Origin of the sequence: Streptomyces sp. NPDC048415 (assembly GCF_040651675.1) — a bacterium.
Taxonomy (GTDB): domain Bacteria; phylum Actinomycetota; class Actinomycetes; order Streptomycetales; family Streptomycetaceae; genus Streptomyces.
This window is the reverse complement of record NZ_JBEZKJ010000077.1, coordinates 1-41,062: the sequence shown is the minus strand read 5'-3', so window position 1 is coordinate 41,062 and position 41,062 is coordinate 1. Positions and strand designations below refer to the sequence as shown.

The window sequence follows — 41,062 nt, the reverse complement described above, 5'->3', positions numbered from 1 at the left end:
GGGGTGCCCGGGATCGCCCAGGGGCGGGCGAGGGTCTGGGGGTCGCGTTTGTAGGGCCAGAAGACTTCGGTGCCGTCGTCCAGCACGTGATTGGGTCCCTGGGCGAACTGGACGCGCAGATCGGGGAGGTCGTCGGTCTCCGGGATGCGCCACGGCTCGCTGCCGTTGGCCAGATAGCCGTCGGAGAGGAGGAAGACGGGGGTGCGGTAGGTGAGCGCGATCCGGGCCGCTTCCAGGGCCGCGTCGAAGCAGTCGGCGGATGTCTTGGGGGCCACGATCGGCACGGGGGCCTCGCCGTTGCGGCCGTACATGGCCTGGAGCAGGTCGGCCTGCTCGGTCTTGGTGGGCAGGCCGGTCGAGGGACCGCCGCGCTGGATGTCGATGACCACCAACGGCAGTTCGAGACTCACCGCCAGACCGACGGTCTCCGCCTTGAGCAGGATGCCGGGGCCGGACGTCGTGGTGACGGCGAGCGAGCCGCCGAACGCCGCGCCGAGCGCCGCTCCGACTGCGGCGATCTCGTCCTCGGCCTGGAAGGTGCGCACACCGAAGTTCTTGTGCCGGCTCAGCTCGTGCAGGATGTCGGAGGCCGGCGTGATCGGGTACGAGCCGAGGAAGAGCGGCAGGTCGGCCCGCTGGGAGGCGGCGATCAGGCCGTAGGACAGGGCCAGGTTCCCGGAGATGTTCCGGTAGGTGCCGGTCGGGAAGGTCTTGGAGGCCGGTGCGACCTCGTAGGAGACCGCGAAGTCCTCGGTGGTCTCGCCGAAGTTCCAGCCCGCGCGGAACGCGGCGATGTTGGCGGCGGCGATGTCGGGCTTCTTCGCGAACTTGGTCTTCAGGAACTTCTCGGTGCCCTCGGTCGGCCGGTGGTACATCCACGACAGCAGACCCAGCGCGAACATGTTCTTGCAGCGGTCCGCGTCCTTGCGCGCCAGCCCGAAGTCGGCGAGCGCCGCCACGGTGAGGGTGTTCAGGGGGACCGGGTGGACGTGATAGCCGTCCAGTGAACCGTCCTCCAGCGGGCTCGTCTCGTAGCCGACCTTCTGCATCGCCCGTTTGGTGAACTCGTCCGTGTTGACGATGAGTTCACCGCCGCGCGGGACATCGGCGATGTTCGCCTTCAGCGCGGCGGGGTTCATGGCGACCAGGACGTTCGGCGCGTCGCCGGGGGTGAGGATGTCGTGGTCCGCGAAATGCAGCTGGAAGCTGGACACGCCCGGCAGGGTGCCTGCGGGGGCGCGGATCTCGGCGGGGAAGTTCGGCAGCGTCGCCAGGTCATTGCCGAAGGACGCCGTCTGTGAGGTGAACAGGTCACCCGTGAGCTGCATGCCGTCGCCCGAGTCACCCGAGAACCGAATGATGACGCGGTCGAGCCGATCGGTCTGTTTCGTCACCTGCAAGTGCCTCTCCCTGGGGCGGAATGCGCGTGCGCGGGCATGCACCCGCAGAGCCGTCTCACTGAACGAGGGTTGGGCGCCCGCTGTGAGCGTAGGGGGACCGCGGAGGAATTTCAATGGGCGTTGAATTATGTGGGCGGGCCGGTGCCGGCTCGCCTCGGCGTGCCGACGGGAAGCCGCTCGCCCGCGCTGGTACGTTGCCAACCCCCTTATGGTGCTTGGGGGTTGGGAATGTTCTGGTGCAAGCGGAAAGCTTTGACCCAAGAAGTCACTGAGTGTAGACTTCATGACCTCGTGAATTGCTGTGGGCTCGGCGCCACGCTGTCCCGTCGTCGCGGACACCCGTGCGGAGGCCGGGCGGTAAGCACGTCCTTCGGGGGGACTCGTGATCGAGAGGAAGTGCCGCCGTGGCCGAAACTAGAGGCACGCCCGATACCCGCCAGGCCATCATGCGCTCCGCCGCGGATCTCTTCGCCGAACTCGGCTACCGCAACACCTCACTCCGTGCCGTCGCCGCGGACGCGGGCTGCGATCCCGCCCTGATCGGGCACTACTTCGCGTCCAAAGAGGCGCTCTACGACGCCGTCGTCGCGGAGACGGTCCGGCCCGCCGGGGTGTTCCGGGAGGCGATCGGGCGAGGTGACCCGGACGCGGCGGAGTGGCTGCTGCGGCATGCGGTGACCGACTGGGGTGACCCGGTGCAGCGACGGCGCATCCTCGGTGTGCTGCGTTCCGCGCTCGATCTGCCGGCGGCGAGGGAACGGTTGAGCCAGTCGCTGGTCCCCGAGGGCATCGCCGAGGCCGACGAGATCAGGCTCGCGCTCATCAGCAGTCTGCTCGTGGGCGTCATGACATCCCGCCACATGGGCTTGCTTCCCGTCGAGTTCACGAAAGGCGACGACTCCACTGAACTGGTCCGCGCGCTCGCGCCGGCGGTGGCCGCGCTTCTTGACGCCGGGCCGGCCGGTCCCGCTGGAACTCGTGCCACCGATGCCGGCACCGGTGAGTGACTGTCGCTCGTGACGCCGAGGGTGACACCGGCGTACCCCTTCCCGTGTCCGTGCCCCTGGGCCCCTCAACGCCCGGCGGTTCAGCAGCCGTTGACTCGGTGGCTCCTCTGTGTTCGCCGGGGCATCGGACTCGGCCGCTCCCGCGTGATCCGGAACTGCCGCGGATGTAGGTATTTCTGACCTTCCCGCAGGCGTCGGCGCACGTCAACAGGGCGCGCTCGCAGTGACGTTGGGCCGAGCCGTGCTGTCCGGAACATGGCCATCTCGCTTGCGGTTGTAATTCAGTACTCGTAGACTTCATTGGAGAATGAATAACTCGCGGGTGCTGTCAGCGGACGGCGTACCCAAGGAGGGAACATGGAATCGATTGACATGGGCGTGAAGGCGGCAGCCCCGCCAGGTAGCTCGCCCGGCCCGGGCGCCGTCGCGAACCCCGCGCGCTGGGTGATCCTCGCCGTCACGCTGTCCGCCATCTTCATGCAGATGCTGGACACCACGATCACGATGGTCGCCCTGCCCTCACTGCAGAGCGACCTCGGCTCGACCTTCGCCGAGATCCAGCTGGTCGTCGCCGTCTACTCGCTCGCCTTCGCGTGTGTCCTGGTGACCGGCGGCCGGCTCGGTGACATCTACGGCCGCCGCAAGGTCTTCCTGATCGGCATGCTGGGCTTCACGCTCGCCTCGGCGCTGTGCGGCGCGGCCCCCAGTTCGACCTTCCTGATCGCGTCCCGGGTGCTCCAGGGCATGTGCTCCGGCCTGATGTTCCCCCAGGTGCTGTCGATCATCCAGGTCACCTTCTCGGCGAAGGAACGCCCCAAGGCCCTTGCCATGTACGGCGCTTCGATCGGCCTCGGTACGGTGCTCGGGCCGGTGCTCGGCGGCTGGCTGATCCAGCTGAACATCATGAACACCGACTGGCGGGCGATCTTCTACGTCAACCTGCCGGTCGGTCTGATCGCCCTGCTGCTCGGCCTCGCCAAGATCCCCGAGTCCTCGGCGGACGGCGCGCGACGGCTCGACGTCACCGGTGCGGTCATCCTCAGTGCAGGGCTGTTCAGTCTGATCCTGCCGCTGGTCATCGGTCGTGAACACGACTGGCCGGCCTGGAGCCTCGTGCTCCTCGTACTGAGTCCGCTGGTGCTTGCCGAGTTCTTCGTGTACGAGAACAAGCTGTCGAAGCTGGCCGACAAATCACCGCTGGTGCCGAGCGGGCTGTTCAAGGAGCGCTCGTTCACCGTCGGGCTCCTGATCAGCGTGGTGTTCTTCGCCGGCATCCCGTCGTTCTTCATGGTCTTCTTCATGAGCCTGCAGATCGGCTTCGGCTACACGCCGATCTCCGCGGGCCTGGTCAGCCTCGGCTTCGCCGCGCTCATCGCGGTCGGCTCCGCACGCTCGGCTGCCGTGGTCAAGCGGCTGGGCACCAAGACCCTCGCGGTCGGCACCGGGCTGCTGCTGGTCGGCATGTCCGGCGTCATCGGCACCCTGCACTGGGCCGGATCGGACCTGCACGGCTACCAGTTGGTCCCCTCGCTGATGGTCGCCGGGCTCGGCGGTGGCTTCTTCCTCGCTCCGTGCACCGGGATCATCCTGGCCGGCATCCGCTCCCGTGAGGCCGGTTCGGCGTCCGGGATGCTTGCCACCGTGCAGCAGGTAGGCATCGCCATCGGCATCGCGATCGCGGGCATCCTCTTCTACGGACTGCTCGGCTCGAACGCCGACGGAGCCAGCCGGACGGCGGTGCCGGAGCTGCGCGGCGATCTCGCGGCGGCCGGTCTGTCCGAGGCACAACAGGCGCAGGTCACCAGCGGATTCCAGACCTGCTTCCACGACAAGATGAACCAGAAGGACCTGACCGCGACACCGGCGAGCTGCGCCGCCATCGAGAAGCAGATGGCGAACGCGCCCGTGCCGGCCCAGGCCAAGGCGAAGGTGCAGGCCGCGGTGCTCAGCAAGGCCGTGCCCGAGGCGCGCAAGGCCAACTTCGGCGACAGCTTCGAACAGGTCGTCTACTGGCAGATCGGCTGCTTCGGCCTGTCCTGCCTGCTGGTCCTCGCCCTGCCGAAGATCCGCCCCGAGGACGTCCAGGACGTGCCCGGGGGCGCCTGACCGGGCCCGTACGCCGGTATCCGCTGACAGCACCGCGTACATCGCGAGGAACCAGAGAACGAGGAACCAGAGAACGAGGAACGAGGAACGAGGGCCGGGGCCGGGGAAGGTGCGCCCCGGTCCTTCCATCCCTTTCGGTACCTGCCCCCCAACACCCGTGCCCTCAGCGGTGAAAGGACGAACCGTGTGGTCGGTTCTCACGCTCGGCGTGGCCTCGGCCCTGGCGTATGCCGGTGCGGCGGTGGCGCAGCGGGCGGTGGCCTCGGCGGTGAGTGAGCGGGGGCGCCGTGGGGTGCTGGGCGGCGCGACGTGGTGGATGTCGTTGCTGCTCAACCTGTTGGGCGCGGCGCTGCACACGGCGGCCTTGCGCTTCGGCTCGCTCGTCGCCGTGCAGATGCTCGGCGTGTTCACGCTGGTGGCCGCGCCCCCGTTGGCCGCCGCCGTGCTGCGGCGCCGTATGAGCGTCACCCAGTGCTCCGGCATCGCCCTCACCGTCGCCGGTGTCGCCGGACTGCTCTACCTGACGCGGTCCGCCCAGGCGAGCCGGACGCTCGCCCCGTCGCAGACGGCGGCCGTCGTCGCCCTGACCGTCGCGGTACTCGGGATCTCCACGGTGGCCGCCGCCATGGGCCGGCGCGGAATGACCACCAGTCTGTGGTACGCGGTTGCCGCCGGCGTCGCCTTCGGTGCCGCCTCGGCGCTGACCCAGACCGCGGTGCTGAAGCTGACGGGCGACGGCGCGATACGGCTGCCGGTGTCGGCCCTCCTGCTCACGGCCGGCGTGATCTGTCTGGCGGTCGCGGGCCTCGCCCTGTGCCAACTCGCCTACCGCGGCGGCCTGGAGGCCCCGCTCGCCACCCTCACCCTGATCAATCCCGTGTTCGCCGTGGTCATCGGCGTCGTCGTCCAAGGCGACCGCTACACCGGAGGAGTTCCCGCCGTCCTGGCCGGACTGGCGGCGGCGGCAGCGGCCGGGCGGGGCGTCTTCGTGCTGGCGCACACGCGCTCCGAGACGGCTGCCGCCCCGGAGCGTCCGCTACCCGTGGGAGAGCCGGTCGAAGTGCACTTCGAGGGCGGGTACGAACCACTCGATGAGTTCCTCGAAGTCGAGGGAGGCGAGCGGTTCCATCTGGAGGACGTACCGCAGCATCACCAGGCCGGCGAGCTGCGCGGACACCAGTGACGCGATGGCCGACGTGTGGTCGCTCTCCTCGGGGATGATCCGCCGGACGCAGGCCGCGAAGCTGTCCTCGATCTGGTCCCGGAAGGTCTTCGCGGTCGCCTCGTCCGACAGTCCGGTCCGGTAGACGGCGATCAGCGCGGGCCTGGTGGACTCGTCCTCCCAGAACGACAGGAACGTGCGCGCGACGCGCTCGCCCCGACGCTCCAGGACCGGCTCGGCGTCGGCGTCCGTCAGGGAGTCGAAGAGGGCCGACACATCGATCCGGGACGCGACCGCGTCCTGGAACACGCCCTCCTTGTTGCTGAAGAAGTGGTGGATGAGTGCCGGGTCGACCCGCGCCTGCTGGGCGATACCGCGCATCGTGGTGCCCGAGTAGCCCTTGGCCGCGAAGAGTTCGAGCGCGGCGGTGAGGATCTGCTCCTTGGTGCTGCTCTGTCCCGGGCGTCGGCCGCCGCCGCGTGAAGGCGACCGGCGGCGGCGGGCGGCGACGCCCGGCTCCGCGTCCGTCTGCTGGGCACGGGGGATCCCGTTTCCGGTGCTCACCAGTCCCCCTTCGGGTATTAATTCATGCGTGCAGGAAATCGACGATATCAGCATCCCACATGCGAAGACTCCCCGGTAGGGAGCATTCCGGCAGTACGCGCCGGTGTCGAGGCCCCCTCGTCAACCGCTGCGGTGGCTGGCCGGATTCGATCAGCCGCCCGGGCCTGGCGGGCCCTCTTCGCGCCCACGCGACAAGGAACCGCCGTCCCGGGCCCGCGCGGGCGAGCTTCTGCGGGGCGGCGGTTCCCTTGCCCGAATCCTCTCAGTTCCCTGTGAGTTGACTGTCTAACGCTCGACGTCGGGCAGCACAGTGGCCCCTCGGGTGAGAACCCGTTGAACCATGTACGGTGCCCGGCGCTTGGCCCACAGCATCACCTTGACCCGTTTGAGCGGGGTGAAGTTGTAGTAGCGGTCGGTCGGATCGCCGAAGGCGAAGAGCGGCGGAACGAAGGACGCCTTCCGCAACTGGCCGAAAATCCGCTCGGCCGCGGCACCCGGCGCCAGCCGGTTGTCAGCCACCCGCCGAACCAGCTGGTCCATGTCGTCGAACAGCGCCACGAAGCCCGGGTAGACGGGGAACCACAGCCCCGCGCCCCGGTGGCGCTCCAACTCCCGCCACTGGTCCGGCCGTCCGGGCGCGGCCAAGGCGTCGTTGCGAGCCCGTTTGAGGGACAGCGCGGCGAACATGGAATGCAGCAGCCAGACCCGGCAGAAGGCGTTCCAGAGCCGGAAGTCGGTGGTGGCCGTCAGCGCCGTACGCAGCAGCCGGTCGCCGTGCTCGATCAGGGACGCCTGGAAAGCCTCGAGGGGGCGGAAGCGCTCCACCGACCAATCGCCGCTGTCCGCCGCGGAGATGAGGTGTGCCGCCGCCTCGTGGACCAGCTCCGCGGTCAGGGTGACATCCCGGGAGAGCGTGAAGTCGCAGCGTACGGCGGAGCGTTCGAGTACGACGAAGCCGTCGCCGGCGGCGGCGTTGGCGCCGTACTGCCAGGGCTCCGAACCCGTCCAAGCCCGGACCGTGGTGGCGTGGGCGAACTGCCACTCCAGATCCGGGAATTGGCGCACCAGCTGCTGGAAGTCGTCCTCCGGCGACGCCGAGCGCTGCGGCCAGATCTTGGCGTCGAGGCTCACCGCCACGCTGGTCAGTGAGGTCTCGCCGGTGCGCTGGTCGCCGAACGGAACGAGCTGGATCCAGCCGCCGGGGAAGACCACCTGGGTCGTGCCGCCCGTCCACGGGGTGCCGCCCTTGCCGGGGTCCACCCGCCGCTCCAGCGGCCGTACGCCCCGCAGGTGTGCGGTCAGCACGCGCGAGGAGTGCCGCAGCGGGCGCAGGGCCGGATCGGGACCGAGGCGTCGCAGCATCGGCGCGTCGGGTCCGGACATGTCGACCACGAACGCCGCCCCGACGCTGCTGCCGTCCGTCAGCTCGATGGTGAAGTCGCCCGCCTCGCCGTGTACCTCGGTGAACGCCGGGCGGCCCTGTGGCACCTTGGCGCCGTAGCGCACGGCGAGCTGGTGCACCCAGGCGTCGACGTCGGGCCGGTACAGGTGCGACTCGCCGTGCTCGCTGGGCACGTTGAACTGCACCACCTGGTGCGGTCGTACGGGGGCGCCGGGGCGCGCGTACACGAAGCCGATGCTCGACTTGACCCCGGACGTCCTGCGCACCTCGGCGGGCAGCTGCCCGAAGTGCCCGAGCGCGGACAGCTCCGGTACGCCGTAGCGGCGCGCGAGCAGTTCGAAGACCTCCGCGGTGTAAGGAACCGTCGTCTCGCCGGCCGGGGTGGTGGCGTCGTGCGGCGAGTCCACGAGCACCACGTCGATCCCGGCGCGCGCCAAGATCGCGGCGAGCATGCCGCCGCCGAGGTGGGCACCGAGCACGGCGACGGTGTGGCGCGCCGGGCTTCCCGGGCGCCTGGGCGCCGAGTCGCCGGGCGACTCGAGGGGCGGGGTGGAGTCGGCCGCCGGCGCTGCGGCCCGGGCGGCCCCGGCGGCCGGCTCAGGCGCCGGGCCGGCTCCGGCCGTCGGGGTGCCCTCGGCCGGGGGCTCGTACGGTAGGGCCGACTCGGCCGCCGTCACCGATTCGGCGCCCTCCGCCCAGTGGGGGCCCGCCGGGCGGCCCGGTACGTCGGTGGGTGGTCGTTCCGGGTGTGTGTGGTGGGGCATGGGCCCGTCCTCCCTCATGAGTGCCTGCGGAAGCGGGAGCGCAGGAAGCCGCCGAGCGCACCGGCCACCACGGGGCCGGTGTCCGCGGCGGCCGATCCGCGCTTGGCCCAGTGCATGGTGCGGATCATGCGGGCCGGGTTCGGGTTGTAGAAGCGGTTCGCCGGGTCGTGCAGACCGAACGGCGGCGGCGCGTAGCCGTCGTCCTGCAACAGGTCGAACAGCTCGCCCGTGGCCCGGTCGGGTGACATCAACCCGGCCTCGACGTCCCGGCAGGCGGCCCACGCGGCATCGGTGATCTTGTTGAAGCCGACGCTCGCCGGGAACAGGGCGCCGGGATGCGGCTGCGCCTCCAACTCACGCCAGATCAACGGGTCCTTGGACCGCTGGAACCGTACGAGGGCGTCCTGAGCGTTGAGCGTGCCGAGCACGGTACCCAGCGCCCACATACGAAACGTGGCGTTCCACATTCCGTAGTCCCGGAACGAGGTGAAGGAGGACGCCACCACCTCGTCGTGCGCGCGGACGAGCCCCTGCTGCAGTGTCTCGATGTGCCCGAACCGCTCGGCGGAGAAGTCGTCGTCCTTGGCCGCCTCGATCAGCCGCCAGGCCAGCGAATTGACGACGTCGGTGGTGTTGGTCAGACCGCGCGAGTACAGCGCGTCCACGAAGCCCGCGGCATGCGAGGTCAGGCAGAAACGGTCGCCGACGACCTGGTGGGAGGAGTACTGCAGCCGCCCGGTGGACACCCAGGGGCGGGCGGCCTTGGCGTGCTTGAACTGCGGGGCCACGTCCGGGAACCGCTCCAGGAACTGGGCGAACTCCTGCTCCGGCGGCAGGTCCGTCTTCGGGTGCTTGCGCGGGTCCAGGGTCAGCCCGACGCTGCACAGCCGGTTGGTGGCACCCCGGTGGTTGTCGAACGGGATGACCCACACCCAGCCGCCGTCGAAGACGTGGTGCAGCGTGCCCTGGTGCCAGGGGCTCGGGTTGTCGTGCTTGCGCCCGGCCGGGCAGTCGTCGTACGGCCGTACCCCGATCATGTGGGTGAAGAGGGTCCGCGAGTGCGTGCGCTGCTGCGGCACGTCGTCGCGCAGCTTGAACTTCTTGGCCAGCGGGGAGTTGTGGCCGCCCGCGTCGACGACGTACCGGGCGCGGATGGCGGGCCCGTTCTCCACGGCGAGCGTGACCCCGGCGCCGTCCACCTCGACGTCCGAGACCCGGGTGCCGAGCCGTGGTACGGCGCCGTAGCGCACCGCGACGTTGAACATGTAGGCGTCGACGTCCTGGCGGAACATGTGCGACTCGGTGGACAGCGCCACCGGGATCACGAACTGGTTGATCTCCTCGGCGACTTGGGCCTCGCCCTCGCGGTGGTAGACGAAGCCGAAGTTGCGCTTCTGGCCGGAGTTCGAGGACACCTTGGAGCGCATCGTGGAGAAGTGGCTCAGATGCGCGATCTCCGGCACCCCGTAGCGCGCGGCGAGAATCCGCAGCATCACGGAGGTGTACGGAATGGTGGACTCGCCCACCGCGAAGCGCGGGTGGGTGCCGGCGTCGATCAGGACCGTCTTCACCCCGTTGCGGCTCAGGATGGCCGCGAGGATGGAGCCGGCGATTCCGGCGCCCAGGATGGCGACGTCGTGGACGGCCTTGTCGGGCGAGCCGGACGCGGGCAGCGGTTGCATGATGCTCGTTCCTCCAGAGGTCGGGGCGGAGTGGTGGACCTGGGACCCGTGTGGGGCGGTCGTGCCTGGTTTCCTTGCGGTCATGCCTTGTCCGCCGGCCGCTCGGGGCCGGCCGCGTCGGTGGTCGCCGGGTACCTCTCCTCGATCAGCTCGTGGAGGAAGGAGCCCCAGTGGATGCCGGGGCAGGCGAAGAAGTCACGGCTGTTGATCTCCAGGCCCAGGTCGTCCCGGCAGCGGCTGATCAGCTCCATCACCATGAGACTGTCCAGGCCCATGTCGGCGAGCCGGGTGTCCTCGGTGAGGGTGTCCAGCTCCAGCCGCAGGATCTCGGAGAGCTGGACGCGGATGTACTCGTTGAGCTCGGCGAGACGTTCGGTGCGGCCGAGCCCGATCAACCGGGCGGTCAGCGCGCCCAGTTCGCCGGCTCCGGTCAGGCCGGCGGGGGGTGCGCTGCGGATCTCGCTGAGGATGGGCCGCTCCCGCCGCGCCTCCATCAGGTCCCGGAACAGCGCCCAGTCCGCCGAGCAGACCGTGCGGTGGGCGATGCCCTCGACCACGGCCTCGCCGAGCAGTTCCAGCGCGTGGTCGGGGTTGAGCTGGTGCAGCCCGATGGAGCGCAGGAACGCCATGACCGAGTCGTCCGCGAGCCCCGACTGAGCCGCCCACGGCCCCCAGCTGACCGTCGTTGCGGCCAGGCCCTTCAACTGCCGGTAGTACGCGAAGGAGTCCAGGAAGGCGTTGGCCGCCGAGTAGCCCGCCAGGTGCTGCGAGCCCCAGACGGAGGCGATCGAGGAGAAGGAGACGAACAGGTCCAGGTCCTGGTCGACGGTGGCGTTGTGCAGCGCCCAGGTGCCGTCCACCTTCGCGTGCAGGCACCGGTCGTAGGTGTCCGGGTCGCTCTCCCGCAGGAACTGCGGCTCCGACAGGCCCGCGGCGTGCACCACGCCGCGCAACGGCCGCCCGGACAGGCCGAGTTGGTCGGTCAGTGAGCGCAGCGCCGTCTCGTCGGCGGCGTCCAGCGCCACCACCCGTACATCCGCGCCCTGGGCCTCGATCCGGCGGACCCCGGCGATCCTGGCGGCGGTCGTGTCGTCGTGGTGCGGGTCGTCCCAGGCGGCACGGTGCGGCAGACCGGTCCGGCCGGCCAGAACGACGGTGCCCGCGCCGCAGCGGGCGAGCCACTCGCCGATCAGCAGGCCGAGGCTGCCCAGACCGCCGGTGACGAGATAGCTGCCGAGGTCGCTGAGCTGCGGCGACGGACGCTCCGCCGCCTCGTCGGCGGAACCGGCCGCCACCAGCCGGGGGACCAGGACGGTGCCGCCGCGCCGGGCCGTGAGGTCCTCGGCGCCACGGGTCGCGAGGAGGTCGGCGATCCGCTCCGCCTCGTCGGTCTCGCCCTGCGGATCCAGGTCGAGGAGGCCGCCCCACAGCTCGGGGTGCTCCAGGGCGGCCACCTTGCCCAGTCCCCACAGCGGGGCAGCGGGCAGGCAGATCTCGCGCTGCTCGGGGCCGGTCCACTGGGCGCCGCGGGTCACCACCCACAGCTGGGTGGCGGCCTCCTCGACGGCCAGCTGCCGGGTGGCGGCCAGGAAGACGTGCTCCGCCTCGGCCCTGGCCTGTCCCACGGACTCGGCGTCGTACCCGGCCACCGGCAGCTCCAGGCCGCTCAGCAGCACGAGATGCCCGTACGGCCGGCCCGCGTCCAGGGCCCGCAGGACCGCGTCCGCGTGCGGCTCGGCCTGGCTCACCACCGCTCCGCGCAGCGTCAGTTGCTTGACCACGGCCTCCACAAGCCCCGTGTCTGCACCGCCCGAGCCGACCAGCAGCACCCGTTCCTCGCGCAGGCTCCGCTCGCCGAACGCGTCCGTGTCGGCCGGACGCCAGACCTGTTCCCACACGGTCTCCTCCCGCGCACTGCGCGGCACGTCCTGCGCGGGCCGGCTCGAGGACCGGAGATGGACATCGCGCATCATGATCAGCACGCTGCCGTCGGAGCCCAGGATCTCCAGGCCGCCGCGGAGTTCGCCGTCCTCCTCGGCCGGGTCCAGCCAGCCGTGGATGTAGCGACGCGTGCCCTCGGGCACCTTCGTGGGCGTGGGCGCCGCGCCGGGCAGCGGGGCCTTCTCCGACTGGCGCAGCAGTCCCAGCGTCAGGTCGAGCAGGGCGCCCCGGGGCAGCCTCTCGGCGGCGCGGTTGACCTCGGCGAGCACCTCGCCGGGCCCTTGGTAGACCTCGGTGAGGACCGGCTCGGCCCAGCCGGGCACCGTGATGTCGGCCGGGTCGACCGGCACGCACCGGGCCCGTACGGCCTCCAAGTCGCCGCCGGCATGCCGGGTGTCGGTGGGGCGGCGCACCAGGACGCCGCGGGCGTGCAGCCGCCAGCTGCCGCTCTCGGCGGAGTCCACGCCGTGCCGGGAGAAGCACAGGAACAGTGAGCGGCCCTCTTCGTCCTGGGGCAGGACGTAGACCCGTATCCGGGCCGGCCGGTGCTCGGGGTCCAGGAGCAGCGGCTCGCCCACCACGAAGCGGTCCACGAGCCGGGGCTGCGCGCCGGGCAGCTTCGCGGCGCCGGCCAGCGCCCAGTTGCAGAAGCCGCCCGCCGACACGGACCGGCGGCCGTCGGGCCCGGTCTGCACGAACACCTCGGACAGCTCGTCGAGCGAGGGGGAGAAGGCGGGCGCGCCGGAGAGCAGATGGCCCTCGAAGAGCGCCCCTGGCGCGTCGTCGGCCGCGAACTCCGGTGCGCCGCCCGGCGCGTCGTCGTTGAACCAGTATCGCTCGCGCTGCCAGGGGTAGCTGGGCAGTGAGGTGCGCCGCGGCTTCTCGGCCCGGTGCACCGCGTTCCAGTCGACCGGTACACCGCGGTGGTGCAGCGCGCCCAGGGCCTGGCCCACGATGTGCGCGTCCTCGCGGTCCCGGCGCAGCGAGGGGATCCAGCCGACGCCGTCCTCGGGCAGGCAGCGGGCGCCGAGTCCGAGGAGCACCGGCGCGGGGCCGAGCTCCAGGAAGGTGCGGCAGCCCGTCTCGTACAGCGTGGTGACGCCCGCGTAGAACCGCACCGGCGCGAGCACGTGCTCGGACCAGTAGGCGGGGCGCAGCTGTTCGGGCCCCCACTCGCGACCCGTGACGTTGGAGATGATCGGGTACTTCGGCTGATGGAACGTCAACGTCTCGGTGACCGTGCGGAATTCGTCGATCATCGGGGCCATCAGCGGGGAGTGGAAGGCGTGCGAGACGACGAGCCGGCGATGCTTGACACCACGCCCGGCCAGGACGTCGACCACCTTGGCGACCTCCTCCTCGGGACCCGAAAGGACCACGTCCGTAGGCCCGTTGACCGCCGCGACCGCCACTCGCGGCACCGGACCGGCCTCGGCGATCGCCTCGCGCACGGTCTCCTCGTCGCAGACCAGGGTCTCCATCACCCCGCCCGAGGGCAGCGCCTCCATCAGCCGGGCGCGGGCCGTGACCAGCCGGGCGGCGTCGTCGAGCGAGTGCACACCGGCGACGGCCGCCGCGGTGATCTCGCCCAGAGAGTGCCCGATCAGCGCGGTCGGCCGGATGCCCCACGCCTCCCACATCCTCGCCAGCGCGTACTCCACCGCGAACAGGGCGGGCTGGGTGAAGCCGGTGCGGTTGATGCGATCGGTGTCGGACAGGACGGGGCCGAGCGGCTCGTCCAGGTGGCGGTCGAGGGCCTCGACCACCTGGGCGAGGGCGTCGGCGAAGACCGGCTCGGCGGCCGCGAGGGAGGCGGCCATCCCGGCGTACTGCGAGCCCTGGCCGGTGAACAGCCAGCCCAGGCGGCGCGCCTTCGCGCCCGTCGGACCGTGCGCGGTGACCTGGTCGGCGCGCTCTCCCGCGGCGAACGCGGCGAGCCCCGCGGCGAGTTGCCCGCGGTCGCCGGTCACGCTGAGCCCGTGCTTCATCCGGGCCCGCCCGATGTGCGACGAGTAGCAGATGTCCGACAGGGTGCGCGCGTCCGCCTCCCCTACCCGGCTCTCGTACACGCTCGCCATCGCGCGCAGCGCCTCGGGGCTGTTGGCACTGAGGGTGAGCAGGCCGACCTCGCGCGGGGTGCCCTCGCGGGGGGCGGGCTGCGGTGCCTCGGCGAGCACGGTGTGCGCGTTGGTGCCGCTGGCGCCGAAGCTGCTCACCCCGGCGATCCTCAGCCCGTCCGGCCAGCGGGTCTCCTCGCTGGTGACCTTCAAGTTGATGGCATCCCAGGGGACTTGGGGGTTGGGGTGTTCGAGGTGCAGATGCTTGGGAAGCGTGTCGTGCTGGAGGGCGAGGACGACCTTCAGCAGGCCCGCCGCCCCGGCGGCCGGCTCCAGATGACCGATGTTGGTCTTCACCGAGCCGACCAGCAGCGGCCGCTCGGCCGGGCGGCCGGTGCTGGTGACCGCGTTCAGGGCCTTCAGCTCGATCGGGTCGCCGAGCTGGGTGCCGGTGCCGTGCGCCTCGACATAGGTGAGGTCGGCGGGGGAGACCCCGGCGTCCTTGAGCGCGGAGGTGATGACGTTCTGCTGCGCGGCGGGGTTGGGCACCGTAAGGCCGCTGCTGCGCCCGTCGTGCTCGGTCGCCACGCCCCGCACCACCGCGAGGACCCGGTCCCCGGCCGCCTCGGCCTCGCCCAGCCGCTTCAGCACGAACAGCGCGCCGCCCTCCCCGCGCGCGTATCCGTCCGCGGAGGCGTCGAAGGTCTTGCAGCGTCCGTCGGGTGACAGCGCCCGCAACTTGCTGACCAGGACGAAGCCGTACGGGGACAGCATCAGGTTCACCCCGCCGACCAGCGCCATGTCACAGGCACCGGACCGCAGCGACAGGACGGCCTGCTCGAGCGCCACCAGCGAGGACGAGCACGCCGTGTCGATCACCATGCTGGGGCCCTGGAACCCGAAGGTGTACGAGATCCGGCCCGCCAGGAAGCTCGGCTCGCCGATCAGCTGATAGGCGTCGACGTCCGCCATCGAACCGTTCTGCTGCCGCATCCGGACGTAGTCGCTCGTACTGGCACCGAGGAAGACACCGACCCGGCTGCCCTCCAGTTCGCTCGGCGGCAGGCAGGCGTTCTCCATGGCCTCCCAGGCCAGTTCGAGCACCAGCCGCTGCTGCGGGTCCATGCCCGCCGCCTCACGCGGCGAGATGCCGAAGACGGTCGGGTCGAAGGTGTCCACAGGCCCGTCGAGGAAGTTCCCCGCGAGGGTGTAGGCGGTGCCCGGGTGATCGGGGTCCGGGTTGTAGAAACCGGCGACGGAGTGCCGCTCCTCGGGGAACTGGGACGTCGAGTCGCGGCCGTCGGCCAAGGACTGCCAGAACTCCTCGGGCGTGGCGCCGCCCGGCAGCCGGCAGGAGAGACCGATCACCGCCAGTGGCTGGGGCTGTTGGAGCTCCTGGACCCGCGCGCGCAGACTGCGGATCGTGCCGAGGGAGTCCTTGAGCCGACCGCGGAGGACCTCCTGGCTCGGCTGCTCGGCTTGGCTCTTCGTCATCAGTTCTCCTCAAATCCAAGCGCCCGTGAGTCGGACATCTCCGCCTCCAACTGGCGTAGCAGTTCGTCGTCGTCGAGGTCGTCCAGGTCGTCGGCGGGCTCGGGCCCGGCCTCGCCACCTTCGACCGGATCGGCGGTGCCGCTCTCGGCGCCGGTGCCCGGATGGCCGAGCTGCTCCAGCAGATGCGTGGTGAGCGCCAGCGCGGTCGGGTGCTCGAAGGCGACCGTCGAGGACAGCTCGGTCTCCAGCTCCCGCGACAGCCGCAGCCGCAGCGTCAGCGACATCACCGAGTCCATGCCGAGCTCGAAGAAGCCCTGGTCGGCCTGGAGGTCGTCCTCCGGCAGACCGAGCACCGCGGCCACCTGTCCGCACACCCAGTCGAGCATCCGGTCCCGGCGCTGCACCGGGTCGAGCCCGCTGAGCCCGGCCACGAACTCGGTGCCGCCGCTCTGCTTCGCCGCCCCGAGGACCGTACGGAACAGCTCCCGGTGCGGGGCGTCGGCGAGCGCGCTGCCGAACACCTCCCAGTCCACGTCCGCCACACACGCGTGCACGGTGTGGTCCCAGGCCAGCAGGTCGAGGGCGGCGACCAGGTCCCGCTCCCGCAGCGGGGCGACCCCGCTCGACTTGAGCAGTAAAGTCGTCCGTTCGTCGAGGAGCTGCCCGCCTTCGAGCGGCATCAGCTCCAGATGCGCCACCGGCAGCCCGCCGGCCCTGCGTCGCGCGGCCAGCGCCCGAAGGGCCCAGTCGGACGGTGCGGCCGCGCCCGTGACGGCGCCGCCCCAGGTGCCCGGCACCGAACCCAGCAGGACGAAGAGGCTCACCGGATCCTTGGCGGTCAGGCGGTGCAGGAGTTCGGCCGTCTCGGCGCGGTTCCACTCCGCCCGCAACGCGGCCTCCGTGGTCTCCTCCAGCGGGGTCGCCAGCTCCGGAGCCGCCGCGCACACCACCCCCGCGATACCGGTGTCGGCGCGCAACTGCTCGACCAGGGCGGCCAGTTCGTCCCGCGAGCCCCGGGTGCGCACCGTGCGGACCTCGGCGCCCGTCGCGCGCCAGCCGGCGATCCGGTCCTCGACGGGCAGGCGCTCGCCGCGCGCGGGTTCCGTGTCGGCGAGCACGATCCGCCGGGCGCCCGCGCCGACCAGCCAGTCCACCACGGGCGGCACCAGCGCGCCGCCCGCGCCGGTCACCAGATGCCAGCGCTCGGCGGACAGCGCCCGGCGTCCGGGCCGGTCCGGCGCGTCGGCCCGGACCAGCGAGCCGACCTGGACCGAGGAGTGCTCGACGCGGATGTGCTCGTCGCCCGGTGCGCACAGCAGCCGCGTCACCAGGGCGCGCAACTCCTCCGCGCTGCCCCGGCTCAGGTCGACATGGCCGCCCCACGCCTCGGGGCGGGTCATCGCCAGGGTGCGGCCGAGTCCGGCGTGGGCGCCCTGGTTGCCGTCGGGGAAGCCCTCGTGACCGGTCGGCAGCAGGGCGTGCCGGGTGACCAGCCACAGCCGGGGCACCGTGCCCTCGGCGCCCGCGAGCGCGCCGGTGAGCGCGGTGGTCACGCGCCATCCCTCGGGGCGCGAGTCGAGGTCCTCAAGGGGCCACAGATCGCAGATACCGGTGGTCGCCTCGTTGGCGTGCACCGCGAGCAGCGTCTGCCAGGCCTCCCGGTCGGCCGGGTCGAGAACGAGACCCTCACCACCCGGTACGTCCACCGAGCGCACCCGGCGCACCTCGCAGCCCGCCGCCCGCAGCCCGTCGGCCACGGTGCCTGCCAGATGGTCGGTGTCACCGCAGACCAGCCAGCGTGTCGCGGGCGCGGCCTGCGTACCGTCCCGGCCGGCCGGGCGCTGGCCGGCGGGGTGCCACACCATCCGGTACAGCAGGTTCGCGATCCGCTCCCGGTCCGCGTCCGCGCAGGCCGGTTCGGGGTCGGCGGCCAGGCGCAGCCCGGTCAGCTCCACCACCGCGCGCCCCGCCGCGTCGAGCACGCTCACGTCGGCCTCAGGCCGCCCGTCCGCACCCGCGCGGACCGGCCCCCGCAGCACGCGTACGGTGCCCTCCACGGCCGCCCTGACGCGGACCGAGCCGATGACGGCGGGCAGCGGTTCGGCCTCCGGTGCTTGCGCACCGGTCCGCGCGCCGTCCGCCACCAAGTGCAGGGCCAGGCGCAGCAGTTCGGCGGGCAACCGGTGCCGGGAAGCCCCGTCGGGCAGTTCCACGATGACGTCCGCGGTACCCCGGCCACTGCCGGCCGACCGCACCCCGAGCGCCGGGAAGCGGTCGGCCAGCGTGGCCCGGAGGGGCTCGTCGTCGGCCGGCCGGCCGAGGTCGAGGGCGTCCGAAGCGGGCCGGGGCGACGGGTCGGTCGACGCGCTCAGCGCGACGCTCCCGCCCGCGCCGCCGTCCCCGGACAGCGAGCGCAGGACGACCGTGCCCTGCCGGGTGTCGACCACGGCCTGCAGATCGGCCCGGCCCTCCTCGTCCGCGCGGGGCGCGGCGGCGAACCGTACGTCGTCGAGCGCCGGGGCCGGGGAGCCGGTCGCCGCGGCGCCGGCGAGGGCGGCCTCCAGGAGCGCGGGCGCCGACACCGTCGTACGGGATCCGGAGCCGCTCGTCTGCCAGGGGCTGCGGGTGCCGTCGACCGTCACCGGAAGGAGCGCCGTCCACGGGGTGGTCGTCGGCCGCACCGGCGCGCCGACGAGGGCGCCCGAACCGGCGGCGCGGTCCACGGGGGTGTCCGGCAGCCAGTGCTCCTTGCGCTGCCACGGATAGCCGGGCACATCGACCACGGCACGCCCGGGTCCGGCGAACGCCGCCCAGTCGACCGGGGCGCCCTGCGCGTGCAGCGTGCCCAGACCGGTGAGCAGGGTGCCCACCTCGTCCTCGTCGCGGACCAGCGAGGGCAGCACCACCGGACGTTCCACTCCGGCGGCCGTCAGCGACTCCTCGGTGCCGGAGACCAGCACCGGATGCGGGGACACCTCGACGAACACCCGGTCGCCCGGGTCCTCGACCGCGCTCACCGCGTCCTGGAAGAGCACGGTGTCGCGCAGATTACGGCCCCAGTACGCCGCGGTGAGCGCGGAGCCCGCCACCTCGCCGCCGGCCACGGAGGAGTAGATCGGGATCCGGGCTTCGCACGGCACCAGGTGGGCCAGGCCCGACACCAGCCGCTCGCGCAGCGGTTCCATCAGCGGCGAGTGCGGCGCCACCGGCACCTTGACCCGGCGGACGAACACATTCGCCTCGGTCAGCTCCTCGGTCAGCTCCTCCAGGGCGTCCACGTCACCGGCGACGACCGTGGTGCGCGGGCCGTTGATCGTGGCGACGCCCAACTTGTCCTCGTACAGGACCAGATACGGCGCGAGCTCCTCGCGGGGCAGCCCCACGACGATCGACCCGCCGGTGCCGACCAGCGTGTCCAACAGCCGTGAGCGCAGGCACAGGATCTCCGCGGCCTGCGCCAGGGTCAGCGCCCCGGCGGCCCAGGCGGCGGCGACCTCGCCCATGCTGTGCCCGACGACCGCCTCCGGCACCACACCCCAGCTGCGCCACAGCTCGACCAGGCCGACCTGGACGGCGAAGATCAGCTCCTGCGGGATGCCCTCGTCGAAGGGGCGGCTGTCCGGCTCACCGCGCAGCGAGGCCAGCGGGGACCAGGCGATCCACTTCCGCATCTCTTCCTCGCAGGCCAGCACCGCCTCCCGGAACACCGGCTCGCTCTGCAGGAGTTGGCGTCCCATTCCGGCCCACTGGGAGCCGAACCCGGAGAAGACGAAGACGCAGGAGCGCTCCAACTCGGCCGTCCCGGACAGGACGTGGGGATGCTGCTCGCCCTTGGCCAGGGCGCGCAGAGCCGAGCGGACGCCGACGACGTCCTCGCCGACCACTACGGCCCGGTGGTCGAGGTGACTGCGGCGCGCGGACGCCGTGTACGCCAGATCGGCGAGCGTCGTCGCGTCGCCCGACTCCAGCAACGCGAGGTACTGCTTCGCGGCGTCGGGCAGGGCCGACTCCTGCGCGGCGGACAGCGCCAGCGCGAAGCGCGCCGGAGGCTCGCCGTTCGGCTCCCCGGCGTCCGGGGCCTGCGCCACCAGGACGTGCGCGTTGGTGCCGGTGAAGCCGAAGGAACTGACGCCCGCGATCCGCCGCCGCCCGTCCTCGGGCCACTGCTCGGCGCCCTCGGCGATCGCCAACCCGAGCCGCTCCCAGGCGACTTGACTGGTCGGTGCGGTGGTCACGCCGATGTGCGGGGCGATCCGCCCGTGGTGCACCGACAGGACCGCCTTGATCAGCCCCGCCATGCCGGCCGAGGCTTCCAGATGGCCGATGTTGGGCTTCGCGGAGCCGACGAGGAGCGGGGCTCCGTCGGGCCCCTCGGGCCGCAGCGCCTGGGCGAGCGCGCGCAGTTCGATAGGGTCGCCGAGCGGGGTGCCGGTGCCGTGCGCCTCCGCGTAACCGACGTCACGGCCGTTCAACCCGGCCTGCGCCAGGGCCTGTTCGATCAGCGCCCGCTGAGCCGTGCCGTTCGGCACGGTCAGTCCGCTGCTGGCCCCGTCCTGGTTCACCGCGCTGCCGGGCAGCACGGCGTAGATCCGGTCACCGTCGGCGAGCGCGGTCGACAGCCGCTTCAGTACGACCGCTCCGGACCCCTCGCCGCGCAGATAGCCGTCGGCCGCCTCGTCGAACGTACGGCAGTGGCCGCTGGGGGAGAGCGCGCCGCCGGCCGAGACCGCCACCGGGATCACCGGACTGAGGATCACGTTGACGCCACCGGCCACGGCGAGGTCGCTCTCGCCCTCGCGCAGGCTCCGCATGGCCAGGTGCACGGCGGTCAGCGACGACGAGCAGGCGGTGTCCACGGCCATGCTGGGCCCGGTCAGGCCCAGGAAGTAGGACAGCCGTCCAGACGCCCCGGCGAAGGAGTTGCCGGTGCCGTAGTAGAGGTCCACGTCCTGGAGGTGGCTGCCGATGTGCTGGGCGTGGTCCGAGCTGTTCATGCCGACGAAGACGCCGGTCGCCGAGCCGCGCAGCCGGTCCCTGGTCGCTCCGGCGTCCTCCAGGGCCTCGTAGGCGACTTCGAGGAAGAGCCGGTGCTGCGGATCGAGGCTGCGTGCCTCGCGGGGCGAGATGCGGAAGAAGGCCGCGTCGAAGCTGCGTACGTCGTCAAGGTAGCCGCCCCGCAGCGAGGTGATGGTGCCGGGCGTCCACGGTCCGTCGGACAGGAACGCCTGACCGTCCCAGCGGTCCGAGGGCACGTCGCGGATGACCTCGCGGCCGTCGAGCAGGAGCTGCCAGTAGTCCCGCACCGAGGGACTCCCGGGGAAGCGGCAGCTCATGCCGACCACGACGATCGGGTCGTCGGCGGGGGAGTCCTCGGCGGCCGGTGCCACGGCCCGCGTCTGTTCCTGGGCCGATGCCTGCGGCGCCTTCCGTGCCGTCACCCGCGGCAGCAGATGGTCGACCAGCTCGTCCAGGCAGGGGCGTTCGAAGGGGGTGGACAGCGGGATGTCCAGACCGAGCCGCAGACCGAGGCGGTCCACGAACTCCACGATGCTCAGTGAGTCCAGACCGAGGTCGGCGAAGCCGCGCCGGGGCGGGATGCGCCGCCCCGGATCCTGGCCGAGGGTCTCCGCCAGCACCTCGGACATCAGCCGCATCAGCGACCTGCGCTCGCGATCGGCGCTCGCCGCGTCGGTGGTGTCCGCCGCCGTGCTGCTCGCGGCGGATCCGGTCCCGTCCGCCACCGTCCCCGCAGGGGGATGGAACGGGACGGTGGCGGACGAGGCGGCTTCCCGGCCGGCCCCGTCGGGGGTCGGGGCCGTGACCGGGGATTCACCGCCGGAGCCGAGCGGCTCCGGCGGAGTCGTGGGTGTGCCGCCGCTCAGTTCGAGCTGCTGCGCGGGCCCGAGCGGCTTGCCCGACGGGTCGAGCAGCTGCACGGCGAGCCGTGCGGGCGCGACCTGCGCGCCGGGCACCGCCCCGGGGGCGTACTGCGTGCCCGGGGTCACCTCGGGCAGCCAGAACGACTCGTGCTGCCACGGATGGCGGGGCAGCTCCGTGAGCCGGCCCGGCACCAGGTCGGCCCAGTGCACGTCGGCGCCCGCGCAGTGCAGGGCGGCGAGCGAGGAGAGCAGCGTCGCGGGCCCGTCCGCGTCCCGGCGCAGGGAGCCGACCGCGACGCCCTGGCGCCGCAGCGACTTGAGGGCGTCGGTCAGCGGGCGCACCAGCGTGGGATGCGGGCCGATCTCGATGAAGTCGGCGCCCATGTCCTGCAGCAGATCGCGCACGGCGGGCCAGAACCGGACGGGGCGCAGTACATTGGCGGCCCAGTACGCGGCGTCCAGCGTGGCCGGCTGCTCGTCGGGCCAGACGGTGGACACGAAAGCGTCCGGCCGGTCGGCCGGCGCCAAGTCGCCCAGTTCCGCGCGGAGTTCCTCGGCGAAGGGTGCCATCGCCGGACTGTGGAACGCGTAGTCGCCAGGTACGAAGCGGGCGTTGACCGAGCGTTCGCGCAGCAGCGAGGCGATCGCGGTCAGATCGTCCTCGGAGCCGGCGAGCACCGTCGAGGCGGGCCCGTTGACGGTGGCGACCGTGACGGCGCGCCCGGTTCCGGCGGCGGCCTGGACCGCTTCCTCCTCGGGCAGGGCCACCGCGAGCATCCGCCCGGTGCCCGCGGCGGCGGCCATGACGCGCCCGCGCCGCACGGCGAGGTCGAGCGCCGTGGGCAGGTCGAGGGCGCCGGTGAAGCAGGCTGCGGAGATCTCACCGAGGCTGTGCCCGATGACCTTGGACGGCTCCACACCGCGGGAGCGCCAGACCTCGGCAAGAGCCAACTGAAGGGCCACCACGGCGGGTTGCGCCAGCTCGGTGGCGGCGAGGTCGCTGTCGCCGAGCAATTCCCGCAGGCCGGGCAGGCCCGCCTCGCGCAGCACCGCGTCGCTGCGCTCCAGGCTGGCCGCGGCGACCGGCTCGCGCTCCCACAGGTCCAGGCCCATGCCGCGCCACTGCGAGCCCTGCCCGGAGAAGACGAAGACGGTCCGGTGGCGCCGCCGGGGCTCGGCGGTGCCGGTGACGGTGCGCTCGTCGGGGTTGCCCTCGGCGAGTTCCCGCAGCGAGGCGCGCAACTCCTCGGCGTCGGCGCCGATCACGGTGGCACGCGCCTCGTGGTGAGTGCGCCGCAGCGCCGCGGTGTGCAGGACGTCGGCCAGCGGACGCTCCCCGTCCAGGGCGCCCGCCAGATCGCGTGCGCGTTCCTGGAGGGCGGCCTCGGTGGAGCCGGACAGCAGCAGCACCCGCGGGGCGTCCTGCGCGGGCGGCGCGCTCGGCTCGGGCGCCGGTTCGGCGGGCGCGGACAGCAGCAGATGGGCGTTGGTGCCGCTGAGGCCGAAGGCGCTCACGCCGTAGAGGGTGTCCTCGGTCGCCTCCAGCGGCGTGGCCTCGGCCGAGATGCTCAGCGGCCCGTCGGCCCAGGGGATGGCGGGGTTGGGCGTGCCGAGGTGCAGCTGGGGCGGTACCACCCGGTGCCGTGCGGTCAGTACGGTCTTGATCAGGGCGGCGACACCGGCGGCGGCGTCCGTGTGCCCGAAGTTGGCCTTGTGCGAGCCGATGTGGAGTGTGCGCCCGGGGTCCCTGCCGGGCCCGAAGACCTCCGACAGCGCGAAGGCCTCGATCGGGTCCCCGAGCGGCGTACCGGTGCCGTGCGTCTCGACGAACGCGACCTCGTCCGGGGTGGCGTCCGCCCGCCGCAGCGCCTCTCGCAACAGGGCTTCCTGCGCCGAAGCGTTGGGGACCGTGAGGCCCGCGCTGCGGCCGTCGTGGTTGAAGGCGCTGCCCCGGATGACCGCGAGTACCTGGTCGCCGTCGGCGAGCGCGTCGTCGAGCCGCTTCAGTACGACGACACCGCAGCCCTCGCCGCGGACGATGCCGTCCGCGTCGGCCGCGAACGGCTTGCACCGCCCGGTGGGCGACAGGGCCTGCACCTTGCTCATGAAGATGGACAGCTCAGGTGCGGCGAGGACGTTGACGCCGCCCGCGAGCGCCGCGTCGGCCTCGCCGCTGGCCAGCGCGCGGCAGGCCAGGTGCACGGCCACCAGGGACGAGGAGCACGCGGTGTTCACGGCGAGCGCCGGCCCGTGCAGTCCCAGGGTGTAGGCGACCCGGCCGGGCGCGAAGCTGAACTCCTTGCCGCTCGCGTAGTACGGGTCGATGCCCTTCACACCGCGCGTCTTGGAGTGCAGCAGCGTGTAGTCCATGCCGAGCATGCCGAAGAAGACGCCGGTGCGGGAGCCCGCGAGCTGGGGCTTGGTGAGCCCGGCGTGCTCCAGGGCCTCCCAGGAGACCTCGAGCAGGAGCCGCTGTTGCGGGTCCATCTCACGTGCCTCGCGGAACGAGATGCCGAAGAAGTCGGCGTCGAACTGGTCGAGCCCCGGCAGCACGCCCGCGTAACGGCAGTAGCCGGTGCCCGGTGCGGCCCCGTCCTCACTGACGTACTCCGGGCCCCAGCGCTCCGGGGGGATCTCCCCGATCACGTCGACGCCGTCCCGCAGGACGTGCCAGAAGGACTGGGGATCGACCACCCCGCCCGGATAACGGCACCCGATGCCGACGAGGGCTATGGCCGGATCGATGGTGATTCCGTTGCGGGCGGGCATGGATCCCCCTCCAGGAGTGCGTCAGACGGATGGTGCGGTAAGTCCGGGTTTCCGGGTGGAGCCGGGTCCGGGTGGCGGGAGGGGCGTCCACGCCACCCGGTGGTCGTGCCCGGCGGCGTCAGAACTTGGCCGCCGCGGAGGGTGCCTTGAGCGTCCCCAGGTACTTGTGCCAGAGGTGGCCCGGGTCGGCCTCGACGGCCTCGACGATCTCCCGCATCGCGGAGAGGGCCTTGGGCTCCCCGTCGTACACGTCGCCCTGCAGCATCTTCAGGACGTCCAGCCGGTAGCGCGGGTCCTGGACGAACGCCGTGAAGAGGATGTTGAGGCGGTAGTAGATCGAGATGAACTCGTACCAGTTGTTGACCGCGCCGCGGAGCGTGTTGACGTAGCCGTCGAACCGCTCCTTGCGGAAGTCCCCCGCCTTGTGCGCGGCGATGATGTCGGCGGCGGCCAGGCGGGCGCTGTTGAGCGCGACGCTGACACCGCTGGAGAAAATCGGGTCCACGAAGCGCGCCGCGTCGCCGATCATCACGAGCGAGTCGTCGGCGACCTTGGTGAGGGCGTAGCTGTAGTCGCCCTCGGCCTTGAACTCCTTGACCCGCTTGGCGTTCTTCAGCGCGTCCTGGAGGGCCGGGCGGCTGCCGATGGTGTCCCAGAAGAACGTCTCGAGGTCGTTCTTGGCCTCCTTGAACCGGGCCTTCTGGGTCACGACACCTATGGAGGTGATGGTGTCGGTGATCGGGATCTGCCAGACCCAGGTGTCCTCCAGCGGGAGGAAGTGGATGAAGATGTAGTCCGCCTGGTCCTTGTTGACCGCGAGGGCCTTGCGGTCGAAGTCGTCGAACCAGGTGTGCACCGCGTACTGGTTGAAGACCGGGTCCGGCTCCTTGACCTTGAGCTGGCTGCCCATCATGGTGCGTCGGCCGCTGGCGTCGATGACCATGCGGACGGGGACGCCCACCGACTGGTTGCCGACCTTCGCCTGGATGACCGGGCGGTCGCGGTCGGTGAAGTCGACGCGGTTGACGCGGACGCCGTGGTAGACCTTCGCGCCCAGGCTCTCCGCGTGCTGCAGCAGGATCTGGTCGAACTTGCCGCGGTCGACGTGGAAGGTGTGGTCCCGGTCGACGCCGGCCTGGTCCCGCTCGCTGAAGAGCACCTCGGCGGCGCGGAAGTCGTGGTCCAGGCCCTGGAAGCCCATGTGGTCGATGTCCCGGTCCTCCGCGGAGGTCCAGGCGGCGCCGTACTTCTTGGGGAAGCCCGCGGCCTCGACCTTCTCCATGGCGCCGGTCTCGATGAGCACCGGCGTCGTGGCCGGGACCAGCGACTCGCCGACGTGTTCGCGCGGAAAGGTCTCCGATTCGAAGACCACCACGGACAGCCCCTCCTTGGCGAGATAGGAGGCGGCGGTGGAGCCGGCCGGACCGCCGCCGATGATGCCGATGTCGTAGTCGTAGTTCGCCGATGTCTCGGACAACGTGATCTCCTGTCGCGAATTCGGATGGGTGACGCTGTGCCGTGGCCGCTACGGCCTGTCCGGCGGGCAGGCCCTGGTCAGTGAGCGGGCGTGCGGAGGGACAGCAGCAGGTCGGTGATGCTGTCGAGGTTCTGGAAGTTGGTGCCGGTCAGCTCGGTCGGCGGGATGTTCGTTCCCAGCTCGTCCCGGATGAAGGTGAGCAGCTGAGCGGTGTTGATCGAGGTGAGGATCCCCCACTCGAGCAACGGGGTGTCCGGGGCGATGCCCTGGGCGTCGGGCTCCGCGAGCAGCCGTTCCTGGATGAACTCGGTGAGCCGGCTGATCAGTTCGTCGCGGTCACTGGCCACGCCGTACCTCCTGGAGATGCGTTGAGGGGCGGGTGGTCCCGCCGGGATGCAACAGGGTCCCAGCAAAGTTCAACACCCGTTGATTTCAACGTCTGATGATGTCATTTCCTGATGAACTCTACTAGTGTTGAGTTCATCGTCAAGAGGCCAACCGGCAGTGATGACCCAGGGGTTGGAGAAGCTCATGACCCAAGTGATGGCCCGACCGGTGAGCGTGGTCCGCCCCGGACCGCCGGCCGGGGAAGTGCACGTCTGGGCGGTGCGGGAGCCCGGTCCCGGACGCGAGGCGGCGCTGCGCCGCTGTCTGGAACTGCTCTCGCCGGCCGAGCTGCGGCGGTGGCGGCACATGATTGCCTCACAGCGGGCGCTGTACGCCTCGGCGCACGCCGCGCTGCGCACGGTGACGGCCGTGTACGCCGGACTGCACCCGGCTGAAGTGGCGTTCACCCCAGGTAAGTTGGGCAAGCCCTACGTCTCGGGCGACCCGGGTCTGCGGGTCAGCCTCGCGCACACCGAAGGAGTCTCCCTGGTGGCGGTGAGCCGTGACGGGCCCACCGGCGTCGACGTCGAACGCATCAGACCCCTCCGCGACCCGACGGGCCTGCGCCGCCAGGTGCTCAGCGACGACGAGGCGGCACAATGGCCCGCCGACCGCGAAGGCCCCCTGAACAGCGGCCTGTTCACCCACTGGGCGTGCAAGGAGGCGGTGCTCAAGGCCCTCGGCAGCGGCCTGGCCGGCGACCTCACCGCGGTGCGGGTCGCGCCCGGCGCGCGACGCGCGGGGCCGGTACGGGTGCAGGCGGCCCCCGGCTCCGCCGCACGCGCCTGGAACCTCCAACTCATCGACGTCGGACCCGAGTTCAGAGCCGCCGTGGCTGTCGCGGGCGGCGGGGGCGTCGTCCGTGTCTTCGCGCTCGAACCCGGTGAGCGGCCCGCGCCGCCGTCGCCCCTCACCCCCTCCCGTCAGGAGCCCCCGACCGCCAGTTCACCCCTCATCAAGGAGATCCCGCCATGCGGCAGTTGAGCACCCCCGGACCGACCGCCACCACGTCCGCGTCCGGCCGCGCCCGCCAGGGCCGCCCCACGCTGTTGTGCCTGCCGCACGCGGGCGGAGCCGCGCGGGCCTTCGCGAGCCTGGAGGCCGCCTTGCCCAAGGCCGCGAAGACGGCACTGCTGGAACTGCCGGGACACGGCCGCAGGATGGCCGAGCGGCTGCGCGAGGACTTCGACGCCGTGCTGGAGGACCTGGTCCGTGGCTCCGCCCCGCACACCACGGGCCAGTACGTGCTGCTCGGGCACAGCATGGGCGCGGCGTTCGCGTACGAGATCGGCCGCTACTGGAGCGCTCTCGGCCGCCCTCCGGCCGGTGTCGTCGTGGTCGGCCGCAACGGGCCCACCGCTCGACGCACCCTGCCCGATCTGCACACCCTGTCGGCCCCGGCGTTCCTCGACGCGGTACGCCGCCTCGGCGGCACCCCGCCGCAGCTCTTCGATCGCCCGGAGCTGATCCAGCTGTTCACCCCGGTGCTGCGCGCCGACTTCACCATCTCCGAGACGTACACCCCGCTGCCCGGCCCGCCGCTTGGCTGCCCGCTGTGGGTGTGCGCCGGCGTCGACGACCCGATGGTGGACGACGCGGGCCTGCGCGACTGGGAGAACCACGGCGCCGGTGACGTCGCCATCGAGTGGCTGCCGGGCAACCACTTTCTGCTGGACGACCCGGCGTTCCACGCGTATGTGGCTGGGGTGCTCCGAGCGTTACCCGAAGCGGGGACGGCGCGCTGAGGAGCCGGCTTCAGTCCCACCAATACGACCAGAGCGGGGGGTTGATCAACTACCGCGTCTACGGGGCGAGAAAGATCTGGCGTCTGCCGAACCGGCGGGGTTGTCCGGCGGCCCGCTGCGCAATCGAGCGCCTGATGCGTGAGATCGCATCGCTGGTGCCGTCCGTGGCAAGCAGGTAGTCGAGCAGGCCGTCGCGCAGGTCCTCGGGCGAGCTGTCGGTGATCACGAGGTTCCTTCCGTGAGACCAACGTCAGCCCACGGGGTTGCGCAACAGGCGCACCATGGTGGCGTACAGCGGGGCGTCAACGGCCCCGCTTGTGGGAGTGCCGACCGCCCGCCTTCAAAGCCGTGGCGCCCTCAACGTTCGTATTCGACGCCCCCAACCTGTTGGAGGGCCTTGCCCATCACGGCTACCGCACCGTCTGTGTGGGAGGCGTCACGTACTTCTCACGTGAAACCCCGCTCGGATCGGTCCTGCCGTCCATGTTCCAACAGGACCACTGGCGCCCCGAGTTCTGCTCACCGGAAGCCGATTCGACCCGGCATCAGGTGGATCACGCTCTCACCGTCGCCGACACCCACACAGGGCAGCCCCTGTTCCTGTTCGTCAACGTCTCCGCGACCCACGTCCCTCACGGGCACTACCTCGGCGACAGCACCGACAGCGCAGCCTCCCAGCAGGCCGCCCTGGCCTATGCCGACACCCACCTCGGCCGCCTGATCAGAACCCTGACCCGCAAGCAGCCGTGGTTGATCATCATGTGCGCCGACCATGGCGACGCATTCGGTGAAGACGGCTACCGCGGGCGCGGCATCGCGCACCCGACCGTCCTGAACGTGCCGTACGCCGTCTGGCATGCCCAGCCCGCTACGCTCGCCGCGCATGGGAGAACACAGCAGCAGCTCCGCCCCTGACGCGTCCGTGGTCGTCGCCATCGACAACGAGGGCCTGGTGGCTGTCCTCAGCGCCGACTTTCCCCGCCACGGCGGCGAGTACCTGTTCCTACCCGGTGGCCGACGGGAACCCGGCGAGAGCCCCGAAGCGTGCGCGCGCCGCGAACTTGCCGAAGAGGCGGGCGTCACTGCGCAGACGTGGCGTGCGCTCGGTTCGTACGCGATCACTCTCGGCTCCACTGCCCACGTCCACCTCTACGAGGCCCGCGACCTCACTCTGGGCTGCCAGTCTCTGACCCCGACCGAAGTCGACTTCAAGTTGTCCTGGTGGCCTCTCGCCGACGCCATCAGCGCCGCTGCTGATGGCCAGTTCCTCCTCCCAGCGGGGCCACTCGCCCTCATGCTGGCCAGCCGCCTGCAATGAGGGGTCGACGCCCATCGCCGGAAGCCGCCGCTGGCCCCCGCCCTGTTCGACAGGGAGAAGGCCGGCGGTGCGACTGTCAGGTGGCCGTCTCAGGCAGCCGGATGCGCTCGTACCTCCGAGAACTGGGCCCGCCAATACGCCAGCGGGGTGTGGCTGGTCGAGACGTCGCCGTGCACCAGGCGGCCGATCAGTACCTGGTGGTCGCCCGCCAGATGACTGCTTGTCAGGATGCACTCCGCGAACGCCACCGTGTTGTCCAGCAGCGGCGCGGCGGTGCGCTTCCCCGGGCTCCAGGGCACGCCCTCGAACCGCTCGGGCACCGGAGAGGCGAAGGTGCGGGCAGTCTCCGCCATGTCGGCGGAGAGGAAGTTCACCGCGAAGACCGAGCTCTGGTGGATGGCTTCGAGTGTCGCGCTGGGCTGCTTGACACAGACCAGGAGCAGCGGCGGCGAGGCCGACACGCTGCACACCGCGCTGCAGGTGAGGCCGCGCGGTTCGCCGTCGGCGGTGAGGCTGGTGACGACGCTCACCCCGGTCGGCAGGGAGCCCATCACCGAACGGAAGGTGTGGAGGTCCACCTGGTCCAACAGGGCGTCGGGGGTGCTGAGTCGTTCAGGCATGGGCAGGTCCTCGTCTGTGAGGCCGAGGCGGGTCAGGGCCGCGGATGGCATCGGGGTTCACCGGGTGGCTGTCATCGGGGTTCACGCGGTGATCTGGTTCAGCAGGGCCTGGTGGTCCGTCTTGCCGTTGCCGGTGAGGGGGAGTTCGGGGACGACATGGACCGCGTCGATCACCATGTAGAGCGGCAGTCGGTCCGCACACTCGCGCTTGAGTTCGAGCAGTCCGGGACCCCGCGGGCCCTCCGCCACCACCACGGCGTGGATCTTCGCGTCCAGCCCGCTGCCCACCACGACACACGCCGCGGAGGCGACCTTGGGGTGCGCGGCGACGACCGCCTCGATGTCGCCGAGCTCGATGCGATGCCCGCGCACCTTGACCATGTGATCGCGCCGGCCCACGTACTCCAGCATCCCGTCGGCCCCCATCCGGCCGATGTCACCGGTGAAGTACGGGCCCTTCTGCGGCTCCTGGCCCCAGTAGCCGAGCATCACCGTGGGACCGCTGACCACGATCTCGCCCTCGCGCTCGCGCGGCGGGTGCAGTCGGATGCGGTCGCCGCTGACGGCGGTGCCGATCGGCAGCGGGCGGGTGCTGCCCAGATCGCGGTCGGTGACCTCGTAACTCGTGCACACATTGGTCTCGGTCGGCCCGTACCAGTTGAGCATCCGTACATCAGGCCACGCCTTGCGCAGCTCGTGAACCTGCGCGATCGGGAACGGCTCCCCGGCGAACACGCACACCCGCAGATCGGCCGGCGGCTCGCCGGTGAGCAGCTCGCCGCGCTGCATCATCAGGACCAGCGCGGACGGCACCGAGTACCAGACGGTGATCCGCTCGCGGCGCAGCAGCGCGCCCAGCTGGGCCGGGTCGTAGGCCAGGCCCTCGGGCACCAGGACGACCGAGGCGCCGGCGAGGAAGGTGGCGTACAGGTCGAAGACGGAGAGGTCGAAGTTGAACGGCGCGTGGTTGGACAGCCGGTCGTCCGCGGTGACGCCCACCTCGGCGGCGGCCCAGCGGACGAAGGACAGGGCGTTGCGGTGGCTGATGCAGACGCCCTTGGGCTCGCCGGTGGAGCCGGAGGTGTAGAGGATGTACGCCGGCTCGTCGGGCTCGTTCTCGTACGGCGCCGGGGCGTCGGCGGCCGGCGCCTCCTCGCGCACCTCGGCGAAGGAGGCCAGCGGCAGGGCGTCGTCCCAGCCGGCGTCCGCGGCGCGGCGGATCCCGTCGGCGTCGGCCACCACCAGCGCGGGGGCGCAGCTGGCGGCGATGCGCCGGACCCGGGCGGCCGGGTTGTTGGCGCTGACCGGTGCGTAGATCGCGCCGACGCGCAGGGCGCCCTGCATGAGGGCGATGGCGTCCAGCGTCTTGTGGGTCCACAGCACGACCCGGTCGCCGGGGCGCACCCCGCGGCGGTGCAGCGCCGCCGCGTACCGGTCGGCGAGGTCGTCCAGCTCCCGGTAGCTGAACAGCCCCTGGGACGAGCGCACGGCCGGGGAGTCCGGGGTGCGCCGGGCGGAGTCGATGACGAGCTGGTGGAGCCTCACAGGCCTATCTCCTTCACTATCAACTGACGCTGGATGTCCGAGGTTCCCGAGAAGATCGTGCTGGGCACCGCGTCGCGCAGCGCGGCCTCTATGCCGTCCTCGCGGAGATAGCCGCGGCCCCCGAAGATCCGGACCGCGTCGGCGGCGGAGGCCAGCACGCCCTCGGACACGGCCAGCTTCGACAGGGCGATGTCGAGCACGGACGGGTCGCCCTGGTCCATCGACCAGCAGGCCCGGTACAGCAGCAGCCGGGCGCTCTCCAGGCGCAGCTTCATATCGGCGATCCGGTTGGACACCGACTGGAACTCGCCGATCCTGCGGCCGAATTGACGCCGCTCACGGGCGTGCGTCACGCACTGTTCCAGGAGCCGGTCGAGCAGACCGACGTAGAGGGCGAAGAGGCAGGCGCGCTCCCAGCCCATGGAGTGCTGGAAGATCGCGGCACCCGCGCCGACGCCGCCGAGCACCTGCTCCTCGGGCACGAAGCAGTCCTCAAAGGTGACGGAGCCGGCCGGGCAGGAGTGCAGGCCCATCTTCTCGTAGGGCTTGCCGACGACGACGCCGGGCGTGTCCCGGTCGACGACCAGGCCGGTGACACCGAGGAAGCCCATCTTGGGATTGACGGTCGCGTACGTCACGTACACATCGGCGGCCGGTCCGTTGCTGACGAAGCTCTTCGTGCCGTTGAGCACGAACCCGCCGTCGACGGGCCTGGCGATCAAGCCGAGCCGCGAGGAGTCCGAGCCCGCCTCCGGTTCCGTCATCGCGTTGCCCGCGATCAGCCGGCCCTCGGCGAGTGCGGGCAGCAGCCGACGGCGTACGGCATCGCTGCCGAACCGGTCGATCGGCACGGCGCAGGCGAAGGTGTGCGCCGCCGCGCCGAACACCAGGCCGGTGTCCGCGCAGCCCCGGCCCACGGCCTCCACGACCAGCGCGGTGTCGAGCGCGCCGAGCCCCCGCCCCCCGTACTCCTCGGGCAGGCAGGACCCGAGCATGCCGATCTCACCCAGCCGCAGCCAGTCCTTGCGGCTGTAGAAACCGTGGCCCGCGCCGGGCGGTGCGGGGAAGGCGGCCCGGGTCGCCTCGAGTACCTCGTCGTAGCGGGCCTGTTGGCCCTCGTTCCAGCCGAACTCCACATCTGCTCCTGGGGTACGGGGAGGGGGCACCCTCCCCGAGAGGCGGTCTTTGAACCCCGGCCAGGCGTGGAGTTCACAGACCCCCTCTCATCGGTTCGTTGTCAGTCGTTCTCGGGGAAGTGGCGCAGGTTGCGCGGGCCGACGTAACGCAGCCGGGGGTGGATGCGCCCCTGCTGGGCCCGCTGCTCCTCGACGTGGGCGAGCCAGCCGGGGACCCGGGCCGCGGCGAACATCGGGACGAACAGGTCGGAGGGCATGCCGAGCAGGTGGTAGATCGCGGCGGCATAGCAGTCCACGGTCAAGTAGGGGCGGGGACCCTTCGACGGGTGGGCCGCGGCCCGTACGGCGTCCAATACCTGGAAGATGCGATCGCTGCCGGGGCCCGCGTTGAAGCGGCGGGCCGCGTCGCGCAGCGGTCGCACCCGGGGGTCCTCCTCGGCGTGCGAGACGGGCCTCGCGCGGCCGGCGGAGGCCTGGTCGGCCCGGCCCCGCAGATAGGCGGCGGTGGCATCCGGGTTGCCGTCCTCCCGGGCCAGGTCGATCACCTGGTGGGCGGCGCCGCCGTGCAGCGGCCCGGTGAAGGTGGCGAGCGCGACGGTGATGGTGGCGAAGGTGTCGGCGCCGGTGCCGGCCGCGACCCGGGCGGCGAACGCCGAGGCGTTGCAGCCGTGTTCGGCCTGCAGGACCAGGCAGAGGTCGACCAGCCGCACCCGCTCCGGATCGCGCGGCAGGCCCAGCATGTAGAGGATGTTCTCGGCGTGCGAGAGCTCGGGCGCGGGGCTCGGCATGCGCCGCCCGGCGCGGGCCGCCTGCTGGGTCGCGAAGATCGTCGGAATGCGGGCGACCAGACGCTCCCGCAGATCGATGTGGGCGGCCGGGTCGGCGTTGGCCTCCGCGGCGACACCGAGCGCGGGGACCGCGGTGCGCAGCACGGACGACGTGCTGGAGTTCGCGTTGAGTACGAGGTTCGTGGCGACCATGGGCGGCAGTTCACGGGCCGCGGCGAGCCGGGCCTTGAAGGCGCTCAGCTCCTCGGGGTCGGGCAGCCAGCCGCGGATCAGCAGATGGACGACCTCCTCGAAGCTCACCCGGCCGATCAACTCCTCGATGGGATAACCCCGGTAGGCCAGCCGGCCGCGGACCGGGTCCACCTCGGAGATCCCCGTCTCACCCACGACCACGTCCGAGATGTCGGTCGGCTCCTGTGCGGCGGCCGACGGCACCGGTCCCGGCAGCGCGGGGGCGATGGCCGAGGCGTCCGGCGGGGCCTTGAGGGTGGAGAGTTCGGCGAGCCGTTCGTCGTAGAAGCTGCGCAGCTGCCCCACCGACTCGATGTGCTCGATGAGGTGGTCGTCGAGGGTGGTGCCCAGCTCGTGCTCCAGATGGACCTGGAGTTCTACGGCGGTGAGGTCGTCCCAGCTGGCCACGGCGCGGAGCCGCATCTCGTCGCCGATGAACTCCGACGGCATGTCGAAGACGCGGGAAAGAGTGCTGATGACGGGGTGCACCTGGGCCATCTCCTTGTCTGAGCGTCGCTTCTCCTGCGGGTGCCGAGCGACGAGGGGCGGTGACGTGTCGCGGCGCGGGTCCGGTGGACGGCCGGTCCCACGGGCGGCGGTGCGGGTCCGGTGGACGGCCGGTCCCACGGGCGGCGGTGCGGGTCCGGTGGACGGCCGGTCCCACGGGCGGCGGTGCGGGGTCCCTGCCGGGCGCCGGTTCTCTGCGCGGGGCCGGATCCCCGCGGCGCGCCGTATCTGTGTGCGGGGCCGGATCGCCGCGGCGCGCCTGATCCGTGCGCGGCGCCGGACCGGTGGCGCGGCAGCACCCGCGCACGGCCGGACCCGGCTATCCGGCCAGGTCCGAAGTCTGCTCGCCGGCCGGCTCGGGTATCCGGGCCCTGGAGGGGGCCTTGGCGGCGCCGGCGATGAGATCCATCCGGGAGCGGGGGAAAAGGATGGGGAGGAGGGGGCCGGTCATGGCCGTGGTGATCAGCGCCATGAGGACCATCTCCGTGAACAGGGTCTGGTCGAGCACCCCCAGATTGAGCCCCACGCCGAGGATGATCAGCTCGGTCAGGCCCCGGGTGTTCATCAGGACGCCGACGCCCGTCGACTCCCGCCAGCCGAGCCCGAAGGACTTGGCCGGCAGCCCGGCGCCGAGCAGCTTGCCGAGGATGGCCGCGGCGAGGATGAGGCCCAGCTCGCTCCAGGCGGTGAGCGACATGGCCGCGACGTCGACGGAGAGCCCGGTGACGATGAAGTACACGGGCAGCATCAGTTCACCGGCGTGCTGCAGGGGCCGCAGCATCCTCTGCTCCAGCAGGGCCTCCGGCTTGCGGGGCATGACCAGGCCGAAGGCGAAGGCACCGAAGATGGGGTGGATGCCGATCTTCGACGTGGTGTACGCGGAGAGCAGCAGGCCCGCCGTGACCAGCGTCGCCAGATGGACGCCGGTGCCGCGCTTGGACACCCAGGCGACTCCCCGCGCCAGCAGCGGACGCACCACGACGATCATCGCGGCTCCGTAACCGGCGGACATCCAGAGGGTGTCGGTGAAACCGGAGGGTCCGGACGCGGTCACGATCGCGACCACCCCGGCCAGCAGGCACCAGGCCAGTACGTCACCGAAGGCCGCGCTGGTCAGCGCGAGCGCGCCGATCTTCGTACGGCTGAGGTTGTTGTCCTTGAGGATGCGGGCGAGCACCGGGAACGCGGTGATCGACATGCTGACGCCCAGATAGAGACCGAACGAACTGAAGGGCACCTTCTCGCCGTTGACGTGCGAGTGACTGTGGTAGATCACCGCGGCGACGCCGAGACCGAGCAGCATCGGGGCGAGGATGCTGCCCGCGGTCACCCCGGCGACGGAACTCTTCCGGCGCCGCATGGTCGTCCAGTCGAGCTCCCAGCCCACGGTGAACATGAAGAGCAGCAGTCCCAGTTGGGCGACCATCGACAGTAAGGGGCGGACCTCGTCCGGAAACAGACGCTGGGTCGGGTTGCCGGGCAGCAGCCCGAGCAGACTGGGGCCCAGCAGGATGCCCGCGGTGATCTCGCCGATGACCGCGGGCTGGCGTACGCGTCGCGCGAGATGGGCGAGGACCGTACCCGCGATGAGGATGCCGGCGATGCCGGCGATGGCGGTGGCCTGCAGTGCTTCGGCTGCGTGCGGATGCGTCACGGCATCTCCTCCGGCATCGGAAGTGGTCGGACATTGAACATAATTCACTAACCGTTGAACTCAACTGTTGATGAGTTTTGCATGGGTGGCCGGGCGCACACAAGGGGCGTCGGCGCGATGCCCCTGCCGGAGTCAAGGGGCATGCGGCGCAAGGGGGTCGGCACTTGCCGGGCTCTCGGCTTCATGCAAAACTCCCTACTTGTTGAGTTCACTGATTGTTGAGTTCCTGTCGAGTGTGAACCGCGGAAGGTGGTGCCTGACCATGCGCGAACTGGTGGAGGTGATCGAGTCCCCGGACTCGGTGCCGGCCGATCTGGCGGCCCTGGGAGTCCCCGAGTCCTTCCGGGCGGCCGTCCTCCACAAGGAGGAGGCGGGGATGTTCGAGGGGGTGGAGCTGCGCGACAGGCGCCCCGCCGACTCCCTCCACATCCAGGACGTGCCGACCCCTGCCCCCGGCCCGGGAGAAGTGCTGGTCGCGGTCATGGCGAGCGCCGTGAACTACAACACGGTCTGGAGCGCCCTGTTCTCGCCGGTGCCCACCTTCGCCCTGCTGGAGCGCTACGCACGGCTCGGCGGCCTCGCCGCCCGGCACGACCAGCCGTACCACGTCATCGGCTCCGACCTTGCCGGCGTGGTCCTCAAGTGCGGCCCCGGCGTACGCCGTTGGGGCGTCGGTGACCGCGTGGTGGCGCACTGCGTCTCCGTCGAGCTGGAGCACGCGGAGGGCCACGGCGACCCGATGCTCGACCCCGAGCAGCGCATCTGGGGATACGAGACCAACTACGGCGGACTCGCCGAACTCGCCCTCGTCAAGGCGACCCAGCTGCTGCCCAAGGCCGAACACCTCAGCTGGGAGGAGGCCGCCTCGCCCGGCCTGGTCAACTCCACCGCGTACCGCCAGCTGGTCACCCAGAACGGCGCGGGCATGAAGCAGGGCGACAACGTACTCGTCTGGGGCGCCGTCGGCGGACTCGGCTCGTACGCCACCCAGCTCGCGCTGGCGGGCGGAGCGAACCCCGTCTGTGTGGTCTCCTCTCCCGAAAAGGCTGCGCTCGCACGAGAGTTGGGCGCCGAGCTGATCATCGACCGCAAGGAGGAGGGCTACCGCTTCTGGCGGGACCCGCACACCCAGGACCCCAAGGAGTGGCGCCGATTCGGCGCCCGAATCCGGGAGTTGACCGGCGGCGAGGACGTCGACATCGTCTTCGAGCACCCGGGCCGGGAGACCTTCGGCGCCTCCGTGTACGTCACCCGCAAGGGCGGCACCATCGTGACCTGCGCCTCCACGGCCGGCTACACCCACGAGTACGACAACCGCTACCTCTGGATGAGCCTCAAGCGGATCGTTGGCTCCCACTGCGCCAACTACCGCGAGGCGTGGCAGGCCAACCGGCTCGTCGCCAAAGGCCGCATCCACCCGACGCTGTCCCGGACGTACCCCCTCGACGAGGTGGCCGGAGCCGTCCAGTCCATCCACCGCAACGAACACCACGGCAAGGTCGGGGTGCGCTGCCTCGCTCCCGCCGATGGACTGGGCATCACGGCCCCCGAGTTCCGCGCACTCCACGAGCGGGCCATCAACCGCTTCCGCACCCCGTCCACGACCACGGCGCCCGTACTCAGCGAGGTCGCGGCGTGAGCGCCCGGCACCGCACGCTCGGCGTCGTCGGCCTCGGGACCATCGGCGGCGCGCTCGCGCGCAGGGCCGCGGTCGCCGGGCACCCGGTCCTCGTACTCGACCCGGACGCGCGAGCGGGGGAGCGGCTGCGGCAGCTCCTCGAGGACACACCCGAGACCCGTGGACGCGTCCGGCTGGTGGATCGCTGGGAGGAACTCGCCCCGGCCGCCACCGTCGTGGAGGCGGTGCCCGAGCGCCGCGACACCAAGGTCGACGTGCTGCGCGCCCTTGATCGGGCCTGCCCGCCCGAGACCGTCCTGGCCAGCAGCGCCGCGGCCCTCTCGCTCACCGACCTGGCGGCCGCCTCCGGCCGTCCTGGCCGGTTCGTCGGCCTCCACCTGGCCCTGCCGACGGCGGGCCTCGCGGAGATCGGCCGCACGGTGATGACGGACGACTCCGCGCTCCAGCAGGTCCGTGACCTCGCCGAGGGCATCGGACTGGCCCAGGTGACCTTGGGCGACCGGGCCGGACTGATCTCCACCTCGCTCCTGTTCGGCTTCCTCAACCAGGCCGTCGCGATGTACGACCAGCGGCTCGCCGGACGCGACGACATCGACGCCGCGATGCGCTTCGGCTGCGGACTGCCGCTGGGTCCGCTGGAACTCCTCGACCTGATCGGCACGGACACCGCCTGCGACATCCTCGACGTCCTCTCCGGCCGCGGGGCCGAGTCGACGCTCCAACCCGCCCGCCGACTACGGCACATGGCGCTCGCCGGGCTCCTGGGGCGCAAGTCCGGACGCGGCTTCTACGACTACCGGGAACCCGCCGGCGCCGCGCCCGTCCCCGAGCGGCCCTCGCCCGCCGAACCGCCGGGCCGCGCCATCCGCACGGTCGGCATCGTCGGCACCGGCACCATGGCCACCGGTATCGCGGAGGTCTTCGCCAAGGGCGGCGTCGCCACTGTGCTGGTCGGCCGCACCGACGAACGCGCCAAGGCCGCGTGGGAGGCGGTCGCCGCCTCCACGGCACGGGCCGTGCGGCGCGGCAAGCTCGCCGAGGCCGAGCGCGACGCCGCGCTGGAGCGGCTGACTCCGGGCGGGGCACTGGATCAGCTGGCCGACTGCGATCTGGTGATCGAGGCCATCGCTGAAGACCTGGACGTCAAGAAGCGGCTCTTCCGCACCCTCGGCGAACTCTGCCGGCCCGGCGCCCTGCTGGCCACCACCACCTCCAGCCTGCCGGTGATCGAGTGCGGTCTCGCCTCCGGGCGCCCCGAGGACGTGATCGGGCTGCACTTCTTCAACCCGGCCCCCCTCATGCGACTCGTCGAGGTGATCCCCTCGCTGGAGACCTCGCCCCACCACATCGATGTGGCACGGGAGTTGTGCCGACGACTCCGCAAGCATCCGGTGCAGTGCCTGGACCGTCCCGGCTTCATCGTCAACGCGCTGCTGTTCCCCTATCTCAACGACGCCGTACGTCTGACGGAGAGTCATTACGCTTCCGCCGACGAGATAGACGACGTGATGAAGCGGGGCTGTGGCTATCCGCTCGGTCCGTTCGAGCTGCTCGACATCATCGGCCTCGACATCTCGCTGAGCATCCAGCGCGTGCTGCACGACGCGGACCGGCATCCCCGTACCGTTCCCGCCCCGCTGCTGGGGCACCTGGTGGCCGCCGGCCGGGCGGGACGCAAGTCCGGCGCCGGATTCCGGGTGTACGGCTGACTGCCCGACCCGAGGAGGAAGCACATGATCAGCACGAACCCCGACCGCACCGGCCACTCCGCCGACGCCCTCGGCTGGGCCATGCTCGCCGAACTGACCGGCTGCGGTGACGTGTTCTGGGCGCTGGGGGTAGCCGCGCCGGGCGAGCCGGCGGACGGCGCCGATGCCGCCCCGCGGGACGGCGCCGACTGTGGGCCCCCGGAAGGGGCCGACTTCACATCGCCGGACGGGGTCGACTCCGCGCGCCCGGAGGGGGGCGACGGGGCGTCGTTGGGCGGCGTTGCTTCGGTGTGTCCGGGCGGGGTCGACTGCGCGTCGTCGGGCGGCGTTGCTTCGGTGGGCTCGGACGGTGTCAGCTCCCCGTTGTCGGACGGCGTCGGCTCCGCGTTGTCGGACGGCGTCGGCTCCGCGTTGTCGGACGGCGTCGGCTCCGCGTTGTCGGACGGCGTCGGCTCCGCGTTGTCGGACGGCGTGGGCTCCGCGTTGTCGGTCAGAGTCGACTCCGCGTGCCCGGATGGAGCCGACCGGTGATCGTCGCAGCCGGCGAAGTCACCGCGAGCGCCGCCACCGTCCGTGACGCGGCCCTGGCCGCCCGTACCGCGGCCATACGGCTGTCCACCACGACCGGTGCCGAGCGGAATGCTGCCCTGAGGGCCATCGCCCGCGGGCTGGCCGGGAGTTCGGGGCGGGTCCTCGCCGCCAACCGGGAGGACGTGGCCGCTGCCCGGGCGGCCGGGCGGTCGACGACCGTGCTGGACCGTCTGACGGTTCATGAGCGACAGCTCGAAGGGCTCGCGGAGATGGCGCGCGCCCTGGCCGACGAGGCCGACCCGGTCGGTGAGGTGGCCGGCGGGTCCGTCATGCCCAACGGCCTGGAGGTACGGCGGATCAGGGTGCCTCTCGGCGTCGTCGGCATGATCTACGAGGGCCGCCCGAACGTGACCGTCGACGCGGCCGCCCTCTGCCTCAAGAGCGGCAACGCGGCTCTCCTGCGGGGCTCTTCGACCGCCCGGAACACCAACGCGGCCCTCATCCGCGTCATGCGGGAGGCCCTCGCGGACACCGCCGTTCCGGTCGACGCCGTACAGCTGGTCCCCGGCACGACCCACGCCTCCGTACACGAACTCATGTCCCTGCGAGGCCTGGTGGACGTCCTCGTCCCCCGCGGCGGCCACGACCTCATCCAGGCCACCGTGCGCGACTCCGCGGTCCCCGTCATCGAGACAGGCGTCGGCAACTGCCATGTCTACGTCGACGAACACGCCGATCTGGACAAGGCGTTGGCGATCCTGCTCAACGCCAAGGTGCAGCGCCCCTCCGTCTGCAACGCCGCCGAGTCGCTGCTCGTCCACGAGGCCGTCGCGCCCGCGTTCCTGCCCCGGGCCCTGTCCGCGCTGGCCGCTCACGGGGTGACCGTGCACGGGGACGAGCGGGTGCGGTCCTGGAACCCCGCGGTGGTGCCGGCCACCGAGGAGGACTGGGGACGCGAGTACCTCTCCCTGGACCTCGCCGCCGCCGTCGTCGACTCCCTCGAGTCGGCCGTGGGCCATATCCGGCGCTACGGCAGCGGACACACCGAAGCGATCGTCACCGACTCGCAGAGCGCCGCGCGCCGGTTCGTCGCGGCCCTGGACACCGCGGTCGTCGCCGTCAACGCCTCCACCCGCTTCGCCGACGGCGGGGAAATCGGCCTCGGCACCGAGCTCGGCATCTCCACCCAGAAACTCCACGCGCGCGGCCCGATGGGACTGACCGCGCTGACCACCACCAAGTACGTCCTCGTGGGCGACGGACACATCCGGGGCGGAGCCGCCGCCCCGCCGCCGTAGATCAGGAGGTCAGGCCATGTACGTACGCATCATCACCGCGACGGAGCCGTCCGGCCGGCTGCTGTACGAGGAGGAGCCGCGCAAAGAGCGGTACGCCTCCGTCGCTCCCCGCCCCTGGCTGGGGCTGGCCGGAGTCGATGACGACCCGGGGGAGTTCCACATCGTCCGTGGGATCGACTAGCGGTATCGGCTTGTTGTCGCGTGGGTGCCCGCCTCCCGGGTTCGGAGGGGGGGCCCCCCGCGCCCGCCA

Annotated in this window: 24 protein-coding genes and 1 pseudogene; 12 read left to right on the top strand and 13 right to left on the bottom strand. The window is 71.7% G+C overall.

Annotated elements, in window-relative coordinates:
- Positions 1–1,394, bottom strand: a 1,394-nt coding sequence (locus AB0D27_RS34530) for a 2-oxoacid:acceptor oxidoreductase subunit alpha (RefSeq protein WP_362516518.1), incomplete at its 3' end; no start/stop codon positions are given.
- Positions 1,395–1,804: 410 nt separating this feature from the next.
- On the opposite strand from AB0D27_RS34530, the gene AB0D27_RS34525 reads away from it, so the two are divergent.
- Positions 1,805–2,407: a TetR/AcrR family transcriptional regulator gene (locus AB0D27_RS34525; RefSeq protein WP_362516517.1), complete on the top strand. Its 603-nt coding sequence runs from the start codon at positions 1,805–1,807 to the stop codon at positions 2,405–2,407.
- Between the two features lie 357 nt (positions 2,408–2,764).
- Positions 2,765–4,513 carry an MFS transporter gene (locus AB0D27_RS34520; protein WP_362516515.1) on the top strand — a complete coding sequence of 583 codons (1,749 nt, stop codon included), beginning with the start codon at positions 2,765–2,767 and terminating at the stop codon, positions 4,511–4,513.
- A gap of 1,036 nt (positions 4,514–5,549) precedes the next feature.
- On the opposite strand, the gene AB0D27_RS34515 is transcribed toward AB0D27_RS34520, so the two are convergent.
- The 7 genes from AB0D27_RS34515 to AB0D27_RS34485 form a co-directional block, all read right to left on the bottom strand.
- Positions 5,550–6,239 carry a TetR family transcriptional regulator gene (locus AB0D27_RS34515; RefSeq protein ID WP_362516514.1) on the bottom strand — a complete coding sequence of 230 codons (690 nt, stop codon included), beginning with the start codon at positions 6,237–6,239 and terminating at the stop codon, positions 5,550–5,552.
- A gap of 285 nt (positions 6,240–6,524) precedes the next feature.
- Positions 6,525–8,405: a hypothetical protein gene (locus tag AB0D27_RS34510; RefSeq protein WP_362516512.1), complete on the bottom strand. Its 1,881-nt coding sequence runs from the start codon at positions 8,403–8,405 to the stop codon at positions 6,525–6,527.
- A 14-nt stretch (positions 8,406–8,419) separates the two neighbouring features.
- A complete protein-coding gene (locus AB0D27_RS34505) occupies positions 8,420–10,087 on the bottom strand; it encodes an FAD-dependent oxidoreductase (RefSeq protein WP_362516510.1) in 1,668 nt (555 codons plus the stop codon).
- A gap of 80 nt (positions 10,088–10,167) precedes the next feature.
- Entirely contained in the window at positions 10,168–15,579 is a 5,412-nt protein-coding gene (locus AB0D27_RS34500) for a beta-ketoacyl synthase N-terminal-like domain-containing protein (protein WP_362516508.1), read from the bottom strand.
- Entirely contained in the window at positions 15,579–24,227 is an 8,649-nt protein-coding gene (locus tag AB0D27_RS34495; RefSeq protein ID WP_362516506.1) for a beta-ketoacyl synthase N-terminal-like domain-containing protein, read from the bottom strand. Before AB0D27_RS34495 ends, AB0D27_RS34500 begins: the two co-directional genes overlap by 1 nt.
- Positions 24,228–24,345: 118 nt before the next feature.
- On the bottom strand, positions 24,346–25,704 hold the full coding sequence (locus AB0D27_RS34490; protein ID WP_362516504.1) for an NAD(P)/FAD-dependent oxidoreductase: 1,359 nt from the start codon (positions 25,702–25,704) through the stop codon (positions 24,346–24,348).
- Between the two features lie 77 nt (positions 25,705–25,781).
- Entirely contained in the window at positions 25,782–26,051 is a 270-nt protein-coding gene (locus AB0D27_RS34485) for an acyl carrier protein (RefSeq protein ID WP_362516503.1), read from the bottom strand.
- A gap of 184 nt (positions 26,052–26,235) precedes the next feature.
- Here AB0D27_RS34485 and AB0D27_RS34480 point away from each other — a divergent pair, with 184 nt between their 5' ends.
- The 5 genes and pseudogenes from AB0D27_RS34480 (at position 26,236) to AB0D27_RS34460 (ending at position 29,154) form a co-directional block, all read left to right on the top strand.
- Complete coding sequence (locus AB0D27_RS34480) at positions 26,236–27,075, top strand: 4'-phosphopantetheinyl transferase superfamily protein (RefSeq protein ID WP_362516501.1); 840 nt, start codon at positions 26,236–26,238, stop codon at positions 27,073–27,075.
- A complete protein-coding gene (locus AB0D27_RS34475) occupies positions 27,063–27,836 on the top strand; it encodes an alpha/beta fold hydrolase (RefSeq protein WP_362516499.1) in 774 nt (257 codons plus the stop codon). Before AB0D27_RS34480 ends, AB0D27_RS34475 begins: the two co-directional genes overlap by 13 nt.
- Positions 27,837–27,883: 47 nt before the next feature.
- Positions 27,884–27,976: pseudogene (locus AB0D27_RS34470) on the top strand (IS3 family transposase); the annotation flags it as partial.
- A 208-nt stretch (positions 27,977–28,184) separates the two neighbouring features.
- Positions 28,185–28,751 (top strand): sulfatase-like hydrolase/transferase, encoded by a 567-nt coding sequence (locus AB0D27_RS34465; RefSeq protein ID WP_362516497.1) that lies wholly within the window; start codon positions 28,185–28,187, stop codon positions 28,749–28,751.
- Positions 28,720–29,154: an NUDIX hydrolase gene (locus AB0D27_RS34460; protein WP_362516495.1), complete on the top strand. Its 435-nt coding sequence runs from the start codon at positions 28,720–28,722 to the stop codon at positions 29,152–29,154. The genes AB0D27_RS34465 and AB0D27_RS34460 overlap by 32 nt, the downstream gene beginning before the upstream one ends.
- An 89-nt stretch (positions 29,155–29,243) precedes the next feature.
- Here the strand turns inward: AB0D27_RS34460 and AB0D27_RS34455 are convergent, their stop codons facing one another.
- The 5 genes from AB0D27_RS34455 to AB0D27_RS34435 all read right to left on the bottom strand — a co-directional run bounded on the left by AB0D27_RS34455 (position 29,244) and on the right by AB0D27_RS34435 (position 35,635).
- A complete protein-coding gene (locus AB0D27_RS34455) occupies positions 29,244–29,774 on the bottom strand; it encodes a flavin reductase family protein (RefSeq protein WP_362516493.1) in 531 nt (176 codons plus the stop codon).
- An 81-nt stretch (positions 29,775–29,855) separates the two neighbouring features.
- Positions 29,856–31,319, bottom strand: a complete 1,464-nt coding sequence (locus tag AB0D27_RS34450; RefSeq protein ID WP_362516491.1) for an amino acid adenylation domain-containing protein — start codon at positions 31,317–31,319, stop codon at positions 29,856–29,858.
- On the bottom strand, positions 31,316–32,455 hold the full coding sequence (locus AB0D27_RS34445; RefSeq protein WP_362516489.1) for an acyl-CoA dehydrogenase family protein: 1,140 nt from the start codon (positions 32,453–32,455) through the stop codon (positions 31,316–31,318). Before AB0D27_RS34445 ends, AB0D27_RS34450 begins: the two co-directional genes overlap by 4 nt.
- A gap of 101 nt (positions 32,456–32,556) precedes the next feature.
- Positions 32,557–33,972 carry a citrate/2-methylcitrate synthase gene (locus tag AB0D27_RS34440; protein ID WP_362516487.1) on the bottom strand — a complete coding sequence of 472 codons (1,416 nt, stop codon included), beginning with the start codon at positions 33,970–33,972 and terminating at the stop codon, positions 32,557–32,559.
- Positions 33,973–34,300: 328 nt separating this feature from the next.
- Positions 34,301–35,635, bottom strand: coding sequence for a cation:proton antiporter (locus AB0D27_RS34435; RefSeq protein WP_362516485.1), 1,335 nt, complete (start codon positions 35,633–35,635; stop codon positions 34,301–34,303).
- Positions 35,636–35,897: 262 nt separating this feature from the next.
- Between AB0D27_RS34435 and ccrA the strand changes: the two genes are divergently transcribed.
- Genes ccrA through AB0D27_RS34410 form a run of 5 tightly spaced genes read left to right on the top strand, consistent with a single transcriptional unit; the run spans position 35,898 to position 40,993 of the window.
- Positions 35,898–37,274, top strand: coding sequence for a crotonyl-CoA carboxylase/reductase (gene ccrA, locus AB0D27_RS34430; RefSeq protein ID WP_362516483.1), 1,377 nt, complete (start codon positions 35,898–35,900; stop codon positions 37,272–37,274).
- Entirely contained in the window at positions 37,271–38,983 is a 1,713-nt protein-coding gene (locus AB0D27_RS34425; RefSeq protein ID WP_362516481.1) for a 3-hydroxyacyl-CoA dehydrogenase NAD-binding domain-containing protein, read from the top strand. Before ccrA ends, AB0D27_RS34425 begins: the two co-directional genes overlap by 4 nt.
- 24 nt (positions 38,984–39,007) lie before the next feature.
- Entirely contained in the window at positions 39,008–39,514 is a 507-nt protein-coding gene (locus AB0D27_RS34420; RefSeq protein WP_362516479.1) for a hypothetical protein, read from the top strand.
- Positions 39,511–40,812, top strand: a complete 1,302-nt coding sequence (locus AB0D27_RS34415) for a glutamate-5-semialdehyde dehydrogenase (protein ID WP_362516477.1) — start codon at positions 39,511–39,513, stop codon at positions 40,810–40,812. Before AB0D27_RS34420 ends, AB0D27_RS34415 begins: the two co-directional genes overlap by 4 nt.
- Positions 40,813–40,828: 16 nt before the next feature.
- Positions 40,829–40,993, top strand: a complete 165-nt coding sequence (locus AB0D27_RS34410) for a hypothetical protein (protein ID WP_362516475.1) — start codon at positions 40,829–40,831, stop codon at positions 40,991–40,993.
- The last annotated feature ends 69 nt before the right edge of the window (positions 40,994–41,062 follow it).

Bases quoted from the DNA above. Each gene is read 5' to 3' on its own strand.
- AB0D27_RS34520 (WP_362516515.1), top strand. From the start codon at position 2,765: ATGGAATCGATTGACATGGGCGTGAAGGCGGCAGCCCCGCCAGGTAGC.
- AB0D27_RS34510 (WP_362516512.1), bottom strand. From the start codon at position 8,405: ATGCCCCACCACACACACCCGGAACGACCACCCACCGACGTACCGGGC.
- AB0D27_RS34505 (WP_362516510.1), bottom strand. From the start codon at position 10,087: ATGCAACCGCTGCCCGCGTCCGGCTCGCCCGACAAGGCCGTCCACGAC.
- AB0D27_RS34500 (WP_362516508.1), bottom strand. From the start codon at position 15,579: ATGACGAAGAGCCAAGCCGAGCAGCCGAGCCAGGAGGTCCTCCGCGGT.
- AB0D27_RS34495 (WP_362516506.1), bottom strand. From the start codon at position 24,227: ATGCCCGCCCGCAACGGAATCACCATCGATCCGGCCATAGCCCTCGTC.
- AB0D27_RS34480 (WP_362516501.1), top strand. From the start codon at position 26,236: ATGACCCAAGTGATGGCCCGACCGGTGAGCGTGGTCCGCCCCGGACCG.
- AB0D27_RS34475 (WP_362516499.1), top strand. From the start codon at position 27,063: ATGCGGCAGTTGAGCACCCCCGGACCGACCGCCACCACGTCCGCGTCC.
- AB0D27_RS34460 (WP_362516495.1), top strand. From the start codon at position 28,720: ATGGGAGAACACAGCAGCAGCTCCGCCCCTGACGCGTCCGTGGTCGTC.
- AB0D27_RS34455 (WP_362516493.1), bottom strand. From the start codon at position 29,774: ATGCCTGAACGACTCAGCACCCCCGACGCCCTGTTGGACCAGGTGGAC.
- AB0D27_RS34440 (WP_362516487.1), bottom strand. From the start codon at position 33,972: ATGGCCCAGGTGCACCCCGTCATCAGCACTCTTTCCCGCGTCTTCGAC.
- ccrA (WP_362516483.1), top strand. From the start codon at position 35,898: ATGCGCGAACTGGTGGAGGTGATCGAGTCCCCGGACTCGGTGCCGGCC.
- AB0D27_RS34420 (WP_362516479.1), top strand. From the start codon at position 39,008: ATGATCAGCACGAACCCCGACCGCACCGGCCACTCCGCCGACGCCCTC.
- AB0D27_RS34410 (WP_362516475.1), top strand. From the start codon at position 40,829: ATGTACGTACGCATCATCACCGCGACGGAGCCGTCCGGCCGGCTGCTG.